A 57,671-nucleotide genomic window follows, 5' to 3' on the forward strand; every position below is an offset into this window, starting at 1 on the left:
CTTTTCACTAGCAAGCTCCCTATTGAATATAACGAAAAGCACGATTTGGAAGGAGAATGGATTTAATGGACATGTTGTTGAGAGTGAAGAAAATAGCAATTTTGTTAATAGTGATGACGTTGTTTTCTAGCGTCTCTACGCTAACGAGCGTTGGCCGCTCAGCCTTGCTGCCTTCTGCATATGCTGCGGCTGCAACCTTGTCGCTTACCGTCAATCAGAAAAATGCGGCGGTTGGACAACCAGTTGAGGTCGTTGTAAAAGGGGAGCAATTAAATGATTTATATGGCTTCGAGATTAAACTGAAGTACAACACAGCAAAGCTTAAATTCAAACAGGCAACAGCAGCGTGGAAAGGAATGCCCATTTCACCGATTGATAAGGATGGAGTTATAACATTCGCTCATACGAAGATTGGGAAAGATAGCGGAGTGAGCGGATCGGCAGCTATAGCCACGTTTACTTTTGAGGGAGTTGCGAATGGAAAGGCGAGCGTTGAACTTGTAGAAGCGAAGCTGGTCGATAGTCAGGTAAAGGCCGTTCAGCTGAAAAATGCGGCGAAGCTGGCTTTGCTCTTAAGCTCTTCGACGCCAGTGTCCTTCAGTGACATAAAAGGCCACTGGGCCGAGGAAAATATTACAAGAGCGGCTTCGCTTGGCATCGTAACAGGCTTTGAGAACGGTGCTTTTCAACCTAATGGCTGGGTAACGCGTTCGCAATTTGCTGCTATGATCGGACGTGCTTTCGAGTTGAATGCTAAGCAAGCGAAGGATGTTAATTTTAAAGACAAGGGACAGTTTCCAGCTTGGGCAGAGGCGTTCATAGCGGAGGCTGTGAATGCTGAGGTAATTAGCGGTTATGACGATGGTACATTCCGTCCAAATCGCCATATTACAAGAGCGGAAATGGTGGCAATGACGATGCGTACAGCTGGTTTTCCGCTCGACGAGAACCCGTCAATTCGTTTTGCGGATGCCTCGCAAATACCAGCTTGGGCTAAGCCTGCTGTAGCGGCTGCTGTTTCTCGCAATCTGCTTAAGGGGAGAAGCGGAAATCGCTTTGAACCGCAGGCAAAGGCTACTCGTGCAGAAGCATTGACGTTTATTTTGACGCTCATCGATAGCCAGAATAAATAGACTTGTTCACCCAGAGCAGAGGCGTTTAGTCATTGCAAGAAAGTGTGGGCGGGCATAAAAAATGAGCAGGAGCACATTTTACGAAATAGCCTATACCTTTTTTACTAAAAATCATAGGATACTGTACCTTAGTAAAAAGGAGATGAACAAATGGGCTATGGAGTAGCAGGGGTTGGCGCAGGAAATTGCGGACCTTCTTATCCAGTTGCAGGTGTTAGCAATTGTGGAACTGGAGTTGGCGGCTGGGGAACTGGTATCGGTATTATATTGGTACTCTTCATTTTGCTTGTTATTATTTCCCGCGCTGTATGCTGGTAGTCAACAAAGCTTGCTTGTAAATCGGAATCAATGCGTTTTCCACTAATTGAAATAGTATTAAACCCCCAAGTGCCTGAGCCTTGGGGGTTTTGCTTGTTCATGCTATTCGCGAACCTCTGCAATGAGCTCGATTTCAACTGGCGTATGGAATGGAAGGTCGCTTGTACCAATCGCGGACCTTGCATGGCGTCCATTTTCTCCGAATACTTCAATGAGTAGATCCGATGCGCCGTTTAGTACATAAGGCTGATCGCCGAAACCGGGAGCGCTGTTGATGAAACCAAGAATTTTTACGATTTTTACGACACGGTCAAGGTCGCCTAGGTGAGCTTTCATCGCCGCAAGCAGGTTGATAACGACTTGGCGCGCTGCTTCTTGTCCTTGCTCGATCGTTAGATCAGAGCCGATTTTACCTTCATACATGAGAACACCATCGATACGGCAGTCGAAGCCGGAAGTGTAGATGAGATTGCCCGTTTGGTTGACCGGAATGTAGGAGAATTTAGGTTTAGTCGTTTCAGGCAACACAATTCCTAGCTCAGCAAGACGTTTTTCAATAATAGACATTATAAGACAGCTCCTTGTTTATCAATTGTATATTGCAGGTTAACTAATGCGTGCAGCAATGCTGCGCGCGAATAAGATTACCTTCGCGCTTATGCGTGTGTTCACCATGTGAAAGCGTGAGTTGGCCGGAAACGATAACATGCGAGATGCCGGACGGATATTGACGCGGGTCCTCGAACGTAGCTGTATCTTGAATGACAGCTGGGTCGAATACCGTGATGTCAGCAGCATATCCTGGCACAAGCAGTCCTCTTTTGCCAAGTTTAAAGCGCTGTACCGGAAACGAGGTTAGCTTGCGAACCGCTTGCTCAAGCGACAGTACCTTATCTTCACGCACATATTTGGCAAAGACGCGTGGAAAGGTGCCGTACGTGCGCGGATGAGGCTTGCCGATCTCGCAGTTCAAGCTGTCGGATGCAATCAATGATTTCTCATAACCGATGACCTGCTTCACATCGTCGTCGGACATATGGAAGTAGACAATCGCGATTTGACCATTCTCCTCGAGCAGAAGATCCATCATGCAATCGACGGGATGTTCTCCGCGAAGCTCAGCAACCTCGGCGATGGATTTGCCTTCGAGTGCCTTGTTCGCTTCGGTCTGAATCGAAGAAATAATGATGCTGGACCAGCCAGTTGAACATACAAGATTATCCCAAGTGTCCTGCTCGCGGCTTAGCTCTTCTTTGATCCGCAGGCGGAGCGCCTTATCGCGGAACGCTTCAAGTGTTGCATGAATGCCGCCCTCTAGCACCCAAGGAGGGAGGACGGTTGTTAAGGTGGTGGAGCCTGCCGCGTAGGGATAAACATCAACTGTGACGTCCATACCACGTGCTCTTGCCGCTTCTACAAGCTCCAGCGCATCAAGCGCTTTACCCCAATTGGCGCGGCCTGCTGCTTTCAAATGACTGATATGCAGCGAGATGCCGACTCGTTCAGCGATCCATATGACCTCTGCAACGGACGGCAGCAAGTTATTGCCCTCACCGCGAATATGTGTGGAGAGCAGACCGTTGTATTTAGGCAAAACGCTGCAAAGCTCAACCAGCTCTTCGCGTGAAGTATAGCTGCCAGGTGCATACAACAAACCAATTGATAATCCGATTGCGCCTGCCCGCAGCCCTTCTTCAAGCAGTGTCTTCATCCGCTCGATTTCGTCCTTCGTCGCAGGACGGTTCTCGAAGCCCATAACAGCGATACGCAGTGCACCGTGTGCCACATAGGTGGCGATGTGCTCCGATGGATTGGATTTGCTGACAAAATCCATATATTGACCAACCGTTTCCCACGGCCACTCCCAGCTTGTACTCCCGAGTACGGGCTGCACATACGACTGCAGCAGTGCGCCTTTACTCCGAATAAATGGAGCAGGGGCGAGGCCGCAGTTGCCGACAACCTCAGTTGTTACCCCTTGCTGCAGCTTAATTTCACTGTAAGGATGATCAATAATCATCAGATCCGAGTGGCAATGCCCATCGATGAAGCCAGGAGAAATCACTTTGCGTCCCACATCAATAATTTGGTTTGCCTCTTGATCAATTTGGCCGATAGAAACAATGATGCCATCTTTGACCCCAACATCGCCGCCGTACCAAGGATTGCCGCTGCCATCGACGATTTTGCCGTTTTTCAAAATAAGATCGAGCATGTTATAAGCCTCCTCCTTCTCGTTATTCGAGCATTCCGCGAGCGGCTACAGTCGTTTTGTGAAGCTGCCCAGTGGAATCCTTAATGTAGACAAAGCTGTGCAAATTAACGGTGCTGCAAATATGATTGGGGATGATACGCACCAAGTCGCCAACCTGATAGGTGGAATCCGGCTGTACACGAATCATGCCGTGCTCCTCATTCATTCGCTCCAAAATCGCTTCAGAATCTCCGATGATATGACCGAAGCCCTTAAGGAATAAAGGTGAATTGCCCGGTTGTACGTCCGTTGCGAATGTTTTGCTGCCGCCGTCTATGATGATTAAATCTTCATAGGGCCTGCTGACAATGGTAGCCAGCACAACGCCGGCACAATCTTCAAGCGCACATGTTCCGAAAGCTGCCTGCATCCGGTCTTGATAAATGTAAGTACCGGGACGAACTTCAGTGATGCCGTCAACTTCAGCGGCGAACAGCGCAGTAGGCGAAGAGCCTACACTTACATCCTCAATGGAGATGCCTGCGCTCCGTAGAGCTGCAGCAGCCTCAACCATCAATCGCCCCTCTTCATGACCGGCTGCTTGCAAATCGAGCGTCGATGCTCCGCCGACCATAGCCCCTCGATAGGTGAAAATTCCGCTAAGCTTTATCCCTTCAAGATCATTGATTTGCTTTGCAAGCTCCACGGCTTTGTCGATCGTAATTCCTGTACGGCGAAGTCCCGTTTCCAGCTCTAGGCGTACTTCCAGCACTGCGCCTTCACGCACGGCTGTCTCAGAAATGCGCTTCGCACCTTCTAAGCTATCGACTCCGATAATTAAACGGATGCCGGATAAACTGAGCCGAGCTGCACGTTCAAGCTTGGATTTGGCCACTAACGGATAAGCGACAAAAATATCACGAATGCCGCCGCTCGCCATGATCTCTGCTTCGGAAATTTTGGCTACGGTGATGCCGATGGCACCCGCTGCCAGCTGCCTTGATGCCATTTCCGGCAGCTTATGTGTTTTGGCATGGGGACGTAGCTTTACGCCGCGTTTTGCGATAGCTTCTGCCATTGCAGCAATGTTGTTGTCGACAGCATCACTGTCGATGACAACGCATGGTGTTTCTAGCTTAAGCAGAGTTTCCTCATCTTTGCTTATATTCAATATTTCGCTCATTCGCTTGCTCCTTCATCGCTATCTACGCCTTTGGATTCCTCCAAATAGCTGTATAACGTAAATTTTGAAATGCTCAAATAGCTGCAAACCTTCTCGCCTGACTTTTTAATGAGAAAAGCACCCTTTTGATCAAGCAATTGAATGATTTTAATTTTATCTTCTTTGGTCATGGCAGCTGGCGGCTTGCCAATCGTGACCTGCGCTTCCTGTATGAGCGTATCAAGCAGGTCGTTTACATTGCTGACAAACGATTCTCGAACCGGCTGTAGTCCGCTCGCTGTCAGCGATTGAAGCGTTTTCTCGGCAACCATCAGATCGGTAATGTCGAAGTTGATGCAGAGCGCTCCAATGATGGTGCCGGCGTTATTTTTTACATACATGGAGGTCGAACGGAGAATACGTCCATCCTTCGTCTGGGTAACATAATTATGGCGGTTATCACCCTCGGAGGTGCCTCTCATAATTTCCAGTCCAAGATTCGTGCCGGGATCTCCTACATTTCTTCCGGTGACGTGGCCGTTCTCGATGACAACAATGGTGCTGTCTACGGGCTTTGACCAGTCATGCACAACGACCTCGCAATTGTCTCCAAACTGCGCGGTTATACCTTTGGCCATCTCCGTCAAAAATAGTAATTCTTGAGATATTGATTCCACTTGCATTCACTCTCCACTTTCTTAAAGCCTCATTGCCCACATGGTACTACGACTTACTCGAAAAATCAAACAAAAAATCTGTTAACCTAAAAAAAAGTGTGATAGGATGTTTTTAAACTTTTTATTGATACGAGAAAAGGAGAGTGGGGATGAGAGATGCGCTGGATTAGTAGCTCATTAAAGCGTAAGTTATCCTTTTTGCTGCTGCTATCGGTTCTCATTCCGCTGCTCGCGCTGGGCTTATTTGCCTACAACATGGCAGCGACAGCTACGGAAGAGAAGGCAAAGCAATCGGGCAAGAGCCTATTGCGTCAGACGGGTACGAATCTCGAATTTATCGTTCAAGATATCGAGAATATGTCCTTATTTTTGATTGGGCAAAAGGATGTACAGCAATATTTGAGCAGTTCAGGAGAAAATGCGGTTAAACAAACGCAAATGATTGAGTTTCTATCTAATCTGGTGTTCTCCAAATCGTATATTTCGGACATCACGATTTATCCGCAAAGCCAGTCGCATCCCGTTTCAAATACAACGATTTTTGAGACGGAATTATCCGAGCTGACTGGAGAAGATATTGAGCATTATCAATCTAGTACAAAATGGTGGACGAGCCGCTACGAGACGGATACAGCAGCTGGGGTGAAGCAGGTGATCTCACTCGTCAGGCCGATTCGCAGTCTGAACAGCTTCAAACAAATTGGAACGTTAGTCATAAGCCTTAACGAGGAGGCTGTTTCCAAGCTGATGAATCAGGCGGGCATTTCAGCGGGGGGCTATGTCGTTTTGTCCAATGAGAAGGGACAAATCTTGTCCGGCAGTGATCAAAGCAGGTCAATGATGACAATGGAAGCTCTGCTGCCAGGCTTGACGATAAGAGGAAATGCAGGAACGCTCAACTACGGCCATGGTGAAAGTAAACAGACCATACTCTATGACACGGTTGCTGATGTAGGCTGGCGGCTGACGGGCGTCATGCCCTTCACAGAATACAAAGCTCAAAATAATTATGTCCTGCAGCTGATGGCGATCGTCATTATTTTTTCGGTGCTGCTCGTGGCTGTACTCGTTCTTTATTTCGTTCAACGAGTGACCAATCCGCTTATTATGCTGACGCAGTTTCTAAAGCACTCGAACCCGGAAGAGCCGATGCAAACGTATCCTGTGGAAACGATGGATGAGGTTGGACAGCTTGTGCGAAGCTACAATAAGCTAAGCGAGCGAATTGAAGGCTTGACGGAGCAGGTAAAGCTGGAGGAATCATCAAAAAAAGAAGCGGATATGCATGCGCTGCAAGCGCAAATCAATCCTCATTTCTTGTACAATACTCTATCCTCTATCCACTGGATGGCGCTCATGAATCAAGATGAGAAGACGGCCGATATGGTAGGCAGCTTAAGTGATTTTATGCGATTCAGCTTAAACAATGGCGAGGAGTTTTGCTCGGTTGAGCAGGAGGTGGCGCATGCCGGCCATTATGCCAATATTCAGTCGATCCGCTTCCCGGACAAGTTTGAGTTTATCGTTCAGGTCGATCAGGAACTAATGGACTTAACGATGCTGAAGCTTCTGCTGCAGCCTTTAATTGAGAATGCACTTATTCATGGGATTCAGAAGAAAGCTGAAGCTGGATTGATCAAAGTAACCGCACATATGCAGGGATTGTTTATGTCCTTTGCTGTAGAAGATACAGGTGTTGGCATCGACTCGGTTAAGCTGGCTGCTATATATAAGGAGCTCCATGGACCGGATGATCGCAAAAAAGAACGTGATCGCCTAGAACGCGGCAGCTATGGACTTCGCAACGTCCATAAGCGGCTGCAGCTGCATTACGGGGCAGAAGCAGGCTTGCGCATTGAAAGCTTGGACGGAATAGGGACACGCGTGTCCTTCTCGATTCCGATGTTACACGAAGGAGGCAAAGCCTAATGAAGCTGTTAATCGTAGATGATGAGGTCATTATTCGAACAGGTCTGAGTACCGTTATAAAATGGGCAGAACTTGGCTATGAGCTGCTGCAGCCGGCAGCATCCGCCGAGGAGGCGCTTGCTCGTCTGGAATTGGAGCAGCCGGAAATTGTATTGACGGATATTCAAATGACGGGACGCAGCGGACTAGAGCTTGCGGGGGATGTCAGGAGACTGCTGCCTGATAGCGAGGTTATTATTTTGACAGGCTATGATCAATTTTCCTATGCCCAGCAGGCGATTCGAGAAGGAGCAGGAGATTATTTGCTCAAAACGAGTCGTCCGGATGAAATCATCCGAGCGGTAAATGGAGCGAAGATGCGAATTCTGCAAAAGTGGGAGGCACTAAAGAAAGACCAGCTTCGCGATAGATTGCTTGAGAGGCTGATTGCGGATACGGAAATTGACAATCATTCCGCAGAGAAAGCGGCGAAGCTTCTGCCGAAGCTGCGCTTGAACGAATCATATTTTTATCAAACGGTAATTGTCTCGGCGGAAGGCTGGGGAAATGAAGCGGGACACGGCTATTTATTGCTTTTTGCCGTGCACAATATGATAAGTGAGCTGATAGATGGAGAAGCTCTTTTGCGTAAAGATAGTCTCGTCATTCTTCTTAGGCATGAAAGCATGCGAGTAGATCAATCACAGCTCGCTAGATTGATGGAGCGGGTAACAAGGAAGCTGAAATGCAAATTGTTCGGGGCAACAGGCACGGTTGTTTCAGATTGGCATAAGCTTCAGGATTCGTACACGGAGGCTTCTTATGCCTTTTTGTTCAAAGGAATTATTGGCCAAGAAGGACTGCTTGCATACGAGGATATAAAGGGACGCCGAGGCGGACGTACCGTCTGCTCGCAGGAGGAAGAAGGACAGCTCACTGCGTTATTCCAGAATGGATCGGACACGCAGCTTTACCAATGGGTTCAAGAGCTCATCGAACTCCAGCTTAAAGATGGAGATACGACGCCGGATTCCTTGCAGAAGTTTCTTCAATCCGTCCAAATTTCTGCTCACCGCTGGGTCGAGCGAGTCATTGCCTCTTTTGGAGAATCTGCTGCCCTCTCCAAAGAGAAGTTTGTTAACAGCATTTCCCCCTCGCCAATCACTGATAACGGAGTTGGATTGCTGTATGAGCAGCTTCACCAATTGATGATGCTGTACCGTGAGACGATCGGGCAGGAAGGCATACCTTACATTAAGCGTTCGATTGCCTATATTCATGATCATTTGGACAAAGAGCTCACATTGCAGCAGGTTGCCAAGCATGTTCATTTGAATCCAAACCACTTCAGCGAGGTATTCAAGCGTGAGACGGGCTATACCTACATTGAATTTGTAACTCGCATGAGAGTGGAGCGCGCCAAGCGGCTTTTGGATGAATCACCGATAAAGGTGAGTGAGGTTGCAAGCCGCGTGGGCTATACGGATATGAAATATTTTAGCCAATTGTTTAAACGGTTTACGGGTTTTACACCTTCGGAATACCGGACGAGAAGCTGAAGTTTATCTACCCTACTCCTGAGTTCTGTCCCCTGCCCATGTCGCCTATGATTCCCTATACTCGGAGGTAAGACAAATATCAAGGAGGAAACATGACATGAAGAAGACACTAACAATTGCAATTATGGTCACTCTAATGATTTCTATCTTGGCAGCGTGCGGCGGAACAAACAATAACGGCAAAAAAAATGAGGACGGCAGTGAGCCGGCAGCTGAGAAAGTGAAGCTAAGCCTATGGCATAACTTTACCGGTGACGATCTTAGAGCGCAAACGATGCGTTCGATTATTCAGCAGTTCCAGACCGATCATCCGAACATTACGCTCGATATTCAAGCGATCCCGCCAGACGGCTATAAGACTCGTCTAAAAACGGTCGCTGCGGCAGATGAAATGCCGGATGTATTTATTTTATCCAATGGCTCTATGACACAGGAATTTTCAGCAGGCAAACTTATTCAGCCGGTAAATGAGCTGATTGACAGCCACAAAGAATGGAAAGAAGGTTTCATGCCTAATTCCTTCGACGCTTTCACAGTAGATGGCAACATCTATAGCGCTCCAATGGGCTTGTCGCCAACATCGATTCTATACTACAACAAAACGATTCTTGAAGAAAACGGCCTTACTGTTCCAAAAACATGGGATGAGCTGTTGAATGCAATTAGCGTACTGAAAGGCAAAAATATTACGCCAATCGCTCTAGGAAATAAAGCGGCTTGGCTCGCACAATCCAGTATTTTCAGCTCATTGGCTGACCGCGTAACAGGTACGGAATGGTTCTTGAAAGCAGCAAGCCAGGATGGTGCGGCATTTACGGATCCTGAATTTGTACAGGCATTAACTTACATGCAGCAGCTAGGTACGGCAGGTGCATTCCAAGACGGATTTAACGCAATCGACAACACGCAAATGGAGCAAATGTTCGCGCAAGGCAAAGCTGCGATGATGATTGACGGCGGCTGGGCATTGTCGAATCTAGCCTCCAACGCTTCAGAAGATGCACTTAAAGCAATGGGTGCAACGGTTCTTCCATCCATTCCTGGTGGAAAAGGCGATCCTAATTCTCTATCTGGTGTCGTAGGTGTCGGCATGGGTCTAGGCAAGGATGCGATTGGTCCGAAAAAGGATGCAGCATTTGAACTTATTTATGCGATGTCGGGACCAGAAGCGCAAAAGCGTACGCTTGAGAGCAATCAGCTTGTCAGCTACAAAGTAGAGCTGGATAAGAGCAAAGTTTCTCCAATCTTTAGCGAAGTGTATGAGCTTGTGAACAGTGTGAAGATGACGCCGGTGTATGATGGCAAGCTGACTTCTGCAGGAGCTGAGGCCGTGAATAATGGACTACAGGAGCTGTTGATGGGCGGCAAACCGGAAGACATCGCGAAAAAAATCCAAGAGGCGCAAGCGAAAGCGCTAGGAAAGTAACATAGCTGCTCGGTAGTTAGGTTATTGGGTACAGGGAATTTCCTGATCGCATGAAGATCGGCAAGCTCAAGTCCTTTACAGCAAGCACAACTGGAAGCTGCTGAAAGGATTGCATGCCGAAGCTGTCAGGAAATCCCCGTTCTCTTACTAGCATTACGAAGCAGGTTTGCTGCGCAAACCTTGGCTCATGCTTACGAAGTAGGTTTGCTGCGCAAACCTTTAGGAGGGACGATTATGTCATCATCTTTACGCATCAGAGGCTTTATCGCTATCGGACTTCTTCCGGCGCTTGCGCTTTTCATCTTTTTCGTTATCGTACCGATACTATGGTCATCTTATTATGGCTTTTTTGATTGGAAAGGCATTGGGGAGATGCGGTTTATCGGACTGGATAACTATAAAGAGGTTATTCAAGACCGGTTGTTCTGGCATTCGTTCAAAAACAATCTGCTCATTGTTGCTGCGTCTGTTTTCGGTCAGGTGCCGATTGCACTGGTTTTGTCCTTAGTACTGCTCAAAAACGGCTGGTTCCAAAAGTTTATCCGAGCTTCCATCTTTATGCCAATGGTGCTCTCTTCCGTTGTAGTCGGTATCATTTGGGGATATATTTATCATCCGCAAATTGGAGTACTGAATTTTTTGCTCGACACTTTGGGATTAAGCAGTTGGAAACAGCAGTGGTTGTCTGACCCATCGATATCGATGTATGCCATCATGGTTCCAATCATTTGGTTGAATGTCGGTCCATATCTCATTATGTTTATTGCCGCTTTGCAAAATATTCCGAGTGAAATTGATGATGCAGCGCAGATTGACGGCGCAAAAGGCTCTCGCAAGCTGTTCTCGATCAAGCTTCCGATGATTTGGGATACGATTAAAGTAGCCGTGGTGCTCTGTATATCCGGCAGCCTTAAAGCATTCGATCTTATTTATGTCATGACAGGCGGCGGACCGGCGAATTCGACGGAGCTGCTCGCATCGTACATGTACAATAATACATTTTCGATCTATCGCTTCGGTTATGGCAGCGCAGTATCCACCATGATCATCATCATCAGCTTGGTTCTCGTAGCGGGAAGCCAATATCTAATGAAATCAAAAAAATAATGGAGGGGGACTCACAGTATGACTACGCCATCAATTAGCGCTTCACACTCAGCCTCCTCCGCAAGTTTAGGAACAGGGCTGCGCAAGCTGAGAGGAAGCTTGCAATCCATTGGTCTTACCGTATACGCCTTAGTCACGCTTTATCCGCTCATTTGGCTGTTTATTAGCGCCTTTAAAACAAATGAAGAATTTTACTCGCGTCCATTCGGTCTGCCGGACATTTGGAATTGGAGCAACTTCACTCGTGCTTGGGAAGTTGCAGATATGGGCACTGCGTTCATGAACTCGGCCATTGTTACTTTAACTGCGCTTGTCATTACGCTTGTAATGGGTGCATTAAGCGCGTATGTGATCTCACGCTTTCAGTTTAGAGGCAAGCTGCTCGTAATGGGCATTTTTATGCTCGGCATGCTCATCCCGATTCACAGCACACTCGTTCCGCTGTTCATATTAATGAACAAGATCGATATTTTGAATACTTATGCGGCATTGATTTTGCCTTATACAGCGTTCGAGATGCCGATTGCGATCTTTGTCTGTGTAGCTTATATGAATACCTTTCCGAAAGAAATTGAAGAGGCTGCGATGATTGACGGGTCTGGTTACTGGGGAATTTTCCTTCGTATGATGCTTCCATTGTCCCTTCCGGCTCTAGCGACAGTTGGTATCCTAGCCTTCTTGAGATATTGGAATGATTTCTCCTTCGCGCTCGTCTTTATTAGTGACCCTGGCTTAAAGACGCTGCCGCTCAGTCTATCCATATTTGCAACAGGTTACTCCACAGACTATAAGCTTACGATGGCAGCGATGGCACTTGCTGTTATTCCAACGATCATTGCTTATCTGGCATTTCAGGAGCAGGTCATGAAAGGGATGACAGCTGGAGCAGTTAAAGGTTAGTTAGAGGATAGTAAACAAAAAAAACGGTATCAGCCCGCTGGGGAGGATGCCGTTTTTTTCTGATTTTATCATTAGATTTAGCAGAGGCAGATGATCGTGAATACCTAATGGAGCTTCAAAAAAGTACGGTGCCATTCGTATGGGTTTATTGCTTATATGGGATAAACAGACTACGAATCGACGCCAAAATGCGCGTGGATACTGGATTTTTCGACTTTATTTGCGCAAAACTAACTTTAGTTGGTGTTTTTTTAAAAGTCTAGCATTTATGCTAAAGCCCGTATGCAACTATAACTTATTCATGATTTGGGAGTGAACTATTCGTATGGCACAAGGATCAATACTAGTTGGGAAAAAGGTAAAAAGTATTCTAATACGAGTTATGTGTTTCGCATTGATTATTTCATTATTTGGGCCTTTGACGAATGCATCACAGGTATTTGCGGCGCCAGGCTTTAGCGGCGGAACTGGATCTGTTGAGGATCCTTATATCGTTACGACACCTGAGCAGTTAGATAGCGTGCGAAATTATTATTCGGTAAATTTCAAGCTCGGCAGTAATATCGATTTAACGGATTATCTTTCTGAAGGTGAAGGAGGGTACAATGATGGACAGTTTTGGAAGCCCTTCGGTAACTTTTTCGGCACCTTCGATGGTGATGGTTATGTGATTAAGGGACTGAGAACGAATAGAAACGAAAATTATGTCGGTCTCTTCGGACAAGTAGCAGCAGGATCTTTTATAAAAAATATAGGGTTAGAAAATGTGGATATCATAGGTGGAATGTTTACTGGAGGTTTAGTCGGCGGTTTAAGGGGCTCTACATCAGAAGTGTCGAACAGTTATGTTACAGGCGATGTTAAAGGGACGAATTATACAGGCGGTCTAGTAGGGTATAAAGAAGAAGCAAAGATCATAAATAGCTATACGATAACCAATGTTTCAGGTTCTTCTCAAATAGGTGGATTAGTAGGCCTTGAGTATAGAGGTTCGATTACAAATAGTTTTGCTGCAGGTTTCGTCGCAACTGTCAATTTTAGTGGCGGGCTAGTGGGGGGTACTTATGGAGGTGCAGACGCTAGCGTAGACGTGGATAGCTTTTATGATAAAGAGGTTTCAAAACAATATGATAATTCAGGAAAAGGAGCGCCTCGGTCAACTGCTGAGATGAAAACAGAATCCACATTTACGAATTGGGACTTTGACTCAGAGTGGTTTATAAAAGAGGGGAACTATCCTCAACTGCAAGTTTTCTTAGCTGAAACTCCTACAGCGGATGTAGAAGAAGGAGCTGTTGAATGGAAGACGGAAGTGGAGCTTAGCAGTGGGACAATAGGAGCATCTATTTATTATACGACGAACGGCGATGTGCCGACGCTGAGCAGTACACGATACAGCTCGCCTATCGTGGTGACAGATGATATGACGATTAAGGCCATTGCAGTTAAAGGTATGACCTATAATGAAGTTATGATTCAGAGCTACACGATATTAGGGGCAGCAGAAGCACCAACAACGGGAAAATTATCACCAGGAACAAATGTTGACACTACGCGTTTGGATGGTGTTACCGATGAAATGGAGCTTAAACTAAATAATGGGCTTTATACGGCGATTGCAGCTGGCACTGCTTTTATTGACAACCTAAGTGTACAAGTAGGAGATGTGCTATCGCTCCGCACAAAAGCGACATCTGATGAACCGGCATCTTCTGCACAAATATTGACGGTAGGACTTGCGGACATTAAGCCAAGAAGCACAGTGTCCACGCTGACCTCGACAATAGGAACAGTAAGTACTGGCACAACAGCAAATGAAAAGATAACGAACATTCCATATGGAACAACGTTAGCCGAATTTAAGGAAGCAATTATACCAGCAGCCGCTGCGACGTTTGAGGTCTATGAGGCAAATGGAATAGACCAAGCTAACTCATTAGAGACAGGCAACAAAGTCATCGTTACAGCGCAGGATAGAACAACGAAGACTACGTACACCGTAACAGTGCAAGAAGGAGCACCAACAGGGAGTTTATCACCAGGAACAAACGCAGCAACGACACGTTTGAATGGCGTAACAGATAAGATGGAGTACAAACGCAATAGCGGGAATTACGTTGCAGTTGCAACGGGCACAACTACTGTTGATAACTTAAGCGTACAAGCGGGAGACACGATCTCCGTTCGTACAGCAGCAACATCAGAAAACCTTGCATCTGTTGTACAAGTGTTGACGGTTAGTTCAGCGGACATTAAGCCAAATAGTACGGAGTCCACGTTGACCTCGACACTGGGAGATGTGAGCACTGACGGAACAGCAGATGAAACGATAACGAATATTCCATACGGCACAACATTAGATGAGTTTATTGAGGCGATCACTCCAGCAGAGCATGCCACGTTTGTTGTCTATGAGGCGGACGGAATAAAAGAAGCTGACACATTGGCAACGGGCAACAAGGTCATTGTTACAGCGCAGGATACAACGACGAAGACCACATACATCGTTACGATGCAAGCAGCGCCGCCAGCAGGGAATTTGTCGCCAGGAACAAACGTTGGAACAACGCGTTTGAATGGGGTTACAGATAAGATGGAGTACAAATACAATAGCGGAAATGATATTGATTTTGTGACGGCAACTAATTTTGTAGCCATTGCAACGGGTCAGACTTCTGTAGATAACATTAATGTACAAGCAGGAGACACAATCTCCGTTCGTACAGCAGCAACACCAGAAAATCCTGCATCTGCTATACAAGTACTGACGGTTGGATTAGCGGATATTAAGCAAAAAAGCACGGTGTCCACATTGACTTCGACAATCGGAACCGTAAGCACAGGTGGAACTGAAGATGAAACAATAACGAACATTCCATATGGAACAACGTTAGCTGCGTTTAAGGCAGCGATCACGCCGGCAGCCGATGCGACATTTGAAGTTTATGAGGCGGACGGCGAGAATGAGGCAGAAACTTTAGAAACAGGTAACAAGGTCATCGTTACAGCGCAGGATTCAGCAACGAAGACCACTTATATTGTAACTGTGAATACAGCGCCAGTAGTACCAACACCGACGCCAACAGCGCCAACAGGACCAAGTGTACCGATAGTACCAACACCGACACCGATAGTACCAACACCAACGCCTGTTGTCAACAAACCTGTATACAACGACAAAGTGGATAAAGCATTTGTAGCTGAAATGAAAGCAAAGGCTGAAGCAGCAGCTCCAACAGCCTTTAAAGATGTAAAATCAACTTCTTGGAGCTTTGCTGACATTGATTTCGCTGCACGGGCAGGGATTGTAAAGGGGTATGCAGGCGATAAATTCCGTGGTGAAGCGAAAGTAACACGCGGTGAGTTTGCTCAAATGCTTGTAAATGCACTTGGATTCACATCTAACGGAAAGCAAGAGCTGACGGATGCTAAGGGTCACTTTGCGGAGAAAGCAATTAGGGCCTTAATGGAAAACGGCATTATGACAGGATATGCAGATGGCAGCTTCGAACCCAATCGTGAAATTACAAGAGCTGAAATTGCAGCACTATTAGCAAGACTGCTGGATATTTCTCTTTTGAGTACAGAAGCGAAATTCCAGGATATCACTGCGAATTGGGCAGAAGATCAAATCAACGCGCTAGCTAACGCTGGGATTATTAACGGTAAGAATGGACAAAAATTCGAGCCTAAAGCCAATGCTACTAGAGAAGAAGCGGTTGTGTTGATCGTCCGTCTTTTGAAAATGGTACCTACTAATTAAGCGGCATAAGTGAATTTAATAGCAGAATTTCAAAAAGTAGTTCAATGTAGAGTTAGTCTCAAAATAGATAAATTCGCTGTAGAGATAGTTCGATAACAATATTGAAAAGATGGCGTCACAGAGATTTATTTCTGTGACGCCATTTTTCTATTTTTTGCCTGTTGATGCTCTCTTTAGCAAAAGACGGGCAAGCGAATTTTGGCGTAGGATCGAGGCGGGAAATGATGCAATAAGCACGCATAAGTTCTTATAGCGAGAATAAAGGCTAGGTTTGTAGTCTGTAAGCACAGATATGCGCTTATTGAGCTGCTGAGGCGTAGGATCGAGGCGGGAAATGATGCAATAAGCACGCATATGTTCTTACAGCGTGCGAAACGGCAAGGTTTGTGGTCTGTAAGCACAGATATGTGCTTATTGATTTTAGGATACCTCTTTTTTTGCTATATTGGAGCCCTGCTTATGAAAAGATGAATGAACGTAACAATTACGATATAATAGAAATATTCAAATGTGTTTAAAATTTGTTACATACAGGAGAACTTACAATGACTAATAGAGAGAAACACATACCGGTTCATTTGCTGTCTGGCTTTCTTGGGAGCGGGAAGACGACGCTGCTGAGAAGATTGTTGGATTATTACACCGCGCAGGGAATGAAGCCGGCGGTCATTATGAACGAGCTTGGCGATATTAACCTTGATGGTCAGCTTGTAGGGGATGAAGTGCCGATGGCTGAGATGCTAAGCGGCTGTATCTGCTGCACGATGCGGGGCGATTTGGGGATGGAGATCAGCATGCTCATTGACGAGCATAAGCCTGATGTCATCTTCATTGAATCGACTGGTGCTGCCAATCCGATGGAGACGTTGGATGGGATAACCGAGGCAGCGATGTATAAGGAAATCGATCTACGCAGTGTTATCACGATTGTTGATGGCCCTGAGCTGCTCTCGCGGAGCCGCGACGGGAAGGGTCGCACGTTCAAGCTGATGCTGGAGCAAATAAAATGTGCTACGATTTTGCTGTTGAATAAGGCGGACAAGCTGGAGCCGGATCAGCTAGTTGAAGCGCAGCAGCAGCTGCGGGAATTAAATGCCCATGCTCAGATTATAGCAACCGTGCGCTGCGCAATTAACGATTGGAGCTGGCTTGAAACAGCTGAAAATACGGATCGCCATGAACCTGTGCATGCTAGTGATGAAGCGTTAGACATACAAGAGCGCGCATCAGCCGCACATAGTCATAGCCATGACAGCCAAGCATGCTCAGTAGCTGGCTGTACCCATGACCACGGCGATGCCGTTCACTCCCATGATGATGACTTTAGCAGCCACAACCACAGCAGCCATCATCATTCGCATGACCATGTTATGGTTGTGACGCATTATTGGCGCGGCCCTGTGAGCAGTGAAGCCTTTGAATCCCTGCTGCAAAAGCTTCCAGCTAACATTTACCGTGCAAAAGGGATTGTGACGTTCACGGATGCGCCTAGCCGGTTTCTGTTCCAATATGCGTATAAGGAATCTGATTTTATGAGAATCGAGCCGCAAGGACATGTAAACGATGTTGCGGTATTTATCGGAGAACATTTTTCCAAAGAATGGCTGCAAAATGAGCTGGAGCTACTTGAGCAGCACCTGAACATAGAGACGCAGGGGTAATCAACTTGCTGTTGGGATATGTCGAAAATTGCCATTATCATGTCTATTCCAGTGATTGCTTGGGCAAAATAATGCTGACGAGGCATGACCATCGTCTCTGCATCACGAATGTAATAGAAAGGTGTGGCAACAAATGATTAGAAAATGGTTTATTCCTATGGTGGCGCTGCTTGTACTGTTTTCAGTCGCTCCCGTATGGGCAGCGAAGTCGGTAACGGCTTTGCCTGATGCTTCACTAGTGGTTCTTCACCCTAAAGAGTCTGATATAGACAAAGAGCATAAGCATTACAAAGGGAAAATGACTCGCAAAGATTTTGAGGCTTACCGGTTGGAGAAGCTGAAGGAAATAGCGACCTATTTTGGTATTCAAGCCGATGGCAAGTCAGTGGAGCAGCTGAAGAAGGAAGTAGAGGCTGCGAAGCTTGCCAATAAAGATAAATGGGAAGCTTTTAAAGCAGAGCATCAAGCGAAGCGGTTGGAGCATTTGCGTGAGATTGCGAAGGAACATGGCATTAAAACAGAAGGCAAGACGTCGGAGCAGCTGCGGGAAGAGCTATATAAGCTGCATGGCGGAAAAGGCAAACGTCCCCATCGTTTAGAGGATCATGACCGCAGCAGCGAGGATAATGATGTTAAAGAGAAGAACAAACAAAATCAAGTGTAAGTGAGCTATTCCATCGCCTCCTCTGTCATAGACAGAGGGGGCTTTTCTTCGTGTGGATATAATGGATTTAAATTAAAAGTGCTGGACTTTCTTACTAGATATCATACAAATAAGAATAGATGCTATCGACTCTTGTCGTTTCGAAAAATAAAGAAATAAAGTGGTTTTTTGTCGAATTATATAGTGTTATTATCCTATTTTTATCATTGTGTTTGGGTCAAAATGTCAAGTATACTAGAACCGTATCATAATTTGACATATTACGTCGTTTTTTGCTTTCTCCGACAACAAGGGGCTGATAGATCGGATGAGAAAGATTAGGCTAAGCATCGCTCAAAAATTAATATTTTCCATAGGCCTGCTCGTTATTCTTTCATTTGGTCTATTGGTAACCGCTCACCTCATCAAGCTTTATCATTCCAACCTGCGTGAAAGCGAGCTTCTTGCGCAGACGGAATCGATGGCCTACATTAATCCTTTCACTAAAACGATGGATCAAACGATGATGATGCTGGAAACGCTTGAAGTAACCATGACTCAAATGGGCAAAAACCAGATGCAAAATCGTGAATACATAGTTGAGCTACTTAAGCAAATGCTTATCAAGCATCCTGATCTATTAGGCGTTTATACGTTGTGGGAGCCTAATGCCTATGACGGAAAAGATGCATTTTACAAAAATAAAAACAGCTATGACGATGCTACAGGGCGCTTCATTCCTTATGTCGTTCGCGAGGATCAGTCCATTCAATTGCTGGCCATTGCAGATTACGAGGATAAGGAGAAAGGGAGCTTCTATCAAACGCCTAAACTTACGAAATCTTTTTCACTTATAGAGCCATATTCCTATGATGTTGATGGTAAATCAATAATGATGATATCGCTTGTGCTGCCTCTATTAAATGAGCAAAATGAGTTTTTAGGTATAGTAGGAGCAGATATTTCACTTGAATCGATGCAGAAACAGATCGAAGCTTTCCGGCCGCTAGGGGGATACTCCACGATTATTACGACGGATAATCAATATTTGGCTAACGGCAAGTACCCTGAGCTTGTGAACACACCGTATCGGTTATGGTCTAATAAGGCTGAGCTTGAAGCGATGAAAGGGACGGATTCAAGAATTGCCTATACACGAGACTCTCAGGACAAAGAGACCGTGCTGCGTCTGCTTCATCCGATTCTTGTTCACAATGTATTATGGCATATTGAAACAATCATCCCCAAAAAGAACATGCTTTCCAATTACTATAAAAGCCTTTGGGAATCGATGTTCATCACTGGTATTGCTTTATTTTTGATGGCGATTGCCATGGTGTCGCTTGTAAGGAAAATCATTTTAGTTAATATTTATAAAGTTGTACAAGCCACCTCGGCTGTCGCAATTGGAGGCGAAGAACAGCAGTTAACCATTCATACGAATGACGAGTTTGAATACATGGCTAATCATTTTAATCATATGCTTATCCAGCGCAAGGAAGCGGAGAAATTAATTGAATACCAATCGACACATGATCTAATGACGGGACTTCCTAATCGCTATGCTTATCATCGCCATATGGAAGGGAAATTAGCGGAGCAAGACAAGCAACAAGGCCATATCGCTTTGCTTTTCATAGACCTTGATCGGTTCAAAATGATAAACGATATGCTCGATCATACGATGAGTGACCAATTGCTCCAGAAAATGGCGCATCGAATTATGATTACCGTCGGCAGCTCGGGGAGAGTATTCCGCTTCGGGGGGGACGAGTATATCGTGCTGCTAGAGCAAGTTACTTTTCTCCATGCAGCGATGCATAAAGCAGAAGAAATTTTATCAGCTATTTCCCAGCCGATTGGGCTTGAGGATCGGATGTTTTATATTACAGCAAGCATTGGAATGAGCATTCATCATGAATGGACGCCTGCGACTGCAGACCAGCTGGTGAAAGAAGCGGATATTGCGATGTATGTGGCGAAGAAAGAGCGAAATACATGCAAACTATATTCTCCTACGATTAATGATGTAACGAAGAAGGAGCTTATTCTTGAGAGCAGCATGTCCAAAGCGCTGGAGCTGGGCCAATTTATGCTTTATTACCAGCCTAAGGTTGATTTAGCTACTGGCTCTATATATGGGGCGGAAGCATTAATTAGATGGAATCACCCGGAGCTTGGCATGGTGTCACCGCTTGATTTTATCCCGATTGCGGAGAAAACCGGTTTTATTATTTCGCTTGGCGAATGGGTGCTGTTTACAGCTTGCCAGCAAATTAAAGAATGGGAGCGCATGGGGCTGCAGCAGATCTCAATCAGTGTAAATATGTCGATGATCCAATTCCAGCAGAAACAAATCGTCCATACGATTGAAAGAATCATATCGGATGCAGGGATTCGACCTCATCAAATTGAGCTGGAAATTACAGAGTCGATTTTTATGGATAATGCGGCTCACACGCTTAACATACTGCATGAGCTTCAGCAGCTCGGCGTCAAGCTGTCGCTTGATGACTTTGGAACGGGTTATTCGTCGCTCAGCTATTTGCAAAATATTCCGCTGCACACGTTAAAGATCGATAAATCCTTTATAAGCGGCATCGTAAACGATTATAAGAAACAAATGATTTTTAAATCGGTCGTCGTCATCGCTCACAATTTAAATTTAAAGGTTGTGACCGAGGGAGTAGAGACAGAGGAAGAGCTGCGGATTATTAACGACCACCACTGCGATGCTGCTCAAGGATACATTTATAGTCCTCCTGTTGCGGCACCGAGATTTGTACAGCTGTATATGGAACATAATAAGGAAGCCTGATGGATATTCCGTCTCCCGTCAAACGTGGAGGCGGTTTTTTTATTAGACCAGTTTTATTTTCGTATAACCGTTACGTCTTGGGCTTATCGATAAATATGACAATTGTTTGGTAAAATATTGTTGAGCGATAGGTGTTACAAAATGATCGAAGGCATCGTCTTCTTTATAGCTTGAGCAAAAAACGTAAGGAGGTAAACGGAATGGAACATTCGGCGCCGGATTTGTTTCGTCAACAGTTTAATACACATTATCCTTCGGTTAGACGAAAGCTTGTCGCACTTATTCGTGATGAAGCAGCTGCGGAGGATCTTGCCCAGGAAACATTTCTAAGGCTTTACCGGAATCCACCGGATCAGCCTGAAGCAATAGGAGGCTGGCTTCATCGCGTATTAACGAGGCTGGCTTATGATTATATGGATAAAAAAGCACGAGAGCGTGCTCTAACACAAAAACAGGAACAAAGCATACTCGCACAGCCGCAAGCGGTTCAGTCGAATGAACAGCAGTTGATTGATAAGGACGAGCAGGAACGGGTTAGAGGCTGGTTAGATACGCTGCCCGAACGGGACAAAAAAATGCTTCTGCTCCGATATGAAGGATACAGCTATGCGGAAATCGCAGAGCAGCTCCAGTTGCGGCAGCCGCAGGTCGGGACGATGCTGCGCAGAGCCGGGGCTAGGCTGAAGCGCCATGCGCATAAGGCAGAAGGAGCAATGTCTCATGAATGAAGTGCGATGGCCAGCGCCTGCTGCACCTAGCATGAGAGGTCAAAACCTTTTAGGAGGAGTTCAAGATGACAAAAAATGATGAAATAAACAAAAAAGAAGCAGAGCAAATGTCGGCTGCATGGGCGCGTCTAGAGAAACAGCTTCAAGCCTCAGAGCAATCGCCGCTTTGGGAGCAATGGGAAGAACAAGGCAAGCACGCTGCTGAGTTCAATAAGGAGTCAACAGCTGCAGCTAGCGCTGCGCATACAAAAGCTACTACCGCTCAAACGTATCCAGAACAAATGCAAGCAAATGCGGTTCCGCTAGGACGAGCTCGTGCTTCATCCAGTCCAGCTGCTAATAAACCGAATAAAAGTGGAGCTGTAGGCCGCTGGTTCAAAAGGAATGTTGGCAAAACAATAGCGGCATGCGCAGCAGCTGTCATTACGGTGGTTATTGCGACGCCCTCAACAAATGAAGCATTGGCGGCATGGCTTAATACGTTCCGAATGGATAACGTAATGATTGTGCAGCAAAATGATTTGGAGTCGCTCATGAACAGCTTCATGAAGGATGGCGAAACGCGTGAAACCGTTAACCGTTTCGGTACCTTCGAGCAGACGACTGTCGGAAGCTGGTCAAAGATGACCGTAGAACAAGCTACTAAGGAGCTGGGCTTTGCTGTTCCAACATTGACGGTTCCAGAGATTCAGTTAGGTGCCATATCATCGATGTCAGCTCAGACGATAGCCTTCCGCCTAAATGTGGATGAAATCAATAGTGCAATGCGTAAGCTGGGCGCGGATAAGCTGCTGCCGAAATCAGTAGACGGCAAAGCAATTGAATTCAACACAGGCCAAGGCGTAACGATCACGTATGAACCTAAGGAAGGAAGTACTTCAAAGCAAAGCCTATGGGTTGAATATATCAAGCAGCCTAGCATCAAAATGGATCCTTCTGTGGATGCAAAGGATGCCTATGAGGCTATCATTCGCTTCCCAGCGCTTCCTGATCATTTGCGCAAATCGCTTGTGCAAGCATCAAACATGGAAAACGGAGAAATTCCATTTCCGCTCATTACAAATGAAAAGCCGGAGAAAATCGTTATTGAAGGGGTTGATGTATATTTGAATCAATCTTCTGACCATAGTTACGCAAATGCGATGTGGCTTAAAGATGGCGTTGTAGCAAGCGCACACTTTAACGATTTTGAGGACAAACAAAAAGTACAGTCGCTTATTGCGGAGCTGATTCATCCATGAGTGCTGTTGCTATTGAAACCATCGGATTATGCAAGGATTACGGTGAAGGACGAGGCTGCCACGATGTTACACTGACGATTAGAGAAGGGGAAGCCTTTGGCTTCCTCGGTCCTAATGGAGCGGGAAAAAGCACGATAGTGAAAATGCTCACAGGCCTTATTAAACCAACCTCAGGTAAAGCTCAAATCTTCGGACAGCCTTCAGGATCAATCGAGGCTAGACGGAGATTTGGCTATTTGCCTGAGTTGTTTCGTTATCCGGATTGGTTGACGGGCGAAGAGGTTTTGGCTTTTCATGCAAAGTTGTGTGAGCTCGACCGCTCTATGGCCAAACGACGCATTCATCAGCTTCTCGACGATGTGGGCATTGGCAGCCGGGGAAGCGACAGGCTCAAAGGGTATTCGAAGGGGATGCAGCAGCGGCTTGGACTCGCATGCGCGTTACTCACAAATCCGGATATCGTTTTTCTTGATGAGCCGGCTTCAGCGCTTGATCCCGTTGGCAGGCATGAGGTGCGAGATTTGCTTGCTAGGCTGAGAAGCCAAGGGAAAACGATCTTTCTTAATTCGCATTTGCTTGAGGATGTGGAACAGTTATGCGATAAGGTCGCTCTACTGAATAACGGTAAAGTACTGGCGGAGGGAAAGGTATCCGATGTGCTGAGCTCGCAGTCGAGCTGGCGTTTGCGTGTCAGCGGTTATACCCCTTTAGCAGCTGAACGTATTCAGCAACTGCTAGGCGCGAATGTGATCGTGTCGAACGCTGAGCATGATGATGCATCTGTATGGCTTGAGATTGAGCTGGAAAATGATGAGCAAATAGGATTGGTCAATTATATTCTTATTGAGCTGGGATTGACGCTGTATGAGGTTGGGAAATTGCAATCACGGCTCGATGAGTGGTTTATGCAGGCCGTAACGGGCCTTGAGCATAGGGGGGAGCGCAGATGATCGCGGTTTGGGGCCTAACTTGGAAGGAGCTCGTTCGTAAAAGAGTGACGCTTATGACGATCATCATGACGGTTCTCTTCTGGATTGCTTACTGGTTTATTGCTGATGCTATCGCCGGCGGCGAGGTGAATGTTGCGACTTCTATGAACTTATTCGAAAATTTTGCCCGCAGTGCAATGATTATGACATTAGGTTTCTTCTTTGGCGCTTTTGCCGTTGCCTTCCTTTCTATATTCAGCTCCGTTGCGGCTGTGACAGGGGAAGCAGAGCAAGGCGTTCTTCAATCCGTACTCGCAAGGCCCATTGCGCGCTGGAAGTGGTTTTTGGGCAGATGGCTCGGCTTTGTCAGTTATGTTGCGTTATATGCATTCCTGTTATTCAGCTCAATTATTCTTATCAGCTGGGCAGAAACTGGCGTCTTATTCAGCATGATGGTGTACTTCAAATCACTTTTGTTTTTTATGTCTGTTATTCCGCTATTAGTATCCTTAACGATGCTCGGCTCCTGTTATTTAAGTCCTTTGGGAAACGGCATTTGGATGACGATGCTCTTCGGTATGGGCTGGCTTGGCAGTACGATTGGCCGGTTTATGAGCACAGGTAGGATTCAAATGAAAGGGATGCAAACACTTGAGACCATCACAGGCTTAATTAAGCTGGCTATGCCGGCGGATACGTTGCAGCAGCGCATGCTTAACGAATTATTTTCAATCTCTGAGCTTAGAGGCTTATATAACATTAACGCAGAGCTAAGTATTTTCTCTATTAACGGAGCGGCATCAAATTCCTTTTTAATTTATTGCGGTATTTACACGGCTGCGCTGCTCGGCATAGGTATACTAATTATGAAGCGAAAAGATTTTTAAGCGGGGCTGCCCCTTTTTGGAGGAGGCAGTCGACTGCTTTTTTTTATGTCTTTATAGAGGAGTGGATGCCATTAAAGGGAAAAACATCAGTAAAGATTAAGTGGGGAAGCCCGCATAAATAGTATGATTTTTGTTGAAAATAAAAGCTTCTCTTTCTTTGGAAAATCCAATTTTCTCGGCAACACGAATGGACGCTAAATTATTGGGGTCTATAATACTGATCAATTTTTGCAAGCCTAAGTGATGAAAACCAAATTGCTTGCAAGCCATGGCTGCTTCAGAGGCGAATCCTTTGGACCAATATTTTTTATTTATATGGTAGCCGATTTCTACCTCAATTGTTCCATCGATCGTTTGTTTAACAAGGCCACAATCACCGATTAGTTCATCCGTTGCCTTTAAGCAGACTCCCCATAAACCAAATCCATCGTTTTTGTATCGTGCTTCATTTCTTTTTATCCAATTTTGAGTTTCTTGGATAGTAAATGGTGCTGGATAATTAGCCATCGTTTCGGGGTCAGAAAAAATAGCATGTAAACCTTCAAAATCATCCTCTTTGTAGCATCTCAAATATAATCGATTCGTTTCAATCACAACCATATATTTACCCCTCCTACGATGAGAATTAAATAATTCCACTAAATTATAACAGTAGTTATTCATAAATTCACCGATAATGCTTCTTCTTCGTTAGGTATGAAAAGTGATTTAAATAAAAATGCAATAGGGTGCTTGTGGACTTTGCGAGCGTCTGCTAAACTAAAGTTGTTATTCAGTAAATTTATTAACTAAATTCGGAGTGTGGCATGGCAACGATAAAAGATATTGCGCAGGAGGCAGGTGTTTCAGCTGCTACCGTATCCAGGGTTTTGAACAATGATGTCACCTTGGCAGTAAGTGAGGAAACGCGTACACGAATATTCAGCATTGCCGAGAAGCTGCAATATAAGCCGTCCAGGCTGCGAAGAATGAAGAAGGAAGAGCAGCTCTCGCGTCAGCAAATCGGTTTGCTTATGTGGTCGACACTGGAAGATGAGCATGATGATCCTTATTTCTCCTCCATTCGCAAAGGCATTGAAACGCGCTGCGAGGAGCTTGGAATCAACATTGTGAAGGTGCTTCGCGGCAATAGTCGAGTGGAGATGCAGTCGTTCAACGAGCTGGATGGTGTGATTGTTGTGGGCTCCATTCATGATGAGGATGTTAATCAGTTGTATAGCAACGGAAATCGGCTTGTATTTGTGAACCATTCAGGCGAGCTGTATGAGTATGACACCGTAAAGCTGCATTTTGAGCAAGCAACCCGAGCAGTAATCAAACATTTTAGAGAACTAGGACACCAAAAAATAGGCTACATCGGCGGGAATGATTATATCCATCGTCTGAATCGTCAATTTGAAAGTACAGAGACGGATGAGCTTCGCCGTGTTTTTTTCGAGAAGGAGATGCGTGAGCTCGGTCTTTATGATGAAAATTTCGTCATTAAGGCATATTGGTCTTCAAACAGCGGATATGAGGCGATGAATCAGATGCTTCAGCAAAGCTCGAGGCCAACCGCTTGTTTTATTGGAAGTGATCCGATGGCTGTAGGTGCTTTGCGCGCGCTGCATGAGCATGGTCTTCGAGTGCCTGAGGATATGGCGATTGTAGGTTTTGATGACATTGAAATCTCTGCATTTTTGAATCCGCCGCTAACGACGGTTCGCGCGCATACTGAGCATATGGGCAGAACGGCGGTACAACTGCTGCTTGAGCGGATCGAAGGCCGCGAGGCAGCTGTTCATATGACCGTCAATACGACGCTCATTGTACGGGAAAGCTGCGGCAGCTCTGTGAAATCGTAAGTATTCATTTATATAAACTTTTAGGAGGTTATTATTTTGTCTATTCAATATGATCAACAGCTATCGGTATTCCACCTGCAAGCGAAGGATACAAGCTATGTTATCCATATTACGAAATCAGGATATCCTGCACATGTCTATTGGGGCAAAAAAATTCGCGGCGTGCAGCTGGAGCGTTTATTTGAGCTTAAGGAGCGGGCTTCATTCACGCCTAGCACAGAGCTGGACCAATTGGAACTGTCGCTGGATACGCTTCCGCATGAGTATCCTGCATACGGCAACTCTGATTTCCGCATGCCTGCATTCCAGGTCAAGCTTCCAAATGGAACAACAGTAACGGATCTGCGCTTTGATTCGCACCGCATTGTGGATGGAAAGCCGGCACTTGCTGGATTGCCTGCAACGTATATTGAGAACGACTCCGAAGCACAAACGCTTGAAATCACGCTGAAAGATGATCTGACAGGCTTGTCCGTCATTTTGTCTTATACCGTATTTGAAAACTACGATGCGATTACTCGTTCCGCTAGAATCGTCAACAACGGTACAGCTACTTTGGATTTACAGCGTGCGTTCAGTATGAGTTTGGACTTTGCGCATGACAACTTTGAGATGCTTCAGCTCTCTGGTGCTTGGATTCGTGAGCGCCATATTCATAAGCGCAAGCTTGAGCCGGGTTTGCAATCGATCGAGAGCCGCAGAGGTTCAAGCAGCCATATGCAAAATCCGTTTGTCGCTTTGCTCGCTGAGGGTTCTACCGAGGATCACGGCGATGTATACGGTGTAAACCTTGTGTACAGCGGTAATTTTACGGCTGGCGTCGAGGTGGATCAATTCCATGCAGCAAGGCTATTCATTGGCATTAACCCATTCGACTTTAATTGGCGATTGGAGCCGGGCGAGGAGTTCCAAACGCCAGAGGCGGTAATGGTACACTCTGAGCATGGCCTCGGTGGCATGTCACGCAGCTTCCATGATTTGTACCGTGCTCGCTTAATTCGCGGCACGTTCCGTGATCAAACACGTCCGATACTCGTCAACAACTGGGAAGCGACGTATTTTAACTTTAATGCGGATAAAATCGAAGATATTGCGCGTGCCGGCAAGGAGCTTGGCATCGAGCTGTTCGTACTGGATGATGGTTGGTTCGGCAAACGCGACAACGACACAACTTCGCTCGGGGATTGGTTTGTTGACCCGAAAAAGCTGCCAAACGGCTTAGAGGATTTGGTTAGCCGGGTGAAGCGTCTAGATATGCAATTCGGCCTTTGGTTCGAGCCGGAAATGATTTCGCCTGAGAGCGAGCTGTACAAAGCTCATCCTGATTGGTGCTTGCATATCGACGGCCGCAGACGGACACAAGCGAGAAATCAACTCATTTTAGATTTGTCACGCGCGGACGTTCAACAATATATCGTTAAGTCGATATCGGATATTCTTTCAAGTGCGCCGATTACGTACGTGAAATGGGATATGAATCGCAATATGACAGAGATCGGTTCAGCACTTCTGCCTGCAGAGCGTCAACGCGAGACCGCTCATCGCTATATGCTGGGTCTCTATTCCGTGCTTGAGCAAATTACGTCTGCTTTCCCTGATGTATTGTTCGAGAGCTGCTCTGGCGGCGGCGGCCGCTTCGATGCGGGCATGCTTTATTACATGCCGCAAACATGGACAAGCGACAATTCGGATGCGGTATCTCGCTTGAAAATTCAATACGGAACAAGCATCGTTTATCCGGTTAGCGCGATGGGCGCTCACGTATCAGCCGTGCCTAACCATCAAGTGAACCGTATAACATCCCTAGAAACTAGAGGAAATGTTGCTCTATCTGGAAACTTTGGTTACGAGCTTGATCTTACTCAATTTACGGAGGAAGAGAAGACGACCGTTAAGGAACAGGTTGCTCTTTATAAGGATGTAAGGCATCTTGTGCAATTCGGAGATTTCTATCGTCTGCTTAGCCCGTTCGAAGGCAATGAAACGGCGTGGATGTTCGTTTCCAAGGACAAAAAAGAAGCATTTGTAGTGTTCGTTACTGTTCTGCAAGAGCCAAATCTGAAGCTTAATCGCTTCTGCCTCAAAGGCCTTGATCCGAACCGCGATTACAAGCTGCTTGGTGAAGAAACGGTATATGGCGGCGATCAGCTGCTTTATGCTGGGCTTGCAACTCCGCAATTTTATGGCGATTATGCAAGCAAGGTATACCGATTCCTCGCCGTGGAATAAACGATCTAAACTAAAGGGGTTATCTCAAAAGTGGATTTCATTACTTTTGAGGTAATCCCTGTTTTGTTTTAGCTTAGGTGTGAATAAAAAAATAGCGATGCAGGGTCGTCCCTGTACCGCTATTTATTCCTTGTTCAAAACGAGCAGACTTCTGCTCGAATTTTCACTTCTATTATGTACTATTGTACTAGCCGCTCATAGAAGTTGAAGCTGCTGCTGCAATAAAAATAACAAAAATGATGATGTAAATAACGAGAATGATTGCCGCCCAAATTAATGATGCTTTAAAATAGTTTTTCTTCGTTGGGTTGCCTTCACCAAACGCCCATACAAACATCATAATAACATTAACGATCGGAATGATTAAAATGAGTGTAGTGAGCATCCACTCTTTAATTGTAATGACAGGCGACATTTCCTGATTTTGTTGATGCCCGTATCCTGGTACACCGGGATTTACGGGGGGTTGCTGATAGTTATCCATTCTTTCTCTCCTCTGAGTTCATAGTGCTGTAACAATTTGGTCACAAATTGATTATATATAAATTCCCATAATTTACAACCCTTGAATTGAAGAAAATTGTTTTTTATTTATAAAATTTAGGGCTTGTATTCAATTATAGCGACAAAATAATAGATTATTTGATAGCAAATAAATGATATTATCGATTATCAATTTGTATTTTCAAGGGCGGAAAGGATAGGATAAACTCCTTTTAAGAAGACATAAAGTAGACAATATTTCCATAAAATTATAAATTCCATCCTGTAAGCCTCTTGCCCTTGACGTTACGTCAAGGGTTATACTCTGTTCAAGAGGGGGGATGAACAGATGAATAATAGTTCTTCTTATGCGATTGGCGCATTCGCGAAACTGACAAAAGTTACTGAACGAACGCTCCGTTATTACGATCGACAGGGACTGCTTAAGCCGTCCAGCCGAAACGCGCATGGGCATCGCTTTTATACGGATCAGGATTTAATTCAACTGCAAAAGATTTTAACGTTAAAATATTTGGATTTCTCTTTAGAGGACATTTCTGCTTATTTGCAGCGGCCGGAGGAGGACTTGCAGCACTCATTAGCTTCCCAATATGAGATGCTTAAGAAAAAGCAGGCGCATTTGGAGCGTGTAATAGACACCATTGGACGGATGCAGAAAATTTTGGAGGGAGCGGGCAAGGTCGACAGCGATTCCTTGCTCGTGTTTATTCAACATATTCAGCATGAACAGCAGCAGAAGGAATGGCTATCAACGCAAATGCCGCCTTCTTTAGTAGATGCGATATTTATGGAAGGAATAGACTCGGAAATCAGATCGGCATTTGAAAGTAAAATAACGGTGTTCGCCATGGAGCTAAAGGAACTTTATAAGCAAGGAAAACAGCCTCTGGATGAAGAGGTGCTTGCTTGCGGTCTGAGTCTTGTTGCGCTCTTAGAGGAGCTGCTGTCACCTGTCTTAGAGAGGTTTAGTGAAGAGGAGCTTGCGCAATTAGAGGTGCTGAACGATCCAGCTCATTCCTTTGATCCTGTTTTATTCCCAAATTTGTTTACGAAGGATGAAGAAGCCTTCTTAGCCGTTACTTTCGATCATCTTGAGGCATTGAAAATGTTGAAAGCAGGGATAACCGATGAAAAATAGTGTTGAAGCAGATATGCCGAAGGCAACCATTGGCGTTTCACAATTTTTCAAGCTGATCGCAAAGCATAGACCCGCTAAGTTATTAATTATCGTTGCCGTTGTATTGGGACTCGGAGAGACGCTGCTCTCGCTGCTCATCCCTTTATTGACGAAAAATTTAGTCGAGGAGTTATCGCAATCGACCATCCAAACGATGACGTTTGTTGTGCTTGGAGCCGTGTTTCTCATTCAGACCATTATGTCTGGTTTCTCGGTCTATACGATGTCCTATGTAGGTCAGTATGTTATTGCAGGCTTGCGACGTGAAGTATGGAACCGAGTGATAAAGCTGCCAGTACCGTTTTTTGATCGCAACAATTCCGGCGAGACGATGAGCCGTGTTACGAATGATACAAATGTGATCAAAGATTTTATCATCGGGCATGTCATATCGTTTTTTGGAGGAATTGTATCTATTATTGGCGGCGTGATTCTCCTGCTGCTGATTGATTGGAAGCTCACGCTGCTTATGCTGATTGCCGTTCCGGTAGCACTTCTTGTTCTATGGCCGCTAGGCACCAAAATGTTCACAGTATCCAAATCCATGCAAGATGAAACTGCATTATTTCAAGGCGATCTTGGCCGTGTGCTCTCCGACATTCGGCTTGTGAAGGCATCGCTTGCTGAGCCGGTAGAAAATCGTCAAGGCGACAAGCGAATCTCGCATTTGTTTACATTTGGCTTGCAGGAAGCCCGAATCATGTCAATCGTAACCCCTTTAATGATGACGGTGATGCTGCTCATACTTGTTATATTAATCGGTTATGGCGGTGTAAGGGTCGCACAGGGCACTTTAACGGGCGGAGAGCTGGTTGCTGTCATTTTGTATATGTTCCAAATTGTTATGCCGTTTACGCAGATGGCTTCGTTCTTCACGCAATTCCAGAAAGCAATGGGTGCTTCAGAACGTATTTTGGAGCTGCTAAATGAGAAGGAGGAACAGTCCAGCCATGAGATTGCGGCAGCTGTCCTTCACGAGAAAGATCATCATTCCTATATTAAATTTGAACAGGTAAGCTTCGGATATTCGGAGGATCGGCCGCTGCTTCATTCGCTCTCGTTTCAAGTGAAGCAGGGACAAGTAACGGCGTTTGTAGGCCCGAGCGGCACAGGCAAGACAACGCTGTTCTCGCTGCTGGAGAGGTTCTATAATCCAACCGAGGGCGTCATAACATATGGCGGGGAACCGATCGCGTCCATGGCGCTGGATGATTGGCGAAAGCGGATTGCTTATGTTTCACAGGATAGCCCGATGATGCAAGGCTCGATTCGACACAATCTGACTTATGGGCTGGAGGATGTGAGCGAGGCGAAAATCAGGGAAGCTGTCGGTCAAGCGAATTTGACAACTTTTATCGATTCGCTTCCTGAAGGTTATGAGACGGAGGTTGGAGAAAGAGGCGTTAAGCTTTCGGGAGGCCAGCGTCAACGGCTGGCGATTGCCCGGGCTATTTTGCGAAATCCTGATGTACTGCTGCTGGATGAAGCGACGGCTCACCTCGACAGCGATTCGGAAATGCAAGTACAAGAAGCGCTTCAGGGCCTTATGACGGCAAGAACGACATTAGTCATTGCCCATCGACTTTCAACGATTCGTGGAGCCGACCAAATCATTGTGTTTGAGAAAGGTGGAATTTCGGGTCAGGGCACCCATGCGGAGCTGCTGGAGAACCATGAATTATATGCTAAGCTCGTACAGCAGCAGTTTAGTGTTGAGTAGTTAGGTTAGTCGCGACAATAAAGCATGCTGCAACGTTAATGTGATTCCAACGGGTATCCAAGTCATTTTTGTCCAGATAAGCTATACTCAATACAACAGGTTATTGTATACCATTCCTAGGAATTGAGGTGGCTTAAGGATGGCTAATGTAGCAGAAGTAACCAAACGACCTATAGCATTGATTACGGGAGCATCCAGTGGATTTGGGCTTTTGACGTCGATTCGCTTAGCGCAAGAGGGCTACTTTGTAATTGCAACAATGAGGGACATCGGGAAAAAGGAAGAAGTGCTTGCAAAAGCAAAAGAGAACGGCGTACTAGATCATATTGCAATAATGAGGCTTGATATTACCGATTCTGACAACATCGTGGAAGTCATTGAGCAGGTAATGGAGCGCTGGGGCAAAATCGACGTGCTCGTAAATAATGCGGGTTATGCCGTAATGGGCGTCGTTGAGGAAATACCGATGGTGGATTGGCGTGCTCAATTTGAAACGAATTTCTTTGGTACCGTTGCTGTTACGAAAGCGGTTCTGCCACATATGCGAGTTCGCAGCCAAGGCAAAATTATTAATGTCAGCAGCGGAGCAGGCATTCTTGGTTTTTCCAACACGGGTGCGTATTCGGCCTCGAAATTTGCATTAGAGGGCTTTAGTGAAGCGCTGCGGCTAGAGCTGCTGCCATTTTCTATCCCGGTCGTACTCGTAGAACCCGGTACTTACGATACTGGCATTGCAGCAAAGCATGTGTTTCGTGCGGAACAAAACTCCCCTTACAGCAAAATGATTGAGCGCTTTAATCAATTCAATAAAAAGTCGGAGAAAAATGCGCCTAATCCGATTCAGGTTGCGAACACGATCGTGAACATTTGCCAATCCCGCCGTCCGAAGCTTCGTTATGTGTGCGGAAATGATGCGAAGATGATTTTTGTTATGAAAAAGCTGTTCCCTTGGCGACTCATCGAATTTGTACTTCGCAAAGCACTGCACTAAATTCAAATAGCTGAGAGCGTTGTTTTCTGCGCTGCTCGGCTTTATTTTTATGTAGCCAAGACAGATAAGACCCTGAGACCATTGACGCATCGAAAAAGTCCATGGTACTCTAACTTCACATGGAAACTATTGGAGGGATCATCTTGATTGAAATTCGCTTATCGGTAGGTTATGACGAGTATGAAGAAGGCGTAAGGATGTCTGAACTGATTGAAAAATTGGCATCTAGCGCAGATGGCGAGAAGCTGTCTATACTAACGATTGGCGATTGGGGTCAGGCGTATGAGAATTCTCCGGACAGCTTCTTGGAATCATTGATCAGCCACAAAGATTCTTTTCCTAATTTAACGAAATTATTTATTGGAGATATGGGTTTTGAGGAATGTGAGGTTTCCTGGATTAATCAGACGAACCTTTCACCGCTGCTTGCGGCATTCCCGAATTTGCAGTCATTGTCGATCAAGGGCAGCCAAGAGTTAAGCTTGCAGCCTCTTGTACACGAGAAGCTGCAAGAGCTCGTTATTATTTGCGGAGGGCTTCCGAAGTCTGTGCTAGAGGAAATAACGAGTGCAAAGCTGCCTGAGCTGAAGAAGCTTGAGCTTTATCTGGGCGTAGATGATTACGGTTTTGACGGCGGAATAGAGGATGTCATGCCGCTGCTGCAAGGTGATCTATTTCCAAAGCTTACATACTTAGGCTTGAAGGATAGTGAAATTCAGGACGAAATCGCAATTGCGATCGCGGATGCGCCGATTTTGGACCAGTTGGAAATACTTGATCTTTCTTACGGCACGTTATCCGATGAAGGAGGCAAGGCACTGCTTGCAAGCGAGCGTGTGAAGAAGCTGAAGCACCTTAACCTGAGCTACCACTATATGTCGGATGAGCTGCTGCTTCGCTGGAAGCAAGCAGGCCTGTCAGTAGATGTGACGGACCAGCAGGAAACGGATGAAGATGATTGGCGTTATCCGTTCCTTACTGAATAATGGATCATTTTATAAACGACGGCGTTGCCGAAGCTCCTTATTTGCTCATCGGAAATCCGTCTAACAAACGAACATTCGGCTTGCAGGCAGCAAGAAAGAAGCAGGGGCTCGCTCCTGCTGTTGTGCTCTCCTATGAGCAGCTGCTCAAGCGAACAGTGTTTATTCAAGATATTTTGCGAGATTATGCAGAAGCCGATAAGGTCATTATTCGGCTAGATGCGCCAGGTGAGGATCAAGCTGTTGAACGACAGTTGATCGCATGGGGTGCGGCTGACCGAAGCGGCGATGACTTATTCTGGTCAGCGGGCTCTCTGCCGCACAATATTTCGATATCCGCGGAGGAAGCGCAGCAGCTGCCGCTGGAGCATGGACGAATCTATTACCCAGCACAGTGGTACCGCGGGTACTGCCGATTTCTTGCTGCGATGCATACAGAGGTTAAAGCATCAGGCGTTTCCGCAAGCTGGGTAAACTCGCCGGGAAGCGTAGCTAATATGTTTGACAAAAGAAGCTGTTGGCAGCTGCTCACACGTCATGGACTCATCATGCCGGCTCTTCCTGCTCCTACAGGAAGCATAAAAAATTACGATGAACTGCAAGCGGCGATTGCTGCAAGCGGCATGAGGCGTCTGTTTATTAAGCTTGCCTGCGGATCGGGCGCTTCTGGTGTTATTGCCTATCAGATCAATCCTCGTACAGGCGATGAACTGGCTATCACGACCATCGGCATAGAAGAACGGGCCCGCGGCATTTGCTATTTCAACGAAGGCAAGCTGCGGCGTTACCGGGAACGCTCAGACATTCGGCGAATGGTCGATTGGGTATGCCGGGAAGGCGCACATATTGAACGATGGATTGAGAAGGAAAGCTTCGAGAGCAAGTCGTTTGATGTACGGCAGCTTGTTGTGGATGGTAAGGCTTGTCATACGGTACTCCGTTTAAGCAGCACTCCAATTACGAATCTTCATTTGCGCAACGAACGGAGGATGGATGCCGATCAACTGCTATCTACAGAAGTAATGGCAGCGGTGCAGCGAACAGCTGAATCCGCGCTCCGAGCTTTTCCCGGCTGCTCTGCGGCAGGCGTTGATGTGCTCGTTCAAAGAGGAAGCGGCATGACCTATCCGATAGACATCAATCCTTTTGGTGATTTGCTGTACGGCGCCGAGTATGAGGGAATGAACACCTATGAATGGCAAATGCAGCAGCTGCTTAGAGGGGAATAGATACGAATGTTAGATATGAACCAAATTGTAGGTTCTCACGATATACTCATGATTACGCTTGATACGCTGCGTTATGACGCTGCGAAGCTTGAGGAAAAGAATTGCCCGAACCTTTGCGGAAGTGGAGGCTGGGAGAAGAGGCATTCGCCGGGCAGCTTTACTTATGCTGCCCATCATGCTTTTTTTGGCGGTTTTTTGCCTACTCCTGCAAATACGGACAAAGCTTCTCATATTAGATTGTTTCATACAAAAAATACGGGGCTTAAGACGCACCCTCATACATGGTTATTTGACGCTCCGGATCTTGTATCCGGCTTGCAGGAGGCGGGCTACCGAACAATCTGCATCGGAGGCGTCATTTTTTTTACGAAAAAGAATAAGCTAGCCAAGGTTCTGCCTAGTTATTTTCAAGAAAGCTATTGGCGGATGACATTCGGTGTAACGAATCCGCGTTCGACGGAGCATCAAGTGAATCACGTGCTTAAGCTGCTGGAGAGATCGGATCCCGCCGAGAAGCTGTTTCTGTTCATGAATATATCAGCCATGCATGGACCTAATCATTATTTTGTAGATGGCGCCAAACGGGATTCCGTGGAAACACAGCGTGCCGCGCTTCGTTATGTTGATAGTCAGCTTGCCCCATTGTTTGAAGCTATGCGGCGCAGAGGGAAAACATTATGTCTTGCGTTTTCCGATCATGGAACAGCCTACGGCGAGGACGGCTATGAAGGGCATCGGCTCGCCCACGAGGTTGTCTGGAATGTGCCGTATCGCGAATTTATTTTGGAATAAGGAGGAGAAGCAGCTTGCAAAAATCATCTTCGCTACCATCTTTTCCGGAGCTTAAGGAGCAGGAGCAGCGCTGGATGGCGGCTCCTTACCGTTCCTATTTGTATTCCTATCCCCATAAGACAGCTTACCGTGATTTGCATCCCGCGCAGTCACTTAAGGAGATGTGGGAGCGGGATCAAACCGATTATTATTTTTTGTATATGCATATTCCTTTTTGCGGTGCCCGCTGCGGCTTTTGCAATTTGTTCACGCTGCCTGATCGTCGTTTAGACGTACATGAGCAGTATATAGATGCCATGCAGCGGCAGGCGGAGCAGTGGGCGCCTTGGTTTAAAGGCAAAACATTTTCGCGATTTGCGATTGGCGGCGGGACGCCAACCTTGCTTGCGGCTCCCCAGTTGAACCGTCTATTCGATATAGCAGAGAATACAATGGGCCTTGATCCGATGAAGGCATCGGTATCGGTCGAGACGTCGCCGGAAACGGTAACGGCTGACCGCATGCGCGTTCTTAAGGATCGCTATGTTGATCGAATCAGCATGGGTGTTCAAAGCTTCGTTGAAGAGGAAGCAGCAGCTATCTATCGTCCGCAGAAGCCGCGGCTTGCGGAAGAGGCGCTGGAAACGTTGATGTCCTATTCGTTTCCGCTCGTGAATGTCGATCTTATTTACGGGTTGCCTAAGCAAACCGTGGATACATGGCTCTATTCACTGGAGAAGGCGATCAGCTATGCGCCTGGCGAGATATTTATATACCCGCTTTATACGCGTGAGAACACCATTATAAAGCCGGAGCAGATGCGCAGCGCAGGAGAGGATATTCGACTGGAGCTTTACCATATTGCGCGGCAGCGTCTGGAAGCGGCAGGCTATAAGCAGTTTTCGATGAGGCGTTTCGCTCGAGATACATCGTTTGATCATAAAACCGTGCTGCCCTTCAGCTGTCAGGAGGAAGGCATGGCAGGGCTTGGCTGCGGAGCGCGCTCTTACACCCGCGATGTACATTATGCATCGCGTTATGGCGTGAGCGCAGCGGCAACGCGCAGCATTATTGAACAATATGTTGCTGCAGAGCGTTATGATAAGGCCGATTACGGCTTTATTCTGAATGAAGCGGAGCAGAAGCGCAGGTTTATATTGAAAGCTTTACTGCACCGCGAAGGGCTAATCTTACACACGTACGAGGAGCGATTCAAGAGTAATGCGCTATCCGATCATCCTGATTTGCAGACACTGATCCATTTGGAGCTGGCGGAGCTTCAGGAGGATACTCTTCGCCTGACGACTCAAGGCATGGCTTATTCGGATGCGATTGGCGACGAGTTTATTTCGGGCGAAGTAAGAGAGCTTATGAAAGGATACGTCATCCGATGAAGGCTGTGCTCTATTACCGCGGCGCGTTGTCATCATGCAATTATGACTGTCCTTATTGCCCATTCAGCAAAACAAAGGACAGCAAAGCGACGCTTGCGAAGGATAAGCAGCAGCTTCATGCCTTTATGGACTGGGTTCGGGAGCAAGGCAGCTCCGGACATCAGCTCTCGATTTTTTTCAATCCTTATGGCGAAGCGCTCGTACATCGGTGGTATCGTGAGGCGATGATCGAGCTGTCCCATATGCCGCATATCGAGAAGGTAGCTGTCCAGACCAATTTATCCGTCAAGCTTGATTGGACGAACGACATCGACCGGAGCAAGGCAGCCTTTTGGGTTACCTATCATCCTGGACAAACGAGCCATGCTTCTTTCCTAAGCCAGTGCATGAGGCTGTATGAGCAGGGAATTCCTTTTAGTGTCGGGTCTGTTGGGATACGCTCGGCTTTCGGCGCGATTAAGCAGCTGCGGCAGCTGCTGCCAGAGGATGTATACCTGTGGGTCAACGCCTTCAAGGATCAGAAAAATTATTATTCAGAGAATGAGATTGTTTATTTAACCGAAATTGACCCGCATTTCCAGCTGAACGTACCCGATTACGATAGTTTAGGCAAACCATGCGGCGCTGGCTCACATGTGTTTTATGTGCAGGGGGCTGGCATTGTCAAACGCTGCTATAGCGATCGCAAGGTTATCGGCCATCTCTATCGTGACGGACTTGAGGGTCTAGCATCTGAGCGTCCTTGCACGATGAAGAAATGCGGGTGCTACATTGGCTATATTCATATGCCCGAACTGAAGCTGGGCGAGGTTTACGGTGATCGTCTGCTAGAACGCATACCGTCAGGTTATGCGCGATAGCTTGCTTCAAAATTATCGAAATAGGGTAAAGTAAATCATGGCTTGAATCATGAGAGGAGTGTGCACCATATGACACCACTAAAAAAGGTAGCATTTCTGCTAGCGGACGACTTCGAAGATTCCGAAATGAAAAATCCCTATGATGAAATGGCGAAGAACGGACATGATGCCGTTATTATTAGCTTGAAGAGCAATGACGAGTTAAAAGGAAAACAGGGGACCATTGCGTACACTTCGCATTTGGCCATTGAGGAAGCTAATGCAGATGACTACGATGCGATCATTATCCCAGGCGGAAAATCGCCGTCTCATCTTATGGGCAATGCGGATGTGCAGGCGTTTGTTCAAAAGGCAGATCAAGCAGGCACAACCATTGCGGCAATATGCCACGGTCCGCAAATTTTGGAGGCAGCTGGCCTGCTGAAGGGACGCACTTTAACGGCCTATCCTGCTTTATCCGCAGAAATTGAAGCAGCCGGCGGGACTTTTGTCGATAAAGAAGTTGTCGTTGATCGCAACTTTGTTACTTCGCGTACGCCAGAGGACGAGCCTGCTTTCATTCGGGAGACACTTGTAAAGCTTGGCGTAAACGCTTGGTAGTTTGAAATTGCTTTCGTTTTTATAGCGAAAGCGCAAGCAGGTTGGACTGTCTCACTAGATCCAAGCGGATCTGGGACAGTCCTTTTTTGTATCACATTGCATATTTTGCTGGAGCGAACTTGGTCATCGCATTGCAAGTAGGGTATACTTTTTAGTATATATACGTTTAGTAAGGAAGGAGAGCATGCTTGAATGCCAGACATGAAGCAGGGTGAACATACAGATCAAGCAAACCGCCCCCTTATTCAACGGCCTTCTACAGTGAGCAGGACAAGCCTTATTGATAACGGCATGACCGTTTTGCAGCAATGGGGAGCCGATCATATTTGCAAGGTTTGTATAGCTAACAGCGGATCATGCTGCCGCGATTGCCGCCATTTGCTCGATGGTGTAGGCTGCCAATTGCGAAATACAAGCTGTACTGCATGGTTATGCGGTTTTCATAAATATTTATTGTTTGAGGTTGGGCAGTTAGAAGAATGGAACCTGTTTTGGGATGATGTACCCGGTCAGGAGTTTCGTGAGGACTTTACACCCGAGCAGGTCATAATTGATAAATCATTAACGATTCAACAGCAAACAATGGAGCATCTTGGCGAAGCGCTTGCTGCAGATTTACAGGAGATGGAACGCTCGCACATTGCGATCGGCATTATCCTTACGCTTCGGGAGAAGCTGGATAAAAATATTGATCAGTTTATGCTCGAAGACAAGGATCATAAGCGGAAGCTGAGGATCAAACGGAAAATAAAAGTTCTTTCAAGCGATTTCCAGCGCTTTCACCATTTATTGAATAAATACAAGCTAGAGCAAGCTGAGCTCCATAACATGTAGAAAAAGGAGCCGATTATTCCGGCTCCTTTTCTGCTTTTTATTTCAAAAATTCGAGCAGCTCCTCATTGAATCTAGTTGGTTCGTCGAACAGCATGCCATGGCCGCTTTGCTCGAACGTAACGAGCGTGGAGCCGTCAATGCCGTTAATCAGCTGCTTGGCGAATTCTGGCGGACATATTTGATCCAGATTGCCTTGGAAAATCGTCGTCGCAGCTTTGATTTGCAGCATATCCTTCCGCAAGTCCTCATCGCGCAGCGACTCGAACGTATGGATTGACCCCCATGCGGATGCCTCTAAGCCAAGCAGCTGCAGCCAATCTTTGAATGGCTGGCTGATGGCGTTTGGTTCTAGATCGGCTAGAAATTTCTCGCCGAAATCACGGAGCAGCTGCGGACGGTCTTGTTTGATTGCAGCGATTTGATCATTCGCTTCCTCTTTTGTCATGCCATGCGGGTAATTTTCACGCTGCGTGAATGAGGGAGCTGCTGCGCCTAGAAGCGCGAGCTTACGAATGCCGTAACCGCCATGGCGCGCCATATAGCGGACGGCAATTGCTCCTCCTACTGAGAAACCAACGAGATAGGCTTGATCCAGTTTCAAATAATCAATAACAGCCTTTACGTCATCTGCAAGCCGATCGTAGCTATAGCCAGCTGCGGGAGCACTGGATTTGCCGAAGCCGCGTTGATCAATCCCAATACAGCGATAACCTTGCTCGGATAGCAGAGTGAACTGAGCTTCAAACATTTTGTGGTTCAGCGGCCAGCCATGCAAGAAGATAACGGGGCTGCCGGAGCCTATATCCTCAACATAAAGTTTAACTTTTTTCTCAACCTCAATATAATGTCCCATCATATCTCTCCTCTCGCGTCTATACTTTTACTTACCCGTATTAGCATCTTTTGAAAAATAAATCTTTTTCATACGTAAGAAGAGTTAGAATAGCGGTATATGACTTGGAGGCTAAAGCATGTTTTCTTGGTTGCGAATGACGGCTATTATAATCGTTACTGCTTTTTTAACTAGGTTCATTCCGTTCTCGGCTTTTTTTCAAAATGTGAATACATTAGTCCACGAGCTTGCCCATGCGCTTGCAGCTTTGCTGCTTAAGGGAAGCGTCTTGCATATTTATTTGTACGCTGACCAAAGCGGAGTGACGTATACCTCGTACACGGACAGCTGGATGCTAATCCCGATTGCGCTTGCCGGCTATACGGGCTCAGCTTTGTTCTCGCTGTTGCTTTTCTTTCTATATGCAAAAGGAAAAGCTCGTTTTGGACTCGCGATCGTTGCGATAGCAGCGGGAGTGGCGCTCGCGCTTTTTGTTCGAAATGATTATGGCATGGCTTGGAGCGCGGGTTTCCTAGCATTGACGGCTCTTATTTATTTTGCTGCTCCTCGCTGGCTCAGAGACTTTTATTATTTGCTAATCGCTTTTATTTGTTTAGTGGAATCCATTATTAGTCCATTTGTGCTGCTCTATCTTGCGATTACGGAGCCCGCATCAGCTGGGGATGCGGCTGGTTTAAGCGACGTAACCGGTGTACCTGCCTTTGTGTGGTCCGCTTTGTTCTGCTTCTTCTCGCTCTGGTGTGCCAAAACAGCGACCAGCAGCTTGTTTAGGAGAGGCGCTGGTGGGATACTAATAAGTAAATAAACACTGGAGAGGCTGTGAGCAAATGTCCAAAAGCTACAAACTGCCCGAGAAGAAAAAGGTGGATCTGAAGGACATCGATCCGAAGGATACGGGGCGCTTTTCAAATAAAGAAGAAGTCGTTCAGGCAGTGAAGGAGCTTGAGCTTGAGCTGCAGCAGCTGCAAGAAAAACTTGCCGCGAGCAAAGAGCATGCCGTGCTGTTTGTGTTTCAAGGCATGGATTGCAGCGGCAAGGATGGTGTAATTAAAAAAGTATTTGCCGGACTTCATCCGCAGGGCATTTCTGCTCATAGCTTTAAGACGCCAACAGAGGAGGAAGCGCAGCATGATTTCTTATGGAGAGCACATGTTGCCGTGCCTGCCCTTGGCCAGATAGCTGTATTTAACCGTTCGTACTATGAGGAAGTTTTGATCACGAGAATCCATGGTACGGTAAAGAGCGAGGAAGCGAAGGAGCGGTTTAAGCATATCAATCATTTTGAAGCTCTTTTAGCCGATAGCAGGGTGAAAGTGGTCAAAATCTTTTTGCACATCTCGAAGCAGTTCCAACTGGAGAAACTAATAAGCCGAATTGAAGATCCGAAAAAAAATTGGAAGTTCGACCCGTCCGACTTAAAGGAACGCAAGTCTTGGAAGCAGTACAGCGAGATTTACGAGGAGCTGTTTGAAAAATGCAGCAAAGCGGCGCCATGGTATGTCGTCCCCTCCGATAATCGCTGGTATCGCAATTATGCGGTGCTTCGAATCGCGGTGGATGCGCTGCGGAGCCTTGATTTGAAAGATCCGGCAGCAAGACCTGAGCTCCAGCCCTTTTTGGAGGAGCTTAAGAAAGAAGAAGCATAGCTTGCAGATGATTGATAAAGAATGGCAGTCCAACACATGGCTTCATGTGCGGGGCTGCCTTTTTTGTATTTATAAGATGTAGGCTGCCTTTTGATCCACAAGGAAGCTTTCCTATTTATCTTGTTATTGAGAGCGAGAAACATGTCGAAATATGTTTAGAAGATGTCCAGAGCCAACTACTATAATGGTATTTATTGCTATATCAACGATGATAGAAGACTCAGGAGGGATTTTTTTTATGACACATAAACCATTTGTCAGAGTAGTCAGCATGCTGCTCGCAGTGGTGCTGCTTACATCGATTTATCCTGTTTATCCAAGCAAGTCGGGGCAGCAAATATTCGCTCAGGAATCGGCTGACACAGAGGTGGAAGAGCCTACAGTAACAAGCTCCTCCTACGATCTAGAGTCTTTGGCTGTTGCCGGTGCTGCTGATAAGTTCTCCGATTATGGATGGGAGAAAATAGAATCGAACATTAAGCCTAGCCCGCGTATGGGGGCTGCTATGGCATTTGATGAAAAGAACGGAAAGGTCATTATGTTCGGTGGCGAAGGCACTTCCGGGCTGCTGAAGGATAACTTCCTGTGGGACGGCGAAACCAAGCAATGGCAAAAGCTCGCTGACTCGAGTGTGCCAAGTGGCCTTACTGCCCGTAAAGGAGCGGCAATAACCTATGATCCTAACCTAGAGCGCGTCGTGATGTTCGGAGGCGAGGGTGCTTCAGGCGTCTTGAACGATATTTGGGTGTGGCATGGTGAGGTATTGCAGTGGAAACCATTGCTCATTCCAGCTCCGTCGGCACGTGCTGGCGCTCAGTTTGCTTATGATGGACAAAACTTGGTGCTGTTCGGCGGTTATACGCTGTCTGGAGCTACTAAAAACAGATTAGCTGATACTTGGATTTTTAACGGAACAAGCTGGGAACAGCGGACACCTGCCCAAAGCCCTCCGGCCACTTATTCGGGCTCGATGGCTTATGACGGGCAGTATGCCGTGCTTTATGGCGGTAATATTGGTGATGAAATTCGCGGTACAGCCTATCAAATCAGTTCGAATACGCTATGGGTATGGGACGGAACGACATGGAATGACAGCGCTCCAAAGGTTGAAGCGCAGGACTGGGGCCGCTGGGGGCAAGCGATGGCCTACGATGGACGGAGAGTCGTCTTCTATGGTGGTGAGTTCGATTGGATTAACCCGAGCACTAGTGCGGTTACGCCAAACAAAAAACGCCCTATCGCAAATCCGCAGGATGATCAAGGGAAGAAGGCTGCTTTCGGCTGGGACGGGAGCGCTTGGTCGGTATGGTCTGGCAAAAGCAAAGGGCCGGGCGGCGGCATAGAGGGCGGTCCAGGCTCAGGCAGCTATATGAGCATGGCGTATGATGGCTATAACTTTGTCGTATTCGGCGGAAACCATGAATGGGGAGGACTAACGAATGAGACGTTTACATTCGGCAATCCTTTGCCTACCTTGCCGATCGTAAGCATAACGGGATCACCAACGATATTGATGGACAAGAACAACAAAGCGAATGATCTAGCAAGGTTCTCTGCTAATGTGAAAGGCAAAGCGCTCAGCGAAATTGGGATAGAATACCGTGAAGCGGGTCAAACCACATGGCAGAAGAAGGCACATTTGTCGGCTGAGGCTGGTGCGGTCACCATTGATCTTAACGGCTTGAAGTGGCAGGTCGACTACGAAGCACGCGTGTATGCGACAAATGTTGTGGGGACGGCATACAGCGCAGTTTCTACTTTCAAGTTTTTTGAGGACCCGGCTATGGTGGTTCCAGACCTGCGTTATGACCGTGCTTCACCATCGGTGCTGCATACGAAGGATAAGAAGAGGCTGGTCGTCGTCGGAGAGGGCATCACCAATTTGTGGAGAAAGCCAGCTTCAAATATTCATTATTCACTCAAAAGCCAAGGCGGGCAGTTGTATCCGTTGACGCCAAACGTTCGCAATAATCAGGAGCTTGAGCTGACTTGGACGGATGAATTGCCAGATGGCAAATATGATTTGGAGCTTAATCACGATTTTTACGATGATTTTGTTCTCTCAAGCGCTTTGCTTATTACTTCAACCGGCGTATATGAGCCGCGCGATTATAATGAAATTATCATTCCTAGCACAGATTCGGACAATGAAGATATTAGTCAAATGGCGATTAGAGGGCCGTTCACGGAGAATCCCTCGGAGCTTGGTATATATAAGCTAAACAATATGAATCAAGTGGTCATGCTGAATGAATATATTAAATTTAAAGGAACGAGCCTGACGATTGATAAGACGGGTGTAGATACGTATGTAACGGGTGTCGGACGGCTTTATGTTGAAAAAGCTGGCATTATGTATACGTTGTTCCTTGGCTCCTTTGAGTTTAATTCAGCTGAGTTCGTTATCGAACTTGCTGGTGATATGCAATCTGATTATTTGAGCTTGAATTTGCCGATTACATTGAAGAAAATTACTTTTATAGCTGGCGGGGTAAGGCTCGGCGGGGATATTAAAGTAGATTTCAGTGCAGGAACGACCAAAATTAAAGGCGAATCGGAAATTGAAGCGTTAGAGTTCAAGCGCGAACGGTTCGATTTTGCGGGTAAATTCAGTATTGCTGGCGAGTTTGAGGCAGGTCCGCTCGAGGGTGCTGAGCTCAACTTTCGGCTTGATACACGCATTCCGCTCTATGGTGCGGGAGGCTCCTTCGATTTGCGCAAGCAGAAGGTTGGATTTGAAGCGGATATTCAGTTCAAACGCGGGAAGCTTGATGCGCTTAGCTTTGGCGTTCGCCGCAAAATCAAGCTTGGCTCGACGGGGGCACAGCTCACTCGTCTTGGCGGCGGGTTTTCGAATCTAGCGAGCCAGAGCGAAGTACCGTTTACGTTGAAAGCGTTTGGCGGTGCATCAGATGTCATTGCGCCTGAGATCAAAGGCTACAATATGGTGAACGGCAACAATTTGAGCGTAGGATTATCGCGTTATCATTTTGAAGCATCCGGAGAGCTGGCTGTTTACTGGGTTCCGGTTGCGAATTTGGATTTTCTGACGATTTGGAATGCAGCGGGCTTTAAAGAGTACAGCAGTGCAGGCTTCCGATTGGATGCGAACTTGAATCTGGTAGACGTTGTGGTCGGTCAGCTGTTCGCGCAATATTTTGCAAACAGCGGTTATGCAGGTTTTGTTAGTGCACGCATAAAAATACCGAACTGGGTGTCGGTTATCGGCGGCAAAAGCTTTGGCGGCATTGATGTCGGCGTAAACAATCGTGAGATTTTTGGATCGGTTGGTTCAGGCTGGTTCGGTGGTTCTGCCAAATATATGTTTGCTCCGAACAGCTTCGACTTCAGCCTTGGCGCGAGCAAGGATATGAAGAGAGAAATTGAGAGAATGAAAAGAAATATGGTTAAGCCGCCGAGCGCTCGCTCGATGCCATTGCTAAACAGCAGTGCTTTGCTGTTCACAAGCGCATTCGCGGATACTTCTTTTACACCTCTTACGAATCCTTTGCTCACAGAGGATAAAGGTTACATGCTGAAGCTTCAGAAGGATGTGCTGCAGCAGGGTGAGATAGGCGTAGATACGGCTGCAAGCGGACGTATTTTATTGGGACAGTTTACGGCTGCATTGCGTGAGAATTCACCGCAAGCCAGCTTTACGAAGCAGGATCAGATTCAATACACATTGCAGGCAGATCATAGCTTCAAAGCGCTGCTAGTGCTGGATGGCAAGCAGGAAGATCTTTCAATCATTCGTCCGGATGAAAGCGTGGCATCGCTCAAGTTCCCTGAGACGGAAAAGGCTGGTAATGGTGCTATTTCTGCCGTATATCGTGAAGATGAGGATAAAACGTATATCCGTTTGCAACTAACAGCGAATGAAGATTGGAAGCTGGCTGCATCGCAGTCTTTGCAAGTGGAATTGTACGAGCTTACATTTCTAAATGAATCGCTCAGTCTTACTGAGCTGGCAGCACGATGGGCGGCAGCGCCTGAATTGAAGCTTACAGCAATAGATATGATGGAGCGCGGCTTGAAGCTGGTAGAGCTTGACCAGCCTAAAGGCGCTGTGAAATTGTACAAGCCAGATGGCCGTGAATATGGTCTGGAATCAGATTCACTTAAATCAGGCTGGAATCATTATGTCGATCCACTAAGCGGCAAGCTTTACCTGTTGATCGATGTAGCTCAGCCGGGCGAATGGCTGCTTGAAGCAGGACAGAAAACGCCGGCTAAGGTATTTGCTCTTGGAGAGCATACCACGACTCGGGAGCTGAAAGACTGGATAACAAGCGGTGAGCTTCGTACTGAAGTCAACCTAAAAAGCGGTCAGACCTTGCTTGAAATCGATCAGGCGAATGAGTCTGCGGTACTGTATCGCCCAGATGGCTCGCTATTTCCGCTGCAAACGGATCGCAGCGAATCAAACTGGAATGCATATTATGAGGCTGATAAACAAAAATGGACGATTTTGGTGCAAGCGGAGGAAGAGGAAGCGGGTCTTTGGACCGTTCGCGGCAAACAATTCGTGACCATACGTGCCTTCCGCAGTGATGAGCAATACGACAGCTTAATTCCGTTTTTCTCAAATGGAACAGCAGAGTACACGACGAGTTTACAAATCGATAAGCCAGGCAGATATATGTTTATGTTAACGGGTGGTTCTCGCAATACCCAAATTATTGCACCGGATAACAAAGCCATTCCGGTTGTTTTTGAGGACGAGAATGCCAAAAATTACAATGCGGTGCTGCAAGCAGCAGCTGCAGCGGAAGATCAGGAAGCCGATAGATACGGCGATATGACATTTACATCGAATCTGCCTTTTGTTGCAGAGGCGGATATGCTTTATGTCGCTGCTGATATTGAACAAACAGGAAAATGGGAGATTCGCTCCTCCCTGCCTATTCAAGCAAGCATGTATGAGCTCGATCCTGTAACTGAAATTAGCGAATTTAGTGCAGTTCCAGAGACAGAAGGCACGAATCGCTTCAAAGTAAAATGGAACGTGGACCATGCCAAGCAGGGAACCAAAGTAAGCTTAATGGTAACCGATCAATCCAATAAGGCAATCGGGCCGATTATTTTGAAGGATCTTCCTGCATCAGGCATTCAAACGATTGACATTCCGGATGAATTTATGCCGGGTCAATACTGGTTGTCTATGGTGGCGGAAGGTGAAGAAATTGCACCGCTGTTTGCGGTAACGTCTGAGCCTGTACAGCTGACTGCTGAAGTCATGCTGCCTCAGCCGAAGCAGCTTGCGATTACTTCAACTGGAAACGGCGAGCTTACGCTGCGTTTTCCTTCCATTAAGGCCGAGGGACTAGAATATTACCAGTTGACGGTCAGCTATAAGGATGATGAAGGCAAAACTGTAACGGATACATTCGGAGCAGATCCTATGGCCGGAGATTGGCAGGACGTCATTATATCTGGATACAAGCCGGAGAGCAGCTACACCATCAATGCGATGGCGGTTGGCGAGCAAAATGGCAAAGTGGTCGTTAGTCCTGTGTCAGCTAATGTAGAGGCGTTCTTGCCTAATCCGAAACGGGCAAAACTAAACGTTGCTTTTAATACTTTCGGTGCTAAGCAGAAGACCAGCACATACAAAAGCTATGATGAGCAAGAGGAGATTATGGTTAACACAGCTGCGGAAGAGGTTAGTGTAGAGCTGACTAGTGATCAAGCAGCAAAGGTTAATCTTTACGTAAACGGGGAATTGCTGCAGTCCAAGGATACCGAAGCCAGTGCTGTCGTATCGTTCAATCTGAATGAATTGCTTCTAGGCAAAGAAACAAATGAGCCGCTAGAGCAGCTTGATTATACGATTGAAATTGAAGCGATTAACGAGCGCGGCGATTACAGCTCTGATTATAGGAAATTGTACGTAGACCGTACGGAGCCATTCTTGTATGTGGCAGGCAAGCAGAACGAGAATCTTGTTCGTGAGCCTCTCAATGGGCAGGTCGTATATGGCAGCCGTATCCCTATGGTTGGTCAAACGGAAATAGGCGCTTTGCTGACCGTTGATGGACGAGCTGTTCCAGTGAACGCAGAAGGGAAATTTAATTATTTTGCTCCGATTGTGTGGGATGAAGCTGGCCTTCATACTGTCATTGTTGAAGTAGAAGATGAAGTCGGCAATCGAGTCGAATATCGATTTGATGTGGTGCAGGGAACAGAGACCGAGGAGCAGTCCAAGGTGAAGCCTTCTGATCTAGCGGCGTTAGAGCTGGACAAGGGCGTTCTATCACAACCATTCCATCCGGATCTGACAGGTAGATATGAGTCGATTGTAGAAGAAGGCAAGGTCCGATTATATGCTGTTGCTGCTGCAATAGATTCTGTTGTAACAGTGAACAATGTGCCGTTGAACGCACAGGGCTACGCAGAGCTTGAGGCTCCGATTGGCAATGGCATAACTACAGCGCAGGTGAAGGTATCGGGAGCAGATACAAGCGAAAAGACATACGTGATTGAATTGAGAAGCAAGCCGTCGGAAGTCGCTGTTCTGAAGAGCCTCACGATGCGGGCAGGGACAGAGGAGCTGCTGACAGAACCAGCATTTAATGGAGCGGACACCGCTTATAGCGTGTATGTCGAAAATAATACGAATGAGGTAAATGTTGCGGCTGAGGCCTATAAGCAAGGATCTACGATCCGTGTAAATGGCGAGCAGCTTGGTGAAGCTGGAATTTCTGTGCCGGTACAGGTGGGAGAGACCCATGTAGCCGTTCAGGTTATTGCGCCAAATGGACAAGAGAATAAAACCTATAATGTTAAGGTTATTCGTGCGAAGGACAGCAATGCGCAATTGAAGGAGCTAACGGTAAGCGGAGGAGTGCTAACGAGAGATTTTGCTGGAAATGAGATGGATTACCAGATCATAGCGCCTTCCGATTCTGCGGCTCTAAGCATCGCTGTAGAAGCAGCTAGTCCGAGTGCAGTCATTCGTATAGCAGATAGCGAAGTTGACCTCGGCAGCGGAGGAACGCATGTTGTTCCTTTGCGCAGCGGAATTCAACCTGTTCAACTGGATGTAACAGCAGAGGATGGTACTGTTGCGACTTACAAGCTTGCTGTTATCAAGCAATCAGCTTCTGCAGCAGCAGCGCCATCGTTATCAGAGCTATCTATCTCTGGAATAGACTTGCTGCCGGCATTCTCTGCGAGCAGGCTCAGCTATAAGCTGAAGTCAGAGATCGAAGACGCGAATGTGACTGTGCTTGCCAACACCTCAAATTCTGATTCTATACTGACCATAAATGGTAGGCCAGTTGAGAAAGGCGTGCATCAGACTGTAAGTTTAAAGGTGGGTACAAATCTAATTGTGATTGGAATTGAGTCTGCTGACCGCAGCAGCTCAAGACAATATTCGATTGAAATCGTTCGGAAACCAACGTATGCAACGCCGGATCGATTAGCGACTGTCGCATCTGGGGATTCAAATGCTGCAATAGCAAATGTAACCATTACTAGAACGGTTGCTAGAGATGGCAGCAAAATAGATACGGTTAATATTCCGCTTGCTAAGGCGGAGGAAATTGTTTCACAGATGAAATTGCAGAAGCAGAATGCGGCTCGCATCGTTATTACGAATCTACTTAATAATCCGAGCGATGAGATTAAGCTGAATGTTCCGTCAAAAGCAGTTGCCGCATTAGCCGAGAGCGGAATTAGTCTTATCATCTCAACGCCAACAGCAGAATTGACGTTATCGCCAGTGACGATTCGTCATATCAAGGAAACGGGTATTGAGCTTTATCTCCGTTTTGTACCGATTCGCGAACAAGCGAAGCAAAAGCAAATTTATGACAGGCTGCTTGGCGAAGAGAAGCTTAAGAAGCAGTTGGGCGGCAGGGATGCTGAACTGCTAGGCCAGCCTACTGCAATTGAAACGAACTATAAGGATAGTGTTACTCGCATCGTACTGCCGATAGCTGGTCTTGAGATTGCAAAGGACAGTGCAGCTGCGAAGGAGCTTGAGGCGCAATTAGCGGTTTACATTGAGCACAGCGATGGAGAAAAGGTGCTCCAGCCAGGAACACTTCAATATGATGCAAAAGGAATCGTGAACGGTATGGCATTTGATGTTGCTAAATTCAGCAATTTTGCTGTCGTTCGGCTTATGAAGGACAAACTTTATGAGCCTTATGTAACGGGGTATCCGGATGGAACCTTCCGTCCAAGTAAAACGATTACTCGTGCGGAGCTTGCAGTCATACTTGCCAAAGAGCTTAAGAAAAACGCCAGCCTGCTGGAAGAAACTGCGCCTAATGCTAATGAAACGGAGCTGCCTGAGTTTAGCGATGTCGTCTCCGACCACTGGGCAAAAGAAGCGATTACGCTGCTCAGAAATCATGGTATTATGAATGGTGACGAGCAAGGCAAATTTAGACCGGGCGACGGAGTCTCTCGTTCAGAGATAGCGGTTATCGCGGCTCGTTGGAACAAGCTGTCCCTAAGCGGTACTGGCAAGGTGGATTTTACAGACTTAACGGGACACTGGGCATCAAATGAAGTTGCTGCTGTTGCAGAGGCAGGGTTTATGAAGGGATATCCGGATCATACCTTCCGTCCGAATGGCTTGCTGCTTCGCGGAGAAGCGGTTCGTGTACTCAACGCAATCTTCAACCGTCCAGTGCCGCAGGAAACTGTCAGCTCTAGCTGGCCGGATGTCGCGCCAAAACACTGGGCTATGTTAGATATTGAAGCGGCTTCTAGATATGTGCAGAAGCTGCCAGATGGACAAGTTCGAGTCGTAAAAATGAAATAATACTAGGTCATACCGATAGCAGAAGGCTCACTGAGAAATAACAATGGAAGGAGGAGAGCATGGATCAATGCTAAAGGTAATATTAGTGGATGATGAGGAGCCGGCATTGATACATCTGGAACGATTGCTGAGGGCAGATGGCCGGGTTCAAGTTGTGGGCAAGTATACCTCTGCTATGGAGGGACTTGACCACCTTGCTCGCAGTTATGCCGATATCGCGTTTCTTGATATCGGCATGCCCGAGATGAACGGCCTTGAAGCAGCTGAACGTATACAGGAGTTGTACCCTGCAATACGAATCGTTTATGTAACCGCCTATTCAGCGTATGCTGTTGAAGCATTTGAGCTGCATGCGCTGGATTATTTATTGAAGCCGGTCGATTCTGCGAGAATTGGAAAAACGATAGATCGTATTGAGGAATATGCGAAGCTTTTGAACAATCAAGCACAAAGCTTCGAAGCTCTAGCAGAACGAAATGAGCTTTCAGTGCGATGCTTTAAACGGCTTGAGCTTGTAGGCGGGGCTGCTTTAAACGGCAAGGTGAAGTGGCGAACGAAAAAGGCGCAGGAGCTCTTTGCTTATTTCCTTCATTTGGAGGGGGCTTGGGTTACGAGAGAGCGGCTTATTGAAACGCTTTGGCGGGAATATGAGCTGGACAAGGCGGTTACCTATCTTCATCATTCCGTTTCACGCATTAGATGGCTTCTGCGTGAGTGGGGAGTTTCTTTCACGGTAGAGTATCAAGGTGAGAGCTACCGACTCCCGTATGCTGCCATTCGTACCGATGTAGCTGAGTTTGAGGAGACAGTAGCTGAGCTCCCTTATCAGTTTCAGGATAACTGGAGTCGGTATGAGCATGCGATTTCTCTTTATAAAGGCGATTATTTGGAGGATCATAATTATGCGTGGGCAGAGACCAAAAGAATAAATTTGCAGCATCGTTATTTTCGGCTGGTTAGCAGTATGGCAAGATACGAACTGGAGGAAGGCCGTGCTCAGTCGGCTATCCAGAGACTGACGACTGCTCAGATCAGCTTCCCATACTCAGATGAAATTTGCAGATTGCTTCTTGCAGGTTATGCTCAGATAGGGGATACGGAATTGCTTAACCGCTGCTACGAAACCTATGCGCAATTATTATTGCAGGAGCTAGGAGTCATTCCTGAGAGGCAAACGACGGATTTATATCATCAATTATCCCAGTAAGACGTGAATTTAGGCAAGGAGGCAACGATGGGATGAGAAAGCAATGGTGGACGATAGTTGTATTTTTCCTTATCGTTGTAGCTTTTCCGGTAAACGAGTTTTTTTATAATCAATCCATTGAGAAGAGTGCACCTCATTCAAGCGCTGGCATGCTGGATTTACGGGAATGGAATTTCGAATCAGAAGGACTTGTCGCGCTGAATGGTCAATGGGAATTTTATCGTGGACAGCTGCTGCTGCCAGAGCAGTTCGCAGATCCAGCTATTTCTCCTTATAAGAGGCCTGAACTAACAGGCCTCTTTCCTGTGCCAGCGGAGTGGAACAGCTATATAGCGGAGGACGGCAACCCGCAGGGAGCGGGATTCGGTACTTACAGGCTGAGAGTGGAGTTAAACAACACAGCAGAAACGCATTACGGAATACGAACGACAAATATCCGCATGGCTAACCGGATATTTATAAATGGACAGGAAGTGGGAGCAAGCGGAGTACCTGGTGTCTCAGATAAAGAAGATATCGCATCGAATATCCCTTATGTTGGATTTGTATCCGTAGATAGATCCTATGTTGAAATTATCGTACAAGTATCCAATTTCAACTATGCTTCGGGCGGCATCATCTATCCAATTTGGTTTGGCTATGAGGCTGATATTCGCAAGAGCCGCGACATCGCGTTGTTTGGTGAATTTATGAACATCAGCGGGTTTGCATTGTTTTCTATGTTTTTCCTTCTTTTGTTCTACATGCGCAGAAAAGAGCGCTCGTTGCTGTATTTGGCTTTATTTTGCTTAGCGCTGCTGCTCTATGTATGTACTCATGGGGAGAAGCTGATTGCACTGGTCATGCCTCAGCTTAGCTACGATTGGATCATGAAGCTGCAGAACATTTCTTCAGCATTCGGTTATTATTTTTTATTGCAATATGTGAACGTGTCGGTACCAAGAGCTGTTAACAAGCTTGTGTGGCGGGCAAGCAATATTGCAACGATTATCGTCATTATTGCAGCATTCATGCTGCCGACGATGCTTTATTCACAGTGGTTTTTGAAGGGAATAGGCCTTTCAGTATTTACTTTTGGAGTTGTGCTTTACACCCTTGTCAAAGGGGTTATGCGCCGATCGCGGGACGCCTATTTTTTGCTTTTGAGTGCGATAACCATTTTGGTATTTATAATCGTCAGTGTCATGCAAGTATTTGGTCTATTGGAAAATCATTTTTTCATTTCGTTTGAGCTGCTTATCTTGGTCATTGTTCAAGTAATCATGCTAGCTCGACGTTTCTCTCATACCTTTAATGAGGTGGAAGAGCTCTCTCGCAAGCTGTTGACCTTGGACGAATTAAAGGATGAATTTATGGCGAATACATCGCATGAGCTTCGAACGCCGCTGCATGGTATTGTAAATATCGCAGAATCCTTGCTTGAGGGTGTAGCGGGGACGCCAAACACCGATCAGGCTAGACAGCTCTCTATGATTGTATCGACAGGTAGAAGATTGAATTATCTGATTCATGATATTTTAGATTTTTCCACCTTGCGAAATGGACAGCTTACACTGAATCGGCAAGCTGTTGATTTATCAGCAGCAGCCCAATCCGTAGTCGAGGTCATTGGGCATTTAGCCGATAAAAAAGGGGTAAGCCTGACGCAGGATTGGCCGCAGCAGATGCCGCTGCTCGATACTGATGAGGAGCGACTGCGTCAAATTTTATTTAATTTGCTTGGCAATGCGGTGAAATTTACACATCAGGGTGAAATTCGAATCTATGCGGAAGTCGTGGATTCATGGGTGAAAATCAGCGTTACAGATACTGGAATCGGCATCGCGGCAGATCGTTTAGACGATATTTTCAAGGCGTTTAATAGCGTTTCCACTGTAGATCTACAATCGGGCTATAGTGGCACCGGTATCGGGTTGAACATTACGAAGAGACTCGTGGAACTGAATGGCGGGTATATCGAAGCAAATTCACAGATAGGTATAGGTTCAACGTTTTCATTTACACTTCCTTCAGCTGCGCTGTCTGCTATTTCTGAGGTTGCTGCTGGTAAAAGCGGCAGAGCAGCGATTCAACCAGCATTAGCGCTCAATAAAACATTTCAAGCAGCGATGAATGGGAATGAAGTGATAGAAGATACACATTCATTCACTGTGTTAGTAGTAGATGATGATCCCGTAAACCTGCAAGTATTAATAAATGTATTGTCTATGGAAAATTATACGGTCATTGCGGTTGACAGCGGGGCTGAAGCGCTGGAGGTACTGTCCAGCGAGCGACGGATTGATCTCGTGATAACAGACTGGATGATGCCAGCGATGTCGGGGCTAGAGCTTTGCCGTAGGATCAGGGAACGATACTCGTTGTCTGAACTGCCTGTACTTATGCTGACCGCAAGAAAATTGGCAGGCGATATTCAAACGGGCTTTAGTGCTGGAATCAATGATTTTTTAACAAAACCTGTTGACGGTATTGTACTGCGTGCTCGCGTACGAACTTTGCTTGAGCTTAGACAGTCTGTTCAAGCGGCTATTCGATCGGAACTGGCTTTTCTGCAGGCACAAATTAAACCTCATTTTTTGTACAATGCACTCAATACGATTATTTCGATATGTCCTGACGATCCGGATAAGGCTACAGAATTGTTATTGAATTTAAGCCGATATTTACGCAGCAGCTTCGATTTCCAGAATCGTCAGCAGATCGTCAGCTTGGAGAAGGAGCTTGAGCTTGTTCAGTCTTATGTCAAATTAGAGCAAGCGCGGTTTGGCAAACGATTGAATGTTGTCTATGAGGTGGATAAACAGCTGCGAGGATTTATTCCGCCGCTCAGCATTCAGCCGATTGTAGAAAATGCAGTTAGGCATGGCGTCATGCAAAAGGCTGCTGGGGGCAAGATCGTATTACGTATTTATGAGGCAGAGGAGAAGCTAATTATTTCAGTTTCGGATAATGGAGTTGGCATCAAGCAAAGTGATCTCAGTACGCTATTGCTTGGGCAACGGCAGTTGTCAGGCGTTGGCTTAACCAATATTCATCGCAGACTGCTCTCTTTGTACGGAAATGGTCTTGGTATTTCAAGCGAAACAGGAGAAGGAACGACGGTGACCTTTGAGGTTCCGCAGATACAAATAGATATGAGCAAGACTTCATAAAGTTTGATTGAATCGATGAAGAGAGAGGCGCTTAGGTGAGTAAGAGTTTGAACCTAAGTGCTTTTTTTTCTTGAAAAAAAATGCTTGGAGAAAACATCAGATTATTGATTGATTTTGTATGAAATAAAACGACATTTTATGTCGAAAAAAAGAGGATTTTATTCTATGTTGTCGAATATCAAATTAGTTATAACACTGACATTTTTTGGTGAAAGGAAGGTTGGGAGGAAATTTCAACTGGATAGCATTTCATAGAGACGAGTCGGAATTTCAGTTCATTTTCTAGAAAGGAGATTGTTAGACATTTTTTTAGTTGAGTCGAAGCTATATCAAAAGGCACATATTATAAAAATCTAATTTGGAGTTGAATTTATGTATAAGCGTATTCGTTTTTTTCGCGCTCCTTTACTCGTTATTCTTAGCTTTCTCGTCGTTTTTTCTCAAATCGTTTGGTTCTCATCAAGAACATATGGAGCTGGATCGAGCTGGAATACATTAAATAATCCTATCAATAATACGAGCAACCAGTTTTTAGGAATGGGCTATGGCAATGGCGTTTATGTTGCAGTAGGAAGTAACGGTCTGATTGCTACATCTTCGGATGCTGCAAAGTGGACAACAAGAAGTACGAATAGTACTCAAAACTTAAATGAAGTGGATTATGGAAACAACGTCTATGTTGCAGCTGGTGCAGGAGGTACGATTTTATATTCTGCTGATGCTGTTACATGGAATGCAGCAGCATCCAACACGTCGAATCAGTTATTTTCTGTGAAATTTTTAAATGGTTCATTTTGGGCAGTTGGAGCATCCGGCATTATTTTGAAATCAAGTGATGGACAGTCGTGGACATCCATTGCATCTGGAATTTCCAACGATTTGTACAATATCTCCTATGGAAACAGTAAGTATGTCTTGGGCGATGCAAACGGTAAAATTTATTATTCGGCCACTGGAAATCCATCAACATGGGGCGGTGGACAGCAGCTTAACAGTACATATTATAGTTCAATAAACTTTATAGGATTTTTAAATAATCATTTTTACGCTTTTGATTCCAGTCCGATATTTGCAAGCTACAGATCTTCAGATGCCGTTACCTGGACAAGTACTCCTTTAGCTTGGCAGGCTTTTGCAGGTGCATATGGCAATGGCGTGTATGTTTTGTATAGCAATGCGAATACAGCCTTCACTTCTACGGACGGGGTGAGCTGGACTGAACGGACAACAAACTATGGAAACACGATGCAGGCTATTACATTTGGCAATGGAAAATTTGTCGCTGCAGGCAATAGCGGCTCTATCATGTATTCGCTTGATGGTATCGAATGGACAACGGTAACACCAAACATCACAGATACGGTCTATAACAATGGTCTTTATGTTGCTGTAGGCTATAACAATTCGGCTACGATTGGCGGCACCATTTTTACTTCCACTGATCGAGTGAATTGGACAAGCCGGATAACGCCTACTGCAAATGGATTTTCAAGTATTGCATACGGCAACGGCACTTATGTAGCAGTTGGTTCGGGCGGTACGATCTATGTATCAAGTAATGCAACCAATTGGAATTTGGCAGCCTCTAATACGACAAGCAACTTACAAGGAGTCCAATTTGTAAATAATCGGTTTATTGCTGTAGGAAACAGCGGAACGATTTTAACATCTAGCGACGGAACGGCGTGGACACCAGCTGCAATTACTGCAGGTCCGGCCATCTCGACTGTTCTTTACTCTGTTGCTTATGGGAATGGAACATATGTTGCTGTAGGTCAAGGGTCCAGAATGGCATATTCAACAGACGGATTGAATTGGACTGCTTCCTCTTTAACAGGTTC

At 46.2% G+C, this 57,671-nt stretch carries 40 protein-coding genes (1 of these 40 running past the window's edge); 33 read left to right on the forward strand and 7 right to left on the reverse strand.

Translation table 11 applies throughout. From position 1 onward, the window contains the following. Positions 1-65: 65 nt before the first annotated feature. Positions 66-1,133: an S-layer homology domain-containing protein gene (locus AC0VYE_RS06390; protein WP_475446805.1), complete on the forward strand. Its 1,068-nt coding sequence runs from the start codon at positions 66-68 to the stop codon at positions 1,131-1,133. A gap of 150 nt (positions 1,134-1,283) precedes the next feature. Further along, positions 1,284-1,451: a hypothetical protein gene (locus AC0VYE_RS06395; RefSeq protein WP_179089870.1), complete on the forward strand. Its 168-nt coding sequence runs from the start codon at positions 1,284-1,286 to the stop codon at positions 1,449-1,451. A 102-nt stretch (positions 1,452-1,553) separates the two neighbouring features. Here AC0VYE_RS06395 and AC0VYE_RS06400 read toward each other — a convergent pair whose 3' ends face one another. Genes AC0VYE_RS06400 through AC0VYE_RS06415 form a run of 4 tightly spaced genes read right to left on the reverse strand, consistent with a single transcriptional unit; the run spans position 1,554 to position 5,484 of the window. After that, positions 1,554-2,018 carry a RidA family protein gene (locus AC0VYE_RS06400; protein WP_076269751.1) on the reverse strand — a complete coding sequence of 155 codons (465 nt, stop codon included), beginning with the start codon at positions 2,016-2,018 and terminating at the stop codon, positions 1,554-1,556. A gap of 43 nt (positions 2,019-2,061) precedes the next feature. Further along, entirely contained in the window at positions 2,062-3,666 is a 1,605-nt protein-coding gene (locus tag AC0VYE_RS06405; protein WP_076269752.1) for an N-acyl-D-amino-acid deacylase family protein, read from the reverse strand. Positions 3,667-3,688: 22 nt separating this feature from the next. Then, positions 3,689-4,828, reverse strand: coding sequence for an alanine racemase (locus AC0VYE_RS06410; protein ID WP_475446808.1), 1,140 nt, complete (start codon positions 4,826-4,828; stop codon positions 3,689-3,691). Continuing rightward, positions 4,825-5,484: a helix-turn-helix transcriptional regulator gene (locus AC0VYE_RS06415; RefSeq protein ID WP_076269800.1), complete on the reverse strand. Its 660-nt coding sequence runs from the start codon at positions 5,482-5,484 to the stop codon at positions 4,825-4,827. Before AC0VYE_RS06415 ends, AC0VYE_RS06410 begins: the two co-directional genes overlap by 4 nt. Positions 5,485-5,640: 156 nt before the next feature. Between AC0VYE_RS06415 and AC0VYE_RS06420 the strand changes: the two genes are divergently transcribed. The 13 genes from AC0VYE_RS06420 (at position 5,641) to AC0VYE_RS06480 (ending at position 25,054) form a co-directional block, all read left to right on the forward strand. After that, positions 5,641-7,413, forward strand: coding sequence for a cache domain-containing sensor histidine kinase (locus AC0VYE_RS06420; RefSeq protein ID WP_475446811.1), 1,773 nt, complete (start codon positions 5,641-5,643; stop codon positions 7,411-7,413). Continuing rightward, positions 7,413-8,951 (forward strand): response regulator, encoded by a 1,539-nt coding sequence (locus AC0VYE_RS06425; protein ID WP_475446813.1) that lies wholly within the window; start codon positions 7,413-7,415, stop codon positions 8,949-8,951. Before AC0VYE_RS06420 ends, AC0VYE_RS06425 begins: the two co-directional genes overlap by 1 nt. A 97-nt stretch (positions 8,952-9,048) precedes the next feature. Beyond that, positions 9,049-10,377, forward strand: a complete 1,329-nt coding sequence (locus AC0VYE_RS06430) for an extracellular solute-binding protein (RefSeq protein ID WP_475446815.1) — start codon at positions 9,049-9,051, stop codon at positions 10,375-10,377. Positions 10,378-10,611: 234 nt separating this feature from the next. After that, positions 10,612-11,484: a carbohydrate ABC transporter permease gene (locus AC0VYE_RS06435; protein ID WP_076269757.1), complete on the forward strand. Its 873-nt coding sequence runs from the start codon at positions 10,612-10,614 to the stop codon at positions 11,482-11,484. Positions 11,485-11,502: 18 nt separating this feature from the next. Then, complete coding sequence (locus AC0VYE_RS06440) at positions 11,503-12,384, forward strand: carbohydrate ABC transporter permease (protein ID WP_083682329.1); 882 nt, start codon at positions 11,503-11,505, stop codon at positions 12,382-12,384. A 325-nt stretch (positions 12,385-12,709) separates the two neighbouring features. Next, on the forward strand, positions 12,710-16,147 hold the full coding sequence (locus AC0VYE_RS06445; protein ID WP_475446818.1) for an S-layer homology domain-containing protein: 3,438 nt from the start codon (positions 12,710-12,712) through the stop codon (positions 16,145-16,147). Positions 16,148-16,692: 545 nt separating this feature from the next. Beyond that, positions 16,693-17,808: a CobW family GTP-binding protein gene (locus AC0VYE_RS06450; protein WP_475446820.1), complete on the forward strand. Its 1,116-nt coding sequence runs from the start codon at positions 16,693-16,695 to the stop codon at positions 17,806-17,808. Between the two features lie 133 nt (positions 17,809-17,941). Then, positions 17,942-18,472 carry a hypothetical protein gene (locus AC0VYE_RS06455; protein ID WP_076269760.1) on the forward strand — a complete coding sequence of 177 codons (531 nt, stop codon included), beginning with the start codon at positions 17,942-17,944 and terminating at the stop codon, positions 18,470-18,472. Positions 18,473-18,779: 307 nt separating this feature from the next. Then, positions 18,780-21,269, forward strand: a complete 2,490-nt coding sequence (locus AC0VYE_RS06460) for an EAL domain-containing protein (protein ID WP_475446822.1) — start codon at positions 18,780-18,782, stop codon at positions 21,267-21,269. A gap of 200 nt (positions 21,270-21,469) precedes the next feature. Then, a complete protein-coding gene (locus AC0VYE_RS06465; RefSeq protein WP_475446824.1) occupies positions 21,470-21,997 on the forward strand; it encodes a sigma-70 family RNA polymerase sigma factor in 528 nt (175 codons plus the stop codon). Positions 21,998-22,062: 65 nt separating this feature from the next. Beyond that, entirely contained in the window at positions 22,063-23,238 is a 1,176-nt protein-coding gene (locus AC0VYE_RS06470; RefSeq protein WP_475446827.1) for a hypothetical protein, read from the forward strand. Next, complete coding sequence (locus tag AC0VYE_RS06475) at positions 23,235-24,188, forward strand: ABC transporter ATP-binding protein (RefSeq protein ID WP_475446829.1); 954 nt, start codon at positions 23,235-23,237, stop codon at positions 24,186-24,188. Before AC0VYE_RS06470 ends, AC0VYE_RS06475 begins: the two co-directional genes overlap by 4 nt. Continuing rightward, positions 24,185-25,054: an ABC transporter permease subunit gene (locus AC0VYE_RS06480; protein ID WP_475446831.1), complete on the forward strand. Its 870-nt coding sequence runs from the start codon at positions 24,185-24,187 to the stop codon at positions 25,052-25,054. The genes AC0VYE_RS06475 and AC0VYE_RS06480 overlap by 4 nt, the downstream gene beginning before the upstream one ends. Before the next feature lie 96 nt (positions 25,055-25,150). Here the strand turns inward: AC0VYE_RS06480 and AC0VYE_RS06485 are convergent, their stop codons facing one another. Then, the gene (locus AC0VYE_RS06485; RefSeq protein ID WP_475446833.1) at positions 25,151-25,654 is read right to left on the reverse strand and encodes a GNAT family N-acetyltransferase; all 504 of its coding nucleotides are present in this window, start codon (positions 25,652-25,654) and stop codon (positions 25,151-25,153) included. Between the two features lie 206 nt (positions 25,655-25,860). Here AC0VYE_RS06485 and AC0VYE_RS06490 point away from each other — a divergent pair, with 206 nt between their 5' ends. Next, positions 25,861-26,898 (forward strand): LacI family DNA-binding transcriptional regulator, encoded by a 1,038-nt coding sequence (locus AC0VYE_RS06490; protein WP_475446835.1) that lies wholly within the window; start codon positions 25,861-25,863, stop codon positions 26,896-26,898. Positions 26,899-26,934: 36 nt separating this feature from the next. Continuing rightward, the gene (locus AC0VYE_RS06495; RefSeq protein WP_076269768.1) at positions 26,935-29,127 is read left to right on the forward strand and encodes an alpha-galactosidase; all 2,193 of its coding nucleotides are present in this window, start codon (positions 26,935-26,937) and stop codon (positions 29,125-29,127) included. Positions 29,128-29,314: 187 nt separating this feature from the next. On the opposite strand, the gene AC0VYE_RS06500 is transcribed toward AC0VYE_RS06495, so the two are convergent. Further along, a complete protein-coding gene (locus AC0VYE_RS06500; protein WP_076269769.1) occupies positions 29,315-29,611 on the reverse strand; it encodes a hypothetical protein in 297 nt (98 codons plus the stop codon). 348 nt (positions 29,612-29,959) lie between these two features. On the opposite strand from AC0VYE_RS06500, the gene AC0VYE_RS06505 reads away from it, so the two are divergent. From AC0VYE_RS06505 to AC0VYE_RS06550, 10 genes are all read left to right on the forward strand, one after another. After that, positions 29,960-30,769, forward strand: a complete 810-nt coding sequence (locus AC0VYE_RS06505) for a MerR family transcriptional regulator (protein WP_430057342.1) — start codon at positions 29,960-29,962, stop codon at positions 30,767-30,769. Continuing rightward, positions 30,759-32,528: an ABC transporter ATP-binding protein gene (locus AC0VYE_RS06510; protein ID WP_475446838.1), complete on the forward strand. Its 1,770-nt coding sequence runs from the start codon at positions 30,759-30,761 to the stop codon at positions 32,526-32,528. The genes AC0VYE_RS06505 and AC0VYE_RS06510 overlap by 11 nt, the downstream gene beginning before the upstream one ends. A 139-nt stretch (positions 32,529-32,667) precedes the next feature. Further along, positions 32,668-33,519: an SDR family oxidoreductase gene (locus tag AC0VYE_RS06515; protein WP_475446840.1), complete on the forward strand. Its 852-nt coding sequence runs from the start codon at positions 32,668-32,670 to the stop codon at positions 33,517-33,519. 146 nt (positions 33,520-33,665) lie between these two features. After that, positions 33,666-34,505, forward strand: a complete 840-nt coding sequence (locus tag AC0VYE_RS06520) for an STM4015 family protein (RefSeq protein ID WP_179089872.1) — start codon at positions 33,666-33,668, stop codon at positions 34,503-34,505. Next, positions 34,505-35,731, forward strand: coding sequence for an STM4014 family protein (locus AC0VYE_RS06525; protein ID WP_475446842.1), 1,227 nt, complete (start codon positions 34,505-34,507; stop codon positions 35,729-35,731). Before AC0VYE_RS06520 ends, AC0VYE_RS06525 begins: the two co-directional genes overlap by 1 nt. A gap of 6 nt (positions 35,732-35,737) precedes the next feature. Continuing rightward, complete coding sequence (locus AC0VYE_RS06530; RefSeq protein ID WP_475446844.1) at positions 35,738-36,523, forward strand: STM4013/SEN3800 family hydrolase; 786 nt, start codon at positions 35,738-35,740, stop codon at positions 36,521-36,523. 74 nt (positions 36,524-36,597) lie between these two features. Further along, positions 36,598-37,896 (forward strand): STM4012 family radical SAM protein, encoded by a 1,299-nt coding sequence (locus AC0VYE_RS06535; protein ID WP_475449459.1) that lies wholly within the window; start codon positions 36,598-36,600, stop codon positions 37,894-37,896. After that, the gene (locus AC0VYE_RS06540) at positions 37,893-38,756 is read left to right on the forward strand and encodes an STM4011 family radical SAM protein (protein WP_076269776.1); all 864 of its coding nucleotides are present in this window, start codon (positions 37,893-37,895) and stop codon (positions 38,754-38,756) included. Before AC0VYE_RS06535 ends, AC0VYE_RS06540 begins: the two co-directional genes overlap by 4 nt. A gap of 69 nt (positions 38,757-38,825) precedes the next feature. After that, positions 38,826-39,356: a type 1 glutamine amidotransferase domain-containing protein gene (locus tag AC0VYE_RS06545; RefSeq protein WP_441910814.1), complete on the forward strand. Its 531-nt coding sequence runs from the start codon at positions 38,826-38,828 to the stop codon at positions 39,354-39,356. Positions 39,357-39,548: 192 nt separating this feature from the next. Continuing rightward, entirely contained in the window at positions 39,549-40,190 is a 642-nt protein-coding gene (locus tag AC0VYE_RS06550) for a hypothetical protein (RefSeq protein ID WP_076269778.1), read from the forward strand. 37 nt (positions 40,191-40,227) lie between these two features. Here AC0VYE_RS06550 and AC0VYE_RS06555 read toward each other — a convergent pair whose 3' ends face one another. Further along, on the reverse strand, positions 40,228-41,043 hold the full coding sequence (locus AC0VYE_RS06555) for an alpha/beta fold hydrolase (protein WP_475449461.1): 816 nt from the start codon (positions 41,041-41,043) through the stop codon (positions 40,228-40,230). Positions 41,044-41,161: 118 nt separating this feature from the next. Between AC0VYE_RS06555 and AC0VYE_RS06560 the strand changes: the two genes are divergently transcribed. From AC0VYE_RS06560 to AC0VYE_RS06585, 6 genes are all read left to right on the forward strand, one after another. Continuing rightward, positions 41,162-41,848 (forward strand): M50 family metallopeptidase, encoded by a 687-nt coding sequence (locus tag AC0VYE_RS06560; protein WP_475446847.1) that lies wholly within the window; start codon positions 41,162-41,164, stop codon positions 41,846-41,848. A gap of 22 nt (positions 41,849-41,870) precedes the next feature. Continuing rightward, positions 41,871-42,689 carry a PPK2 family polyphosphate kinase gene (locus AC0VYE_RS06565; protein WP_475446849.1) on the forward strand — a complete coding sequence of 273 codons (819 nt, stop codon included), beginning with the start codon at positions 41,871-41,873 and terminating at the stop codon, positions 42,687-42,689. Between the two features lie 238 nt (positions 42,690-42,927). Next, the gene (locus AC0VYE_RS06570) at positions 42,928-51,471 is read left to right on the forward strand and encodes a cadherin-like beta sandwich domain-containing protein (protein ID WP_475446851.1); all 8,544 of its coding nucleotides are present in this window, start codon (positions 42,928-42,930) and stop codon (positions 51,469-51,471) included. A 67-nt stretch (positions 51,472-51,538) separates the two neighbouring features. Continuing rightward, on the forward strand, positions 51,539-52,678 hold the full coding sequence (locus AC0VYE_RS06575) for a response regulator (protein ID WP_076269784.1): 1,140 nt from the start codon (positions 51,539-51,541) through the stop codon (positions 52,676-52,678). Positions 52,679-52,710: 32 nt separating this feature from the next. Continuing rightward, positions 52,711-55,830, forward strand: coding sequence for an ATP-binding protein (locus AC0VYE_RS06580; RefSeq protein ID WP_475446853.1), 3,120 nt, complete (start codon positions 52,711-52,713; stop codon positions 55,828-55,830). Positions 55,831-56,202: 372 nt separating this feature from the next. Beyond that, positions 56,203-57,671: the start of an S-layer homology domain-containing protein gene (locus tag AC0VYE_RS06585; RefSeq protein ID WP_475446855.1), read on the forward strand. The gene runs 6,274 nt beyond the window's last position; 1,469 of the gene's 7,743 nt are visible here — the first part of the coding sequence; it begins with the start codon at positions 56,203-56,205; the stop codon falls past the right edge of the window.

Source organism: Pristimantibacillus sp. Z349TD_6 (assembly GCF_056173205.1).

What these genes read in the sequence shown, in the direction of transcription:
- AC0VYE_RS06390 (WP_475446805.1), top strand. Translation starts at nt 66, where the DNA reads ATGGACATGTTGTTGAGAGTGAAGAAAATAGCAATTTTGTTAATAGTG.
- AC0VYE_RS06395 (WP_179089870.1), top strand. Translation starts at nt 1,284, where the DNA reads ATGGGCTATGGAGTAGCAGGGGTTGGCGCAGGAAATTGCGGACCTTCT.
- AC0VYE_RS06400 (WP_076269751.1), bottom strand. Translation starts at nt 2,018, where the DNA reads ATGTCTATTATTGAAAAACGTCTTGCTGAGCTAGGAATTGTGTTGCCT.
- AC0VYE_RS06405 (WP_076269752.1), bottom strand. Translation starts at nt 3,666, where the DNA reads ATGCTCGATCTTATTTTGAAAAACGGCAAAATCGTCGATGGCAGCGGC.
- AC0VYE_RS06410 (WP_475446808.1), bottom strand. Translation starts at nt 4,828, where the DNA reads ATGAGCGAAATATTGAATATAAGCAAAGATGAGGAAACTCTGCTTAAG.
- AC0VYE_RS06420 (WP_475446811.1), top strand. Translation starts at nt 5,641, where the DNA reads ATGCGCTGGATTAGTAGCTCATTAAAGCGTAAGTTATCCTTTTTGCTG.
- AC0VYE_RS06425 (WP_475446813.1), top strand. Translation starts at nt 7,413, where the DNA reads ATGAAGCTGTTAATCGTAGATGATGAGGTCATTATTCGAACAGGTCTG.
- AC0VYE_RS06430 (WP_475446815.1), top strand. Translation starts at nt 9,049, where the DNA reads ATGAAGAAGACACTAACAATTGCAATTATGGTCACTCTAATGATTTCT.
- AC0VYE_RS06435 (WP_076269757.1), top strand. Translation starts at nt 10,612, where the DNA reads ATGTCATCATCTTTACGCATCAGAGGCTTTATCGCTATCGGACTTCTT.
- AC0VYE_RS06440 (WP_083682329.1), top strand. Translation starts at nt 11,503, where the DNA reads ATGACTACGCCATCAATTAGCGCTTCACACTCAGCCTCCTCCGCAAGT.
- AC0VYE_RS06445 (WP_475446818.1), top strand. Translation starts at nt 12,710, where the DNA reads ATGGCACAAGGATCAATACTAGTTGGGAAAAAGGTAAAAAGTATTCTA.
- AC0VYE_RS06450 (WP_475446820.1), top strand. Translation starts at nt 16,693, where the DNA reads ATGACTAATAGAGAGAAACACATACCGGTTCATTTGCTGTCTGGCTTT.
- AC0VYE_RS06455 (WP_076269760.1), top strand. Translation starts at nt 17,942, where the DNA reads ATGATTAGAAAATGGTTTATTCCTATGGTGGCGCTGCTTGTACTGTTT.
- AC0VYE_RS06460 (WP_475446822.1), top strand. Translation starts at nt 18,780, where the DNA reads ATGAGAAAGATTAGGCTAAGCATCGCTCAAAAATTAATATTTTCCATA.
- AC0VYE_RS06465 (WP_475446824.1), top strand. Translation starts at nt 21,470, where the DNA reads ATGGAACATTCGGCGCCGGATTTGTTTCGTCAACAGTTTAATACACAT.
- AC0VYE_RS06470 (WP_475446827.1), top strand. Translation starts at nt 22,063, where the DNA reads ATGACAAAAAATGATGAAATAAACAAAAAAGAAGCAGAGCAAATGTCG.
- AC0VYE_RS06475 (WP_475446829.1), top strand. Translation starts at nt 23,235, where the DNA reads ATGAGTGCTGTTGCTATTGAAACCATCGGATTATGCAAGGATTACGGT.
- AC0VYE_RS06480 (WP_475446831.1), top strand. Translation starts at nt 24,185, where the DNA reads ATGATCGCGGTTTGGGGCCTAACTTGGAAGGAGCTCGTTCGTAAAAGA.
- AC0VYE_RS06485 (WP_475446833.1), bottom strand. Translation starts at nt 25,654, where the DNA reads ATGGTTGTGATTGAAACGAATCGATTATATTTGAGATGCTACAAAGAG.
- AC0VYE_RS06490 (WP_475446835.1), top strand. Translation starts at nt 25,861, where the DNA reads ATGGCAACGATAAAAGATATTGCGCAGGAGGCAGGTGTTTCAGCTGCT.
- AC0VYE_RS06500 (WP_076269769.1), bottom strand. Translation starts at nt 29,611, where the DNA reads ATGGATAACTATCAGCAACCCCCCGTAAATCCCGGTGTACCAGGATAC.
- AC0VYE_RS06505 (WP_430057342.1), top strand. Translation starts at nt 29,960, where the DNA reads ATGAATAATAGTTCTTCTTATGCGATTGGCGCATTCGCGAAACTGACA.
- AC0VYE_RS06510 (WP_475446838.1), top strand. Translation starts at nt 30,759, where the DNA reads ATGAAAAATAGTGTTGAAGCAGATATGCCGAAGGCAACCATTGGCGTT.
- AC0VYE_RS06515 (WP_475446840.1), top strand. Translation starts at nt 32,668, where the DNA reads ATGGCTAATGTAGCAGAAGTAACCAAACGACCTATAGCATTGATTACG.
- AC0VYE_RS06525 (WP_475446842.1), top strand. Translation starts at nt 34,505, where the DNA reads ATGGATCATTTTATAAACGACGGCGTTGCCGAAGCTCCTTATTTGCTC.
- AC0VYE_RS06530 (WP_475446844.1), top strand. Translation starts at nt 35,738, where the DNA reads ATGTTAGATATGAACCAAATTGTAGGTTCTCACGATATACTCATGATT.
- AC0VYE_RS06535 (WP_475449459.1), top strand. Translation starts at nt 36,598, where the DNA reads ATGGCGGCTCCTTACCGTTCCTATTTGTATTCCTATCCCCATAAGACA.
- AC0VYE_RS06540 (WP_076269776.1), top strand. Translation starts at nt 37,893, where the DNA reads ATGAAGGCTGTGCTCTATTACCGCGGCGCGTTGTCATCATGCAATTAT.
- AC0VYE_RS06545 (WP_441910814.1), top strand. Translation starts at nt 38,826, where the DNA reads ATGACACCACTAAAAAAGGTAGCATTTCTGCTAGCGGACGACTTCGAA.
- AC0VYE_RS06550 (WP_076269778.1), top strand. Translation starts at nt 39,549, where the DNA reads ATGCCAGACATGAAGCAGGGTGAACATACAGATCAAGCAAACCGCCCC.
- AC0VYE_RS06555 (WP_475449461.1), bottom strand. Translation starts at nt 41,043, where the DNA reads ATGGGACATTATATTGAGGTTGAGAAAAAAGTTAAACTTTATGTTGAG.
- AC0VYE_RS06560 (WP_475446847.1), top strand. Translation starts at nt 41,162, where the DNA reads ATGTTTTCTTGGTTGCGAATGACGGCTATTATAATCGTTACTGCTTTT.
- AC0VYE_RS06565 (WP_475446849.1), top strand. Translation starts at nt 41,871, where the DNA reads ATGTCCAAAAGCTACAAACTGCCCGAGAAGAAAAAGGTGGATCTGAAG.
- AC0VYE_RS06570 (WP_475446851.1), top strand. Translation starts at nt 42,928, where the DNA reads ATGACACATAAACCATTTGTCAGAGTAGTCAGCATGCTGCTCGCAGTG.
- AC0VYE_RS06575 (WP_076269784.1), top strand. Translation starts at nt 51,539, where the DNA reads ATGCTAAAGGTAATATTAGTGGATGATGAGGAGCCGGCATTGATACAT.
- AC0VYE_RS06580 (WP_475446853.1), top strand. Translation starts at nt 52,711, where the DNA reads ATGAGAAAGCAATGGTGGACGATAGTTGTATTTTTCCTTATCGTTGTA.